Below are 57,671 nucleotides of genomic sequence, written 5' to 3'. Positions count from 1 at the left end.
GCATACGCATTGAAGAAATGATGGTGCAGACAGAAAAAATGATGTCTGTCGGCGGACTGGCGGCCGGTATGGCGCACGAAATCAACAACCCGCTGGGCGGCATCCTGCAAGGTTCACAAAACATCATCCGCCGGGTTTCGCCAAATATAAAGGCAAACCATGCAGCAGCGGAAGAAGTAGGCTGCTCGCTGGACAACATCCGCGAGTACATGGACAAACGCGGAATTATGCGGTTCATCGACGGTATTCAGGAATCCGGCAACCGTGCGGCAAAAATTGTCTCCAACATGCTGGAATTCAGCCGCCGTAGCGAATCACGCCGCCAGATGGCGGATATGCACGCACTGATTGATAAAACCGTAGAGCTGGCTGCCAATGATTACGACCTGAAAAAGAAGTACGACTTCAGGCACATCGAACTGGTACGCGACTACGCCCCCGAGCTGCCGCCCATCTCATGCACGCCTACGGAAATTGAGCAGGTGCTGCTTAACCTGCTGAAAAACTCCGCGCAGGCTATGCCCAACAGGCCCAAAAACAGCACAGAACCGCCGCGCATAACTCTGCGCACCCGCCTGCAAGGCGATAAAGTACGCATAGAAATATCCGATAACGGCCCCGGCATGGACGAAGAAACCCGCAAGCGCGTGTTTGAACCCTTCTTCACCACCAAAAGCGTGGGCGAAGGCACCGGCCTTGGTCTTTCGGTTTCGTACTTCATCATCACCAGCAACCACGGCGGTACCTTTACCGTACACTCCGAACCGGGTAAGGGCGCGAGTTTTGTCATTCTGCTGCCGCGGTAAAGCAGCCCATCGAATAACTTACGTATCAAATAACGTAGCGGCAGTTTGCTTGGCATGAGCTTTACTGCCGTTACGTTCTGTTGTGTTCGAGTACTCCGACAGCGAACAATGGCGGAGTAAAAAATACGAAGACTACCGGCCTCGCTCCTCATCAGGAACATTAATGCCGTATTTCATTACTTTTGCCTTTCTTAGCCCCTGCCCCTTCTGCCTTTCGTTGGTACCAAGCCGGAGAACAGCTCGCTCATTCTACAAAAGATAATCAAATGCAGCTTCCTTTCAGGGAGTAAGGTGCAACAACTTCCTTTTTTTAGAGTAAGCCGCTTTATTTCTTGGCCCCGAACTTTAGTGACGGCTTTTTTACGGAAAGATACATGAAAAGCAGAACGAAAGAAGCATGCACTGCGACTAAAGTTCTATGCACCAGCGCAAGCGATGCAGACTCTTCACCTATCGGCTGCGCAGGGGGAAGGGTTGAAACAAAGGAAATTGATGAAGCCAGCCAAGGCAAAAACCAGAAAAGGCCAAACAAACCATACATGGAAAGCAGAAGCCATTTTGCGACAATCCATCTATGCTTAGTAAAGCCCCATGTCGTTTTCCATGAGTAGAAAAGGCCCGTAAACATGCATCCGGCAGCGCCTATACCTATGACAATCATATCAATATAATAAAGACACATGAAAAATGCGTATAGTTCAGCAGCGGTTCTGGGATGAAAGAAACACACAACCACGGCGACAGATGTTGATCCTCCCCCCCATAATGCCGCAGCAGTGACGTGTATCAGCTTTACCCATTTCTTTGCTGTCGCACTTAACTTGGATGGCAGGGTTGTGTTCATTATACTTTCCGTATTGTTTTGGTGAGTTGCAGCTGCAGTTGACAGTTACTTGCGCGGCGAAAGGCTTCCAGCGTTGTCAAACAACAGTTGGACGGTCAAGTACATCAACCTGTAGCCGACCTGTCGTATGCACATATTGCTTCATACCAGTCCCCGCAAAAATTACCCGCAGTCTTATATGTTTTAGCTATCGTTCTGCAAAATTTGCAAGTGCTAAAAACAAAGCCTCTGACCGGTTCAACTCATACACCAAAGACACAAAAACGCCCCGCCACAAAGCCGTGACGGGGCGTTACGTATTCATGCATCAGTCGCTCAGCATCGGTCGTTCAAACCGTTAGCGGACGTCAGGAAACAGTTCTGCGCACATTTCGCGCAGCTTGTACTTCTGAATTTTACCGCTGGCAGTCATGGGATATTCTTCCACAAAGGCAATATAGCGGGGCACCTTATGCCATGCAATCTGCCCGCGGCAGAAGTCGCGCACATCTTCGGGGGCAAGGTCTGCGCCTTCCTTCGGAATGATGAAAGCACCCACTTCTTCGCCGTATCTGCGGCTGGGAACGCCGACCACCTGTACATCCTGCACACCTTCCATGCCGTACAGGAATTCTTCGATCTCACGCGGGTAGATGTTTTCACCACCGCGGATAATCATATCCTTGATGCGACCGGTGATACGTACATACCCGTGCTCATCCATTACGCCAAGGTCGCCGGAGTGCAACCAGCCGTCTTTATCCACTGCCTTTTCCGTGGCTTCGGGCATATTGTAGTAGCCCTTCATCACGTTGTAACCGCGGCAGACCACTTCGCCCTGCTGCCCGTGAGGTACTTCCTCACCGGTTTCAGGGTCTACCACCATAACTTCGATGCCGGGCATGGCCTTACCCACAGTCCGGGTACGGCGCTCGAAGCTGTCAGTGGGCAGGGTCTGCGTCATTACCGGAGAGCCTTCGGTAAGACCGTAGCAGATGGTGACTTCGGTCATGTTCAGATTCTCAATGGTACGGGTCATAAGCGGTTCGGGGCATACAGAACCTGCCATAATGCCGGTACGCAACGAGTTGAAGTCGAACTTGTCGAAAAGCTTATGCTCGAGCACGGCAAGGAACATGGTGGGTACGCCGTACAGCGCCGTGCATCTTTCCTGATCGACGGAAGCCATCACGTGCATGGGGTTGAAGTTTTCCAGAATGACCAGCGTGGCACCGTGGTTGATTGCAGCCAGCACGCCGAGAACACAACCGAAGCAGTGGAACAGAGGAACAGGCAGGCACAACCTGTCCTTGTACGTAAAGTTCTGGTTCTTCCCGATCCAGTATCCGTTAAGACCGATACCCACATGGGTCAGCATAACCCCTTTGGGGAACCCTGTAGTACCCGAAGTGTACTGCATGTTGACCACGTCATACGGGTCAAGCATACGCTGACGCTCTTCGTATTCCTGATCAGAAACCATCACGCCGAGACTGATGATCTCTGGTACGGAATACATGCCGCGGTGCTTTTCCACCCCGAGGAACATCACACGCTTAAGATGCGGGAAGTCCGTCAGGTTCAGATTACCGCGGGGCTGATTTTTCAGCTCGGGCATCAGGTCGTACACGGTCTGCAGGTAGTCATGGTCGCGGTACCCGTCCATGATGAACAGGTTCTCGCACTCGGACTGGGTTAGCAGGTATTGCAGCTCGCTTTTACGGTAGTTGGTGTTTACGGTTAGCAATACAGCGCCGATTTTGGCAGTGGCAAACTGTAGCGCAACCCAGTAGGGCACGTTCGTGGCCCATACGGCCACTTTTTCACCATGTTTCACTCCAAGAGCCATCAGGCCCTTGGCAAGGTCGTCAACCACCTTTCCGAATTCACGGTAGGTCTGGCGGTAGTCGCGGTCTACATAGACAACGGCTTCATTGTCGGGCCAGTTAGCCACGGCATGATCCAGAACCTGCCCGAGAGTCCACTCGCGAAGCTCAAAATTTTCCATGCGTCAATAACCTGCTTTCTAGCGCGGGTAGTAGATAACGGCGTAAATTTCCGCCTTTTCATCACCCGCCGCACCTACGTAATGAGGTACGATAGAGTTGTAGTAAATGCTGTCGCCCTGTTCGAGAATGTGTTCTTCCTTGCCGTATCGTACAAGCAGCTTGCCGGCTACGACAACGATGAACTCTTCACCCTGATGCGAGGAAAGCTGCTTGTCTTCGTCCGGCTCCGGCGAAATCTCGATGAAGAACGGCTCCATGTTGCGGTCGCTTTTACCTTTGCCAAGTGAATAGAAATTAAAGGCTGCACGCTTGGTGCGCGACTTCTGCATGGTCAGATCGCTTTCGTGGTTGCTTCTGCGCACTACGATAGGATCACGGGTCACTTCATCATCCATAAAGGTGCCGAGACGCACATTCAACGCGCGGGCAATCTTTTGCAGCGGCCCGATGGAAGGGTACAGGTCCTCTTCTTCCAGTGCCTGAATCATTTCTGCTCCGAGGCCGGATGCCTCTGCCAGCTCTTCACGCGACATGCCTCGTTCCTTCCGGAACTTACAGATACGCGCCCCCAGTTTTTTCTCGGCCATGTTTCTGCTCCTATTTGGTACCTTTTGCTATCCTTGGCGGATGCACCCTACAGAACTATACAAGAGTGGACGGTAGTTCAAGGAAATGATGCCCATACTCCCCGACAGGGCTTCTGCCGTTGCAAACGCGCACAAGATATCCGCATCACAAAAAGAGAGCAACACATTAAAAACACCGAATCATCGCAGCAAACTCTTTCCCCCGAGTAAGGAATACGTTATTGATTATGCATGTCTGTAGCAGCAGTACGCAGAAAATACGTCATCGCGGGGCAGGTTCAGGGAGTCGGATTCCGGCCGTTTGTCTTTCGCATTGCGCACGACAACAGCATCACCGGTACTGTCGCCAATACTTCCCGGGGTGTCTTCATCGAAGCGCAGGGTTCGCCCGCCGCAGTGGAAGCTTTCGGTATTGACCTTACAGACAAGCTGCCGCCTCTTGCCAGAGTGGTTTCCCGTACGGAAGAAGATATCCCGTCAGTAGATGGCGAGACAAAATTCATCATCATTTCCAGCGAAGGCGGCGACGGGCAAAATGTGCTTATCAGTGCGGATGTCTCCACCTGTGCTGACTGCCTGAACGACATGTTCAACTCAACGGACAGGCGCTACCTGTACCCCTTCACTAACTGCACCAACTGCGGCCCCCGCTACACCATCACCCGCTCCATCCCCTACGACAGAGATAAAACGTCCATGGCGTGTTTTCCCCTGTGCGAGCATTGCCGTGCAGAGTACGAAAACCCTATGGACAGGCGTTTTCATGCCCAGCCCAACGCCTGCCCCATATGCGGCCCCCATGTATGGCTGACAGCACCGGACGGCACCGAGCTGGCGCGCGATACCGAAGCTATCGGACAGACGGCACGGGCACTGGCAAAAGGCAACATAGCAGCCATCAAAGGGCTGGGGGGATTTCATCTGGCATGCGATGCCACCAACCATGACGCCGTAGCCAGACTGCGCAGTCGTAAAAAACGCCCCGGCAAACCACTGGCAGTCATGGTGGCAAACATTGAAACAGCCCGGCAGCTTGCAGATATCACCAACGCCGAAGCCGCCCTGCTGCAATCAATCGAACGCCCCATCGTACTGTGCAAGCTGCGCCCTGAAGCTGATCAGGGAACGGCCCTTTCGCCGCTTGTCAGCCCCGACACGGCCTATGTGGGCCTGATGCTGCCGTACACGCCGCTGCACCATGTTCTTTTTCATCTGTATCAGGACATCATCCCGCAGGACGGCATAACCGCGCTGGTTATGACCTCCGGCAACCTCAGCAGCGAACCTATCAGTCTGGGAAACCGCGAAGCGCTTATGCGGCTGCATACCATTGCGGACGTATTTTTGCTGCACAACCGCGACATCCTCATACGTACCGATGATTCTGTCACACGCGTCAACCCTGATTCCGGCGAGCCGCAATTCCTGCGCCGTGCCCGCGGCTATACTCCGCGACCGATTTTTCTGGCAGAAGAAGGCCCTTGCGTCATGGCCACAGGGCCGGAGCTTAAAAGCACGTTATGCTTCACACGCGGCGATCAGGCTTTTGTCAGCCAGCATATAGGTGATTTGCAAAACCTCGAAACCTACGGATTCTACCGTGAAATAGCCAGACACCTGCAATCGGTGCTGGAGGTGGAGCCTGAAGCCATTATCCGCGACCTGCACCCTGATTATCTTTCAACTACCTATGCCGACGGACGCAGCAAACGGGATGCTGTTCCGGTACTGAGTCTGCAACACCACTTTGCTCATATTTACAGCGTGTTGGCAGAAAACAGACACCAAGGAGCAGCACTGGGGCTTGCCCTGGACGGCACAGGGTACGGTGAAGACGGCACCATCTGGGGCGGCGAGCTGTTGTACGCAGATACAGAAGATCTGGAACAGGAACGGCTGGGGCATCTTGCGCCCCTCATGCTGCCCGGCGGCGAAGCGGCCATTCGCGAACCATGGCGTATAGCGCAGGGGCTGTTGTGGATGAGCGGTGTATTTGAGCCGCTGGAAAAAACGTGGCCGTGGCAGGAACAATTCAAAGATGCCTCGCGGGTACTGCCGCAGGTACTTGAACGCAACCTCAACTCTCCGCTGACCAGCAGCTGCGGCAGGCTGTTTGACGCCGTTTCCGCCATGTTGGGACTTTGCCTGAATGTAACCTACGAAGGGCAGGCCGCGATCATGCTGGAATACGTGCAGGATATGAGCATTACCGAACCCTACCCCTGCCCCATGCTGACCGATGCACAACCGCTGGTACTGGATACGCATACGCTGTTTCTTGCAGCATACGCAGACTGGCAGAACGGAGTACCCGCAGGCGTAATCAGCCGTAAATTCCACCTTGGCCTTATGTACGGCCTGACAGAAATGACCTACGGCGTTGCCGCCGTTATGGGAGTAAACACCGTAGGGCTTTCCGGCGGAGTCATGCAGAACCGCACTTTCTGCAAAGAACTGCCCGAACTACTTCGCCAATACGGGCTGGAAGTGCTGGTGCACCGCGAACTGCCTCCCAATGATGCCTGCATTTCACTGGGGCAGGCTTACTGGGGTCGCAAAATGCTGCGCCAAGGGTAGCACCATCCGGCCCAATACCCCGCTCAGACACACCAGAGCTGAAGTCAGCGACCGTACTTGCCTTGTCACACTCAGAAATCTTAAAATATGCCAGCAACCCGACGGCACACATCTGCACATCATGCCAAGAGTGCTGACAATCCCGCTTGCGGGCATCAGCTTACATTACCGCAGCATCTCTGTTCTGCTGCAGAAATACCGGCAGCCTGCTGCTTGTTGCGATGTTTTTTACACTGACTATTGACTTTATCTGCCCCCCTACAGTGCCCTGTTCAGATTCACCATAAAATCCTGCACGTTTGTCAGAATGGCATGAGCAGTCAATGAGCCTCTGTCTGCCAGCTTGCCCGCAGCAAACTCCGACATATCCACAATAAAAAAGTAAACAGGCCGAACTGTTCCGTCTTCCATAACCTGATATGACGGAGTCATGTTGCCTGTCGCAATGGTATGCAACTGCGTTGCCAGCGCCACAACTGTAGTTGCCCCGCCCGCAAGCATACGCATGGCGTCCTGCGCCTTGTACACATCAGCCTGCACCTCGCGCAGGGGTCCGTCATCGCGGATGGAGCCTGCCAGCACATAGGGGACATCATTACGAGTCAGCGCATGCATTACCCCGTCGCGCACCAGCCCATCCTGCACAGCCTGCTTGATCGATCCCTTTGCCCGCAACGTATTCAGCGCATCAAGATGATGGTAATGGCCCAGTCTGGCTTGCTTTTTGTCATATATACCCTGCCCGAGAGCAGTATTGAACAAGGCTCCTTCCAGATCGTGCGTAGCCAGAGCATTGCCCGCCAGCAATCCGTGCACGTAACCTTTGTCTATCAGTTCGCAAAACGCCTTTCGCGCATCGGAATCAAACACAACAGCAGGGCCCGCCACCCAGATGATGCGCCCATGCTCTTTATCGTGGCGCATGATGTCGTACAGGGTGTCGTAAGCAATGGAAAACGAAGTTTCGCGGCTTGTTCCGGTGCGAAAGGCAAAGGCCTCGCCATCGCATTCGCGGGCAGGCTCAAAGCCGGACGTATGTAAATAAATACCGTCTTCGCCCCGCTCTCCGCGGCCCACCGCTACGGGATCACCCTTTTGCAGCCTGCGAAATTCGGTAACTTCCAGCAAACCGCCATTTGTTTTTCTGATTACGCAGTCCATGCGCGAATTGCGCACCAGCTCCCAGTGTTCCTGCCGCACGTGCACATACTCAGGAAAAATAGACGTGGCATGGTAATCTGCCGGAGCAACTCCGTCTGCAGGGCAGGGTTCAAATCGCGCCAGCGGCGCACCGGCGAACAGAGGAAGCAAAAAATCCGGCAGTTGGTAATCGGGTAAAACAAATGTCATGGCAGCTCCTGCAATCAGGTCACGTCCGGCAGGGGGTACTATTATCGCAACCGGACAGATTAACGCACAACAGCAAAATATTCTTCCCCGCAAAAATATTCACTGTTTACCGTATCATCTCCACACGCCTGCAACAAGCTGCACGCCAGTGCAAAGCGTTATTACGTTTTATGTGCAAAATTTCATACTTGCAGCGCATTGCAGCAAAAGTCTGGCACTGCCAGAGCTGTTATTGTATCATCCCTGCATGCGCATACCTAAAACAGCTTATGCAGTCATCGCGGCTACCCTGCTCGCAGTGCTGCTTTTTATCGTTTTCAATACGGCTATTGTCGGCAGGCTTATCACCGGCATCGCTGTTGATTTTTTTGTAGATGCAACCCGCCAGTCTTTGCTGGATACCAGAGCGCGGATGACGGCGCTTCTGGCTGATAATACCAAACTTGACGGTGCGGCAGAATCTGAAGTGTTCCGCGAAGCTATGCGGACCAGCGGTGCCACGGGTGTTGCCGTTTTCAAGCCGGACGGAAAAGGCGTATATTTTGACTCATTGACAGGCCGCAGAGCAAACATCCCTGCACTGTCTGAAGCAGACGCGCAATCACACAACGCATCAAGCGAGTCTATCTCGCTCATCGGTACCCAAAAGGCATCTGGTTCCCCCCTGCCGTTGCCCGCATCGGGCACAACCTCCGGCAACTCCACAAGAACTGCCCCGAAAGCTCCTGCAAAAACTCTGTCGGAAAATCTTGATCCAGAACTTACACGCTGGCTGCGTTCCCATATTATAACATCCATGGAAGTGGCGCCTGCACTTACCTTGCTGGATGTAACGCCGGAAATGGCAAACGGCCGCCTTGTGTATATGATTGCCAATGCCGGCGGCAGCACAGCGTTTTTACTGTATACGCCTGAAAGTCTGGCTAAAAATCTGGTGCAGTTTTTTCCGCATGCAGAAGCCGTCATCTCTGTAAATGACAACGTCATTGCCATTAGTGGCGGCTTCATTGCAGATCTGGAAAAAGCCAATGCCGATGATGAAAGGCTTACGCTGGAGTCCATTACCAAACATCGTGACGGTGGCTACGGAGTTACTGCCGAAACGTTCATTTCTTCGCAATCTTCCGGCTTTGCCATTACGCTTTTGTCACGCGATGTGAATCTGCTTTCTCTGCTGTTACGGGATACCCGCTTTCTTGCAGGAACAGCGGTACTGCTTGCGACTCTTTTCATCATAATCACCGCATATGCTCTGCATGCCGGTAGAACCCGCAGAGCATACAAGCCCAATAAACCGCTTTCCAATTCGCAAATCGGCAAACTGCTGCGTCAGGGCGAAGGTGACCATGTGGAATTCAAATCCACTCTGCGCTTTAACCTGAAAAGCGAAAAAAATGACAAAAACATCGAGCTTGCTTCGCTCAAAGGAATCACGGCTTTTCTGAATACGGCAGGCGGAACGCTGCTTATCGGTGTGAATGATGACGGCGAGGTTCTGGGCATAGCGCAGGACAAATTCAACAACGATGATCATGCCCTGCGACATCTGAGCAATCTTGTGGCAGACCACATCGGCATTCGCCACATCAACGACATCAGCATGCACGCCGTGACCATAAACGGCAAAACAATACTGGCCGCCGTTTGCCGGCAGGCAGTGGAACCGGCGTTTCTTAAGCACAAAGAAGACGAATACTGCTTTGTCCGGCAGGGACCGGGTAACAGACAGCTGACAATCAGCGAGTTCTGGCAATTCAGTAAAAAGTTTTTGTAGTGTGATAATTACCGGATACCACGCCCGAGGCATGGGTGAGCAAAAGGAATCTTCGCCTCCTTTGTCATATCATCAACCACAAACCAACGGCCTGTAACGGGCTCATGATTTATGATTGTTGTTTCTGTCCAAAGGAGCTCCCATGCAACGTTCATCGAAGTACGCAATCCCCTCAAGCGGACCGGAAGACTGGCGTCAGGTGCTTGCTGCGCCTGATAAGCACTGGAAAACAGGCTATTCTGCAAAGGAACTGGCGTACAGCTGGCAGAATTCCGATGGGTTTCCCGTTGAAATTCAGTCTGTGCTGAACACCTGTGAGGAGCTTGCTTCTGCCACACTTCTTCTGGCCATTCCTGAATACAAAGTAGCTCTGCCCGGAAGCAATATCGCCCCCTCACAGAATGACTTGTTTGTTCTTGCCAGAACAGATTCAGAACTTGTTGTTATTATGGTGGAAGGTAAGGCCGAAGAGCCTTTCGGCCCGACACTGCGGGAGTGGCAGATTAATTCATCTGCTGGCAAACAGAACCGACTGGCTTACCTGCAATCGGTTCTGCACCTGAAACAGCCGGTTCCGGACACCATCAGGTATCAACTGCTACACAGGATGGCTTCTCCGCTTATCGTTGCACAACAGTTTCATGCAACAAAAGCCGTAATGCTTGTGCATTCGTTTTCTGCTGCCACAAAGTGGTTCGAAGACTATGCGACCCTGCTGCACCTGTACAACGTTGAAGCGCAATGCGATGTACTCCACCCGATCTTGAGCACAGGCGAGACCAATCTTTATGCCGGCTGGGTTACGGGGGCTTCAAAGTCTACTGATGTTGCATAGTGCCCGTAACCACGGCCTTGCTGCCGTCTGCTATCGCTCCGCGTTTCACCAAAAAAACGCCCGCAGAGATGACTCGGCGGGCGTTATCGTTTCCAAATAAGCACGTCTTACTTTTTACGCGTCCACGGCAACAGGCGCTTAATCGCGGTAATGCCCATTTTACGTCGCAAAAAGCCCAGCTGGTCCTGTAACGGCAGCTGTTTGGGACATACATCTTCACAGGCAAGCAGGCCCATGCAGCCGAATATGCCTTCGTCACTGCCTATAATGTCGTAATACTCTTCGTCGGTACGTTCGTCACGGGGGTCAGCCACAAAGCGCGCAACGCGCACAAGACCTGCCGCAGCCATAAATTCCGGCCGCATACGCGCTGTGCCGCAGGCTGCAACACAGCAGCCGCATTCAATGCAGCGCTCAAGATCATAAATCTTGTTTGCCACCTCGTTTTCCATGCGTTCTTCAGGCCTTTCGGGGTCAAACTCGCGGGTGGTGTGCACCCAAGACTCCGTACGCTGATACATCTGGCGAAACCATGTACCTGTATCGACGGACAAGTCGCCCACCAGTTTGAACACGGGCAACGGAAGCAATGTGATTTCTTCCGGCAGGTCGCGGGTTTTTGTATGGCACGCAAGGCCCGGACGGCCGTTGATAACCATGGCACATGCGCCGCAGATACCGGCACGGCAGCAGAAGTCGAATATCAGTGACGCATCCTGCTCCTCCCGCAGCCTGTTCAGCGCGATAAACAGCGTCATGGACTCCGTTTCTTCAATACGGAAAGCATCCATATGCGGCTCAGAAGCAGGGTCGTGCGGATTGTAACGGAATATATTCAAAGTGAGGGTTCTGCTCATGCCTACGCGCCTCCTGTGGCGTCATTGTCCCCCGCTGCGGGGGCATCCATGGGAATAATACTGCCGCCGCCGTAGCCCCGGTCACCGGGCGGAATTTCCATACTCGGCGATGCGGACTCGTATTTCAGCGTGGGCAAATCTGCGCCGTCTTCCCATGTGGCAAGGGTGCGTACAAGCCAGTCACGGTCATTTCGTGCGGGGTAATCCTCACGGGTATGCGACCCGCGGCTTTCAGTACGCATCAACGCGCCGTAACAGACGCATAATGCAAGGCGCACCATGCCGGGCATCTTCAATGCCAGCGACAATTCGCTGCTGGCGCCCAGCCCGTTGGATTGCAACCCGATGCGTTTAGCCCGCTCATGCACTTCCAGCAACGTATCCACGCCCCATTGCAGGTCTGTGCCGTTGCGGTACACGTAGGCAGCCTTTTCCAGCACATCAAACATCGCATCGCGCACGGCGTAGACATTTTCATTGCCGTTCGTACGGTTGCGCAATGCAGCGATACGCTCTTCATCTTTTGCGGCGCAGCTGCGCATCAGGCCCGTATCAAAGCGCACATCGTTGCCCTGCAGAAATTCAACAATCTTTCCGCCGACGATACCGCCTGCAACTACGGTTTCTGCCAGCGAGTTGCCCCCCAGCCTGTTAAAGCCGTGCATATCCCAGCAGGCAGCCTCACCGGCGGAGAACAACCCTTTAAGCCCGTAAGCGGCACCGTCTTTGTTTGTCCGTACGCCGCCCATGGAATAGTGCTGCGTGGGACGCACAGGGATAAGCTGATGCAACGGATCAATGCCGAGGAACGAATGGCATATTTCATCCACTTCGCGCAGTTTTGTACGTATGTGCTTTTCACCCAGATGGCGGATATCCAGCCACAGGTGTTCGCCGTAGGCACTTGTTACGCCTTTTCCCTTACGGATGTGCTCCACCATACGGCGCGAAACAACATCACGCGAAGCAAGCTCCGCCTTTTCAGGCTCATAATCAGGCATAAAGCGGTATTCGTCCGCATCAAGCAAAGTGCCGCCGTCTCCGCGGCAGCCTTCGGTCACAAGAATATCTGTGGGAACAATACCGGTGGGATGAAACTGCACGGCTTCCATGTTGCCCAGCGGAACAATGCCGGTATCCAGCGCGCAGATAAGTCCGCCTCCGTCACAGATAACCGCATTGGTGGAGGCACGATAAATGCGCCCGAAGCCGCCGGTCGCAATCAACGTGGCGCGGGCGATGTATGCCCTCAGCTCGCCTGATTTCATGCACCGCGCAATAACGCCCATGCAGTTTTCGCCGTCATGAATAAGCGAGATGGCTTCTGTCCTGTCATGTACGTTAATGCCGAGCTTCGCTGCGTGGTTATCAAGCGTATACATGACTGCGTGTCCGGTTCCGTCCGCCGCATAACATGTGCGCCATTTCGCCGTTCCGCCAAATGCGCGGGAATGAATAAGCCCGTGCTTTTCTTTTTTCTCTTCTGCCTCAAAGGGCTTGCCGCCCTTGTAATACGTATGCGTACCAGCCACCACGCGGTTCCACGGCACTCCCCAGTGCGCCAGCCTGCGCATTTCAACAGGAGCCGTATCGGCAAACATCCGCGCCACTTCCTGATCACATCCCCAGTCGGAACCTTTGACTGTATCCTCAAAGTGGACATCAGATGAATCGCCTTCTCCCATGACAGCGTTGCCCAGCGCCGCCTGCATACCGCCCTGCGCCGCAGAGGAATGCGAGCGCCGTGCAGGCACTACTGAAAGACACACCACGTCGAATCCGGCCTGCGCCGCTTCAATGGCACACCGTTCACCGGCAAGGCCTGCGCCCACACACAGCAAATCGGTATAAATAGTCTGCATACGCAATTCTCCAAGCTTGTTTCCCTGCCATTCAGGCAAGGAGGAGTGACAGCAGAACATCCACCGTCATTACTTTTCCGTTACGGTCTGCCAGCCGGTGTTTTCCACAAGTCTGCACACCGTCTCCTGCGGCAGTTCAGCTTTTTTACACGCTCAACGTGGCAAGACGTATCAATGTCATGGAAGCAAGAATCAGTAAGCCAGCCAGCAGATACAACTCCATCTTGCGGGCTCTGAGCCGCAGTTCACGGGTGATGAAGCCGGTTTTTACCGCTACGCGCCATATGCCGATGGTAAGGTGCAAGAAAAGAATCGGCAGCAGCGTGCCGTAAAAAATCAACCACCCGCCGGACTGTACGCGGGCCGCACTGTTCTGCGCCACCACAGGAATATCCGTCAGGCCCGTCCACAAATGGATGGAAACAAGCGCCATAAGCACACATCCGGTAACGGCCTGCGCTATCCACCGCCACGTATCCGCATGGCGCACCATTCTGGCATGGCGGACCATCTCCACAACCTGCATAGCTTTAAACGGAATTTTGCGCGTTACCGTGGCCATATGCACCACAAAAACCACAGCAATAAACCAGCCGCCCAGCGCTTCGGCATGAATGGCTTCAAAAATGGCGCTCAGTCTGTTCATTGCCTCAGCGCCGAAAAGCACACTGGAAAGAAAAAGCATGTGCATACATGTAAAAACAGCAAGAACTGCCCCGGAAAATATCTGGGCGCAATCCATAAGTCCGTCTGCGCCCTGTAACCCTGCGGTATGCATGGTTGTTTGTGTCTGCACTGTAGCCTCCGCAAAAGTATGTCCACGATGAAACTGTATGCCGCAAACACCATGTTTTGGACTAATTTCAATCGTATGAGTATGATATTACGCAATAGTGCGTTTTATGACCTGTCACCAATATTGTGTCAAACCTGATTGAATGAATAACCACGACCATAGCGACCGTTCTTTTTAAATACGGCCCTACGCGGGGGTTTGCTTTTTTTTGAAAGCCGCATTATGGGGGAAAAAAGCGCTTGGGAAATTTCGCACAAAAGAGGTTGAACCCATGCAGGAACAAAGAGAAGAACTCATACGCCTGGCCAGAGAAAACGGGCTGCCCGTACCGCCCGATGCAACAGTAACAGACGTGGTGCGTCTGCTGAGCACCGAACCGCATATCGCTCCTGAACTGAGCGAAGCACTTAACTGTATTCTGTGCGCAGTGGCAAAGGCTACCAACAACAAGTAAGTATATAAAAGCAGGCATGGCTACCCTCTTTACGGGTGCCATGCCTGCTTACTTTTTTGTTGTTGCCGAAAACGACTGCTGCCGAAATACACCGGCGTGCTGTCGGGTGCTTTGTTGCACCGTTACGTCGGGCAGCACAGCGGAAAACGCTTTTACCGCCCCCAAGGCATAGTACACTCTGTCCTTGTAATGTGTACTATGGTGTTTTGTTGCGCCCTGTGACTTATCGTCACGTCCCGTTATGTTTACATTCCGTAGCCGCAACGCAAACGCATCTGCCGCCAGCAGCTAAATATCCAGCTCCAGCCCTACGGGGCAGTGGTCAGAGCCGAACACTTCCATCTCAATGGATGCATCTTTTACCGCACCGCGCAATTCTTCAGATACAAAGAAGTAATCAATACGCCAGCCCACATTCCGCTCGCGCGCCTTAAACCTGTAAGACCACCACGAATACATGCTGGCAGCATCAGGATATTTCAGACGGAATGTATCCACATAACCGTGAGCGACAAACTTATCCATCCAGGCTCGTTCGACAGGCAGAAAGCCTGATGTTCCTTCGTTTTCCTTCGGGCGGGCAAGGTCTATGGGATGGTGCGCGGTATTAAAGTCACCGCAGACAACTATCGGCTTATTCCTGCGCAGCTCTTCTGCATGCTGCAAAAACGCATCGTAAAACCCCAGCTTATACTGCAGGCGTTCTTCACCGCTTTGTCCGTTGGGAAAATAAATATTAAAGTAAAAAAATTTATCAAATTCCAGCATCACGGTGCGGCCTTCACCCTGATACCGTTCATCCGGCAGGTCATAGACAACTGAAAGCGGTTTGGTACGCGTAAAAGCAGCAACGCCGGAATAGCCCTTTTTGACGGTCGCCCCCAGCCAATAGCTTTCGTAACCATCCGGATTGCGCTCCGCATCCGCAATCTGCTCCGGCATGGCTTTTGTTTCCTGCAGTCCTATAACGTCTGCATCGCATTGCGAAAACCATTGCCACTCGGGCTTTTTACTTACCGCCCGAAAGCCATTCACGTTCCAAGAGAAAAATTTCATAGTATCCTGTCCTGTCAGCACACCTGACGGCGTGCAGTTATAAGCATATTTTTCACTGTAACAGCAGCGGACAAAGAACTGCCCCGAAGAGCAGATCCGCTGCCTCGTATCGGGCGTACCACAAAAATGCAGCACATAAAATCCAGAATAAATCAAATGGAAAGAGTGTGCAAAAGTAGCACGTATGCTACAACATACAACAAACAAGGAGACTATGATGACAGTAAACAGAGCTCTGCGTGCTGCAGCAGGTACTTTTATCCTGCTCAGTTTGTTACTGGCGTGGCTGCATTCACCTAATTGGCTGTTCTTTACAGCATTTGTGGGGTTTAATCTGCTGCAATCGGCGTTTACGGACTGGTGCCCGCTTATGACCCTATTACGAAAGGCAGGAATTAAAGACTAGGCAGGAAAAAAGAGAGGCTATTCCGGCTTGCGCAGCATTTCAAGAAGCTTGGGGACGATCTCTTCGTATGCAAGCGGCTTGGAAAAAAGAAATCCCTGCGCGTAGTCGCAACCGATTCCGGAAAGCATGATGCGCTGTTCCTGCTCTTCCACCCCTTCTGCAACAACATTCAGCCCGAGGCTGTGCGCAAGAGCGGTTACCGCTTTGACAATGTTAAACTTTCCGGGTTCACGCGTCATGCCCTGTACAAAAGACTTGTCAATTTTCAGCGTATCAACCGGAAAACTCTGCAAATACGCAAGAGAAGAATAACCGGTACCAAAATCATCAATGGCAATGTACACGCCGAGGTCTTTCAACCTGTCCATGGCCAGATTGGCGAGCTGAGGATTTTCCATCAGCATGGTTTCCGTCACTTCCAGCTTCAGGCTTTCGGGCTTTAAACCGGTCTGCTTTAAAATATCCGCAATCTGCTCAACCAGTGCAGGCTGCACGAGCTGACGCGCAGAAAGATTCACACTTATACCGAAATCAGCCAGCTCGGGGTGTTCGCGCTGCCAACGGGCAGCAGCCATGCATGCACTTTCCAGCACCCACTTGCCAAGCCTGAGAACCTGACCGGTTTCTTCCAGCACAGGAATGAACTCTGCCGGAGAAATCGGTCCGCGCTCCGGGTGCGTCCAGCGGCAGAGCACCTCAACCCGCACCGGCAGACCGTCTTCCATATCCATAAGCGGCTGATAGACAAGATTGAAGGCGTTTTCTTCCAGCGCGTGCAAAAGATCCATCTCAAGATGTGCATGCTGCAAAGCGCTTTCCAGCATCCAGTCGCTGAAAACAGCCACGCCGCCGCCACCTGCCCGTTTGGCATGTTGCAACGCGATGCCGCTGTTGCGCATCAGTTCTTCCGCAGAGGCAGCCTCACCTGCTGCCACCGCAACGCCGATGCTGACAGTAACGTGCAGTCGCCTTTTTCCGGTGTCAAAAGCACCATGCAACAGTTGCTGAAGCTGCTGCACACGGGCAAAAGCATCTTCGCGGGAATCAACTCCCGTCATTAAAAGGCAAAACTCGTCGCTGCCCATGCGGCACACGGCGTCATTTCCGCCAAGCAGGCCACGCTGCCTGTCTGCAACGCCACGCAAAATCACATCGCCTGCACTGTGCCCCAGCACATCATTGATCTGCTTGAAACGGTCAATATCAATCACTGCAACAGCAAATCCGGAACAGCTGGAACTATCACCCTGCTCAACATGCTTACACAGTCTTTCCATAAAAAGGCTGCGATTAGGCAAACCGGTAAGCAGGTCATGCCCAGCCTGATGGTGCAACTGCTTAGTCAGCAAATGGCGGCTGGTCACGTCACGCAGGCTGAGTCTGACTCCTTGCGGTACATCTTCATCGTCCACGACACGCCGGCAATCACATGACACCCAGCGTTCCTTCCCGGCCGCGGTACGGATGCGCACTTCAAAATCAAGCTGCGGCACACCGCCATTGAGGCTCTTCTCCATACGACGGAACACCGTACGGTCGCCATCGACCATGATGGCAGAAATATAATCAGGATTGCGGTACAGATTTTCCGGTGAATAACCGGTGATGTGCAAAAACGAGGGGGAAACAAAGCGGACGGTACGCGACATGTCTATCCAGACTTCGCAGTCGGAGCTATGCTCCAGCAAAATTCTAAATAGCTGTTCTTTCTCCCATAAGGCATTCACCAGTGCGCTTTCGGCGGCAGCCGGACGAACTGACGTATCTGAACAGGGAGCATCAGCCCCGTTCTTATTTTGCCCACGGTCGGCAGGAATCATAAACCCTCCCCAAAAAACAGAACCGCACCGAAACAAATCACCATCAGGTCAGCTCATCTGTACTTATAGTTGAAAATACAATAACATCATGAAAAATGCTGTACCCTTCGGACAGTGAAGGGGTACCTGTAATACATTCCTTGGCAGACCACAACAGTCATCAACGGGGATTCATCATGCCGAAAAGAAAATTACTAGCCGTTATAGGCGGAGTTACAGTTCTTATATTCCTTTTCCTGTGGTCTTCCGGCATGTTAAATACTCAAAAATTATCTCCTGAAGATACATACAACAGTCCATCCTCAGCCGCCACTACACAGCAACATCCTGCAACAACAGCAAAAATTGTGGCTGTAAAAGACACCATAGAGGCTGTAGGTACAGTCCGCCCCCGCACAGAAACACGAGTAGAGGCACAGGTAACAGCAAAAATTCTGCATATAGCTGTATCAACCGGTGACAAGGTACGCAAAGGCGATATCCTGATTGAGCTGGATAACCGCGAGCTTGTATCCCGCCGTGATCAGGCGGCGCAGGCAATCATCGGCAGCAACGCAGCCGTTGCACAGGCACGGCAGGCTGTAGCCGAGGCAAAGGCGGCTTTTGCCAAAGCGAAAAACCAATACCAGCGTATCAAAGCTCTTTTTTCCGAACGGGCAGTGGCACAACGGGAACTTGATCAGGCAGAGGCTGAGTACCTGCAATCCGAAGCGGCGCTGGCAAGTGCACAGGGCGGCCTCTCCGGCGCTCTTTCTGCCGGAGTACAGGCTTCCAAACGGCTTGAAGAAGCGGAAATAGCATTAGGCTATGCCACCATCACCGCCCTTGAAGACGGCGAAGTGGTCCGGCGCGAGGCTGAAGCAGGCGATCTTGCCTTTCCCGGAAAGCCCCTGCTTGTGATACAGGCAGGGGGTGCCCTGCGGCTTGAGGCTCAGGTGCGCGAAGGCCTGATTCAGCGGGTGCGGACCGGTTCGGGCCTGCAGGTACGCATTGCCGCAGCAGGAGAATCACCCCTTGCGGGCGTGGTGGAAGAAGTTGTTCCCTCCGCAGATCCGCGCACAAGAACGTTTCTGGTAAAAGTCGGCCTTCCTCCGGCTCCCGGGCTGTATCCGGGTATGTACGGCAAGCTTCTTATACCGCTGGATGCCCGTCAGACCGTGCTCATTCCCGCTGTGGCGGTTCAGCGCGTGGGCCAGCTTGAAACAGTCCGCATACACACCGCAGACAATACCGTGCAGACCGTTCACGTTAAAACCGGCAGGCACTTTGGCAACGATATAGAAATTCTTTCCGGCCTGACTGGCGGCGAGCAGGTTCTGCTGCCTGTACCGGCACCCCCTGCCCGAACAGACGAAGAGCCAGAACCAGCCCCCGTGCCCGATAGCACAACCGGCAACGAAGGAACCGGCAATGCCACATCATAACTCCGGCCCTTCGGGCTTCATCGCTTCAATTGTTGCCAGCTTTCTGACCGGCAAAAACGCTTTGCTCCTGCTCATTTTCGGCTTGGGCATGGGCATGGCGGCACTATACCTGACCCCCAAGGAAGAAGAACCGCAGATTATTGTGCCCATGGCAGATATTCTGGTGCAGGTGCCCGGAGCATCAGCGGCGGAAGTGGAAAAACTGGTTGCCACACCATTGGAGCGGCTTCTCTGGCAGATTGACGGCGTAGAGCATGTCTATTCCATTTCCCGTCGCGACAGCGCCATGGCCACTGTGCGTTTTTTTGTGGGCGAAGACCGTGAAGATTCTCTCATAAAGCTGCACAACGCCATCACCAAAAACCGCGACATGGTGCCTGATATCGTCACCGGATGGGCAATCAAGCCTGTTGAAATAGACGATGTGCCTATTGTCACTCTGACTCTATACCCCGAAGCAGGCACCTACGACAGTCATGCCCTGCGGCGCATGGCGGAAGAGCTGCTTAACCGCATTGCAGCTGTAAAAAATGTATCGCAGGTCAGCATCACAGGCGGTGAGCCGCGTCAGGTGCATGTATACCTTGATCCGGAACGGCTGACGGGATTTTCCGTAGCGGTGCAGGATGTGACCACGGCTCTGGCGGGGGCCGATGCCTCCGTCACTGCCGGCGCGCTGGACTACCGGGGGCGCAGCCTTACCATCACCGCGGATTCATTTTTGCGCAGCGCCCGCGAAGTGCGCGAACTGGTCGTTGGCGTGTCCGACGGCAGCCCCGTATATCTGGGCGATGTGGCAACAGTGACAGACGGCCCTGCTCACCCCGTCAGCTATTCCCGCATCGGTTTTTCAAATCGTCTTGCGCAGGAAGAACATATCCAGACAACAGATTCACTGCCCGCTGTCACTCTGGCCGTTGCCAAGAAAAAAGGGACCAACGCGGTCACTGTGGCAGAGGAAGTCATTGCAGAAGCGCAGTCGCTGCAACGCGAGATTCTGCCAGACGGCGTAGCCATACACGTTACCCGCAACTACGGCGATACAGCCGACCAGAAAGTGACCGATCTTATCACCTCGCTCGGCTTTGCCATTGCCACCGTGGTCGGCCTGCTGATGCTTACGCTGGGCCGCCGTGAAGCTCTTGTAGTGGCTGTTTCCGTGCCGCTCAGCTTTGCGCTGGCACTCTTCGTCAACTATACGCTGGGCTACACCATCAACCGCGTCACGTTGTTTGCGCTTATTTTGTCGCTCGGCCTTGTTGTGGATGACCCCATCACCAACGTAGACAACATTCAGCGGCATATTCTCGCCAAGCGCCGCGGCCCTCTGGAGGCCACGCTGGCAGCCGTGCAGGAAGTGCTGCCGCCGGTCATCATGTCCACGCTGGCCATCATTGTCTGCTTTACTCCCATGTTTTTCATCACCGGCATGATGGGCCCCTATATGGCGCCCATGGCGGCTAATGTGCCCCTGACGGTTATATTCTCCACGCTGGCAGCTCTTACTGTTGTGCCGTGGCTCAGTTACCTGCTGCTGCGCAGTAAAGGGCTTCAGCCGGACATGCTGACCACAGACGGAGAAAATACACAGGCCGATACACAGGAAGGCGCATCTCCCCGTGCTGCATCGCGGCCCCGTAATCTGCCGGAACGCATCTACAGAAGGACAGTAACGCCGCTGCTCGATTCTGCTAAAAAACGGCGCATCATGCTGGCGGCTATCATTATCCTGCTGATAGCCAGTTGCTCGTTGGCGTTGTTTCGCCTTGTGCCTCTGAAAATGCTGCCTTTTGACAACAAAAACGAATTCCAGATTGTCATCGATATGCCGGAAGGTACGAGTCTGGAAGAGACTGACCGTGTTGTGCGCAGCTATGAAGCCTTTCTGCGCACCGTGCCGGAAGTAAGCGATTTCACAACCTACACCGGCACGGCATCCCCCATGGATTTCAACGGGATGGTGCGCCATTACTACATGCGTTCTGCACCGCATCAGGCCGATATCCGCGTCAATCTGGCAGACAAATCCCGCAGGACGCAGCAAAGTCACACCATCGTGTTGCGGCTGCGCAACGACCTCCAGGCTATTGCTAATGCAGCAGGAGCACACATAAAACTGGTGGAAGTGCCCCCCGGCCCGCCTGTGTTCTCCACCATTACAGGAGAGGTATACGGAACCCCCGACAAATCTCTGGCGCAGCTGCATGACGCGGCAAATCACGTTCTTTCCGTCATGCAGCAGGAACAAGGTGTAACGGACATCGATTCTACCATGGAAGAAGAATCCACCCGCATAAACTTTGTCACAGACAGGGTAAAAGCGGCTCTGCACGGAGTTGAAACAGAAGACATCGCGCGCACACTACGCGTAGCCGTAGGCGGGGAGATTCCGGCCAATGTGCACGAACCGCATGAACGTCAGCCGCTCCCCGTAGTCGTCAGGCTGCCACGGGAGAGCCGTTCATCCGAAGCAAAACTGGAATCCATGCCTGTGCGTACAGCTCAGACACAGGAGGCTCCGCAAGGTTCCATCGTACCGCTGGGCGAGTTGGGTCACTTTGAGCGTGTGCCGGAAGACCAGCCCATCTACCACAAAAACCTGCACCGCGTTGTCTATGTATACGGCGAAATGGCAGGACGTGCTCCGGGAGAGGCAATCCTCGACATGAGCAGCGCACTGAAAAAAGCCCCCATGCCGCCAGACACCTATGTGGAGTGGGCAGGCGAAGGAGAATGGGAAATCACCATCCGAGTGTTCCGCGATCTGGGCCTTGCCTTCGGGGCTGCACTGGCAGGCATCTACATTCTGCTGGTCATCCAGACAGGCGTATTTGCCCTGCCGCTACTTATAATGTCTGCCATCCCGCTGACATTGCTCGGCATCATGCCCGGATTCTGGCTGCTTAACCTGCTCTTTGCAGGAGAAGCCGGCGGGTATGCTGACCCGATATTCTTCACCGCAACATCCATGATCGGCATGATTGCGCTGGGCGGCATAGTCATCCGAAATTCGCTGGTGCTTATAGAATTCATACAGGACGCCCTGAAACAGGGGCTGCCGCTACGCGAAGCAGTGCTGGAAAGCGGCACCACACGTCTGCGGCCCATTCTGCTGACAGCAGCCACCACGTTGCTGGGCGCATGGCCCATTACGCTTGACCCTATATTCTCCGGCCTTGCGTGGGCGCTTATTTTCGGACTTATCGCCTCCACCATATTCAGTCTGGTGGTTGTTCCCGTGGCTTTTTACAGCATAGAATCCCGAACAAACAAGGCAGACATGTAACCGCCTTTACAGCTGAAAAAACAGAAAAACGCTTCGGTTATCCGAAGCGCTTTTCTGTTGGCGGCATAAAAATCGGGCACTGCGCCGTGTGTCGCATTGCAACCGCCTCAACCACACAAGCAAAACCATCAGACCGGAGAGAGCGCAAAAACAGTCCCGCCATTGTTGCCATAAACGGCAGGTCTACTCCACAGTGCGTACCTGCATAGTACTGCCTGCGTCCCAGCTCACTGTTATCTGCCCGTGGTCTGCCGTTGTCAGCAGCCGGACGGCACGCTGTTCCAGCGCTTTTACAACATTTTTCTTCGGGAATCCCCAATAGTTCAAATACCCGCACGAGGCCACGGCAAGCTGCGGCGCGACAGCATCATAGAAGGACTCGGAAAGACTGTTTCCGCTGCCATGATGCGGCACCAGCACAACCTGCGCCAGTAACTGCCCCGCATCATCTCCATTGGCCCGTGCCGTCAGGGCATCCAGAGCCACAGTGCCCAGATCGGCCGGAAGCAAGGCCAACCCGCTGCCGTTGCGCACAAGTCGAAGCACAACAGAACCATCATTGGTATCTTCAGTTTTTGAATCCGGAAACGGGCCTAGAACCTGCAACGCAGCATCGCCCGACAAGGCGATGGTATCGCCAGCCTGCAAAGGTACCGGACTATGAGCGGTATCCTTTAATACCGTCTGCCAGCCCTTGGCATCGCGGCCTTCCGGCATCATTCCGTTTGTATACACCGCGCCCACATCAAAGCGTTGTATAATAAACGGCAAGCCCCCCATATGGTCACGGTCCGGATGCGTATACATGGCTGCAGTAAGCCGCGGCGGCTGATTATACGTAAGCACCGGCGCAACCAGTGCCTTGCCGGTATCAAACGAGCTTGACGCAAAGCCACCGGCATCTACAAGTACCCGCACCCCGTAAGGCGCCTGTACCAGCACAGCCTGCCCCTGCCCCACATCAAGTACAGCCACGGAAACATCATTCTTGAAGTAACCCGCAAACCGCAGACAAGGCCCCGCCATCAGCAACACCACGCCTGCGGGAACCATCCAATGCAGCATACGCACTGTGGCAGGCCGCAATGTCCGCCCGGCACCTTTATTACTATGGGCTGCGCAGGCTTCTGCTTTGCGCTCCATTCTCCGCTGCCGCATCAAAAAACAACAGGCTAGCAAAAGCAGCCAGAATCCCGCCCATGATACGGGCAATGGCCTGACTGAAAGCACAGGGTGGAGCAGACCAGCACCGTCCAATGTAGCCAACAGATTAAAAAGCCATCCGGCAGGTAACGCTGCTGCTGCGAGCAGCCATTGCGCCACACCGGACAAAAAGGGAATATGCAACGCGGCAAGCCCCGCAAAGGCCAGCGGCAACACCCACAAAGCAAGAACTGGCAACCAGAGCACGTTAAGCATAAACCACGGCGTCACAGTGCCAAACGCATCAAGCGTAAGCGGCATAAGTGTCAGCTGCGCGGCCACGCTGACCACAAGGATACCCGTGCCTCCCCGCAGACAGCGCAACGCTACCCGACGGTACCACGGTTCATTCACGGCAGTCTGCGGCACCCCGCCACCGGCAGTTTTTCTTACGCCCCGCAACGATGCAAAAAACGGCAACGCGCACGCTATGCCCGCTACGGCCAGAGCGGACAACTGTAACCGCATGTCAAACACGGCATCCGGCTGCAATACCACGATAACCATAACGGCCCACAGCAGCCCGTCGATCAACACTCCGCGTTTCCCAGCCAGCAGCAATCCGCCCCAGAAAGCAAACATCAACGCCGCCCGCAGAAGTGACGGTGTCCCTCCGCCAAGCCACACATACAACGCGACAACAGGAACTGCGCACAATACAGCCAGCTTCTGCCGCGGAATAAACAGATACAGGCGAGGAAAGCACCACCCCAGCCCCATTGCCACCAGCATTCCTACTCCGGCGGCAAATCCCAGATGCATACCGGACAGCGCAAAGCTATGCACCAGCCCCGCATCTGCCAGTCTGTCCATGGATGAGGACGACAGGTAGAAGCGCTCCCCCAGAAGCAACGCAGGCAGCACGGCATACAACTGCGGCATATCATACCAGCGCGGCATCACCTGCCCGTTATCCGGCATCGATATTACAGGGGCGGGAGTTGCAAGCGCTTCTTGCGTGCTCGCCTCATGCGCCTGTGCATCTGCTTCCTTTGAATTTGAATGTCCGTCATGCCGTCCTGCTGTGTGCGCCAGCACTAGGGCATCTTCCAGACGCTGCAACACGCCGGAACGCACTTGGTCTGCGTATCGGGCCAGACTATCCGAAATATGCTGCCAACCGGATATGGCAGGCAGGTTGACAGAAGAATCTGCCGCAGCCAGCACAACAGAATAATCAGGACGTTGCGGTTGTGCGTCGCCAAATTTTGCCCCACGGTCATCATTTTCAGCAGCAACGGAGGGGCGCTCTGAAGTACCGTTTTTCGTTCTGTCAGGTACAAGCGAAACTCCGGTCTCGCCGGTAACAGCAGGGCGCAATCCGGCTGACTCCTGTTTCCCGCTTTTTTGCCCGCTTATTGGTCCGGACATCAGCCCGATAGTTGGTCCTGCACTGCCTGCAATACGCACACTGCCCTTTTCCGCCCGCGTCCAGACACGAAACTCCACACCCTGCCGACGCCAGAACTGGCCGCTGCTCCAAGAGCCTTCGTTCAAAAATCCGCGCACCGGCTTTACCCGCCCCTCAAATTGCACTACGTCACCAATTTGAGGCCGGAACAGCGGATACTCCCACGTCCAGACCGTTTTTCCGGCAAGCGGCAACCAGCCGGATGCCTGCACAAACTGCGCGCTGCCGGATGGAGACACGGCCTGCGCGTTGTCAGGTGGAGATGCAGCCTGTGCGCTTCCGGATGACAATAGCCCGGTTGTCTGGCTGGAAAGGTTATCTATAACAGGCTGGAAGAGTGGCGGCTTGCCGGAAGCGAATTCGAAACCGTTCGCCAGTTCAGGCAGTTGCACTACGGGCAAAACAGCTTGTGAAGCCGCACGAAGCCGCACGGTTGCGGCTGACCTTTTACGTTCTTTAGCGTTCACAGGCAGGCACTGAACATCAGCAAGAGTTACCCGCAAGCGGCCCTGAGGACGGCTTTCCACCTCATGCACAGTACCCTGCACAACAACCTTTTGCCGTGCTGTCATCCAGTCCGGCACAGGGGCAGGAGCATCGTTTCCCGCTGCCACAACGACGGCTCCGCCAACCATGCACAATCCCAGAACAAAAGCGCGCTTACCTGCACGCGGGCGTAAGCGGCTGGCACTGGCAGGCGATACCGACCAAACCACCATTGCAGCCAGCAACAGCAGCGCGGCCAATAATACAGGGAGCAACTCATGCAGCAGGCCGGATAGTCGGGCCACATTTACACCGGACGCGGCCAGCCACTGCTGCCAATCATTACCGGAAGACCAGTCTGCGGCAGCAACGCCGCCAGCCGCGAACCAGTCAACGCAACCGGAAAGCAACATGCCGGACAACGTCGCCAGCAGGCACCATTGCCGCCAGAGTAAAGCAGGCAGGGTCGCATGTGTGCAATGCCTTGTCTCGGCATCTTCTGCAATTGTCACCGCAACATCTTTCGCAGCAGCACCTGATACGCCATAACAAAGAGGCGCAGCACCAGCACAGCAACAGCCTGTATCTACAGGCTGTTTATTTGCCGGTTTTGCATCGTCAGACTGCAAAGATGTTCGCCGCGCCATGAATATCATCCGTTTTTGAGCATGAAAAAACGCCTCCGGCACAACCGGAGGCGTTCAATGGAGTCTGCGTGAATATTATTCTGGCACGCGCTGAATATCTGCACCCACAGGGCAGAGCTTTTCTTCGATACGCTCGTACCCTCTGTCGAGGTGATAGATACGCTGCACATGAGTTTCGCCTTCTGCCGCCAGACCGGCCAAAACCAGAGAGGCCGACGCGCGCAAGTCAGACGCCATTACCGGCGCGCCCCTGAGCGCACGGCCGCCGCGTACACGGGCGGTACGGCCGACAAGGCGTACATCCGCGCCCATGCGCACCAGTTCAAGCACGTGCATGAAGCGGTTTTCAAAAATGGTCTCTTCTACCATGCCGAAGCCGTCGGCTACGCACATCAGTGCCATAAACTGCGCCTGCATGTCGGTGGGAAAGCCAGGGTACGGATGAGTGACAATATCAGTGGATTCCAGATGGCCCTGATATTTCACCCGTGTACCGCCTTCTTCGCTCACAACGGAAAGACCCATGTCGCGCAACTTCTGGCTGACAGCATCCAGTGCATCGTCGGGGCAATCTTCAATAAGCAGGTTACCCTTGGTGATGGCCGCTGCCACCATAAACGTACCGGCTTCGATACGGTCGGGCATAATGCGGTAATCGCAGCCATGCAGCCTTTCCACACCGCGGATGCGGATAACGTCCGTCCCCTGTCCGGTAATGTCGGCACCGCAGGCGCACAGGAAGTTAGCAAGGTCGATAACTTCCGGCTCGCGTGCGGCATTTTCCAGCACAGTTTCACCTTTAGCCAGCGTTGCGGCCATCAGCAGGTTTTCGGTGCCGCCTACGGTGGGGAAGTCAAACCGGATATGCGCGCCGGTAAGCTGCTTGCAACGGCCTACAATATAACCGGAGTCAAGCTCGAACTCCGCTCCCATCTTTTCAAGGGCGCTCAGGTGCAAATCCACAGGACGCGCACCGATAGCGCAGCCGCCAGGGTACGCTACGCGGGCTTCGCCAAGGCGGGCCAGCAAAGGACCAAGGCACAGCACAGATGCACGCATGGTTTTAACAAGGTCATACGGAGCTTCGGGATTCAGGTCGCAGGGCTTCACATATACTGAATCGCCTTCAAATTCTGCGGGGCAGCCCAGAATGCCCAGAAGCTTATTGGTAGTATAAATATCGCGTAGGCGCGGAACGTTGCGGAAAATTACAGGCTCTTCCAGCAGGATAGACGCCATGAGAATAGGCAAAGAGGCATTTTTTGAGCCGCTGACACGAATAGAACCTTCCAGCGGCGTGCCGCCTTTGATGACCAATTTATCCATTAACTCTCCTCACGGGAAAAAATTCCCTGACGATAATTTTATCACTGTTTATGCTTGACGTTGCTTTCTGTGGGGTATATATGCCTCAGTCTCGAACGGCGAATGTAGCTCAGTTGGTAGAGCACTCGGTTGTGGCCCGTGTGGCCGCGGGTTCAAGTCCCGTCATTCGCCCCACAAAATCAAGCCCTGCTTATGCGGGGCTTTTTTTGTGCCACCCGTTCGCTTTTCAACTCAGCAAAAGACCAGATGATGCGGTGTTACATGTCATACCGCGCGTAAAAAAGGTCCCGCTGTACGCCGAGGGGCACCATACTCTTTTAGCTGTCAAAACGAAAGCCCCGATACCATGTATCAGGGCTCCATACGCATATATCCTTGCAGGACTGCAATTCCGGTATGTTGTAAAAAGCTGGTACTTCATTCAGAAGGCGCAAGCCGGAAATCAGGCAACGCCGGCAACATTTATTGTCGCCGGTACACACCTCGAATGTCAGCGCTGGCAATCGATTCATCAGACAGCATACGCCAGCGACCGCCTTCATACTCCTCCGCCTGATTCCGTCCGCATTCACTTTGCCCGCCCGTGAACAGGGTCATCAGTCCGGCTATCAGCCTTCCGGCAGCATTCCTATAGACTCTATGACCTGCTCCAGCCAGTAGCGGAACTTTTCCAGCGCAACATCCATCATCTCGCCATCACGGGCGGCATACTCCAGTTCCAGAGCAGCCTCGCGCAGTTCTCTGGCAGAAATATTAGCTGCAGCACCTGCTATGGCGTGTACTTTTTCCGCTACAAACTCTCTGTCTTCACGCTCTACAGCCTCACTGATTTCATCCACAGCCACGCTATAGACTTCAGCGAACTTCTTCAAAATTTCAATGTAAATTGCCCACTTGCCGCCAAGGCGCTCTACGCCTTCGGACAAACGCAGCCCGAGCAGTTCATCAGGGTATGCTGCTTCATCGGCAGGAGCTGATACAGGTACCTGCACAGAGGCTTGTACAGAGGCCTGACTAGATCCCCGAGCAGAGGCCCGCTCAGAGGACAGAACAGAAGCCTGAGGTTGCGCCAAGGCAGGACGCATTCCGGATGGTGCAGATGGTGTAGACGCACTACCGGTCAACGTATCCTCCCACACGGCACTACGCATATGCATGATGTTATGCTCCTGAAGTAGCGAAACTGCGTATCTAGCCTTTTCAGTCCCGCCATCCGCACCGTCTCCGTTGCCCGAAGCGATATTCATCCCCGTACTCTTCTGCCCTGCGACATGCTGATGCAGGGCTGTGACGCTCTCCCCGTACGCAGGCGTAATTACATGCTGTTCCGCGGAGTCACCGATATAACGTTGCAACACCTGAAGCAGCATCATTCTGTCCACAGGCTTTGTCACATAGTCGCTCATACCGGCTTCCAATGCCTTGTCGCGGTCTTCGCTCATTACATGGGCAGTCATGGCAATAATGGGGATATGCTTCCACAGCGGATGCTGACGGATGACGCGGGTCGTTTCGATGCCGTCCATCACAGGCATCTGAATATCCATAAAAATAACGTCAAAACCAGGTCCTGAAGGTGGCTCGACATCATCCAGCACTGCAAGAGCCTCTTCGCCATGTTCTGCACAAACAACTGAAAGCCCCATATCCTGCAGCATATCAAGCGCCACATGCCTGTTGATAATATTATCTTCCACCAGCAAGGCACGCATTCCGTCAAACTGCCGCAACTGCGCAGCGGCATCTTCCTGTTCCAGAGGGGCCTTGCCCTGCAGGGCGTGTATCGCGTTGGTAAGTGAAGACAGCTTCACCGGCTTTGACAGGAAAGAAGCAACTCCCAAGCCCTCAGCCCGCTCCAGCTCTGTCTCGCGCCCGAATGCAGTCATCATGAACACAGGCGACAAGGGTTGCTTTTCGGCACGCAGCTTTTCCAGCAGTTCAAGCCCGTCAACGCCGGGCAAGCGCCAGTCGAGCAATATGAGATCGTACAAAGCGGCCTGCCTTTTGAGGCGCTCATAGGCAGCATAGCCGTCCGGCAAAGCATCGCATGCATACCCCAGCCGCAAAAGCATACGGGCCATAACCATGCGGTTACTCTCATTATCCTCTACCAGCAATGCCCGCCCTGCTGTCGGCTCCCCCTTGCGGGCAACCCGTTCATCTGCAGGATCGGCAGGCAGGCCGAATCTGCCGGTGAATGTGAAGTCACTGCCTTTACCGGGCTCGCTTTCAACTGAAATACTACCGCCCATCAGCCGGACAAGCTCTCGCGCAATGGACAGGCCAAGCCCGCTGCCGCCGAACAGGCGTGCAGTAGAATCTTCTGCCTGAGAAAATGTTTCAAACAGCCTGTTACGGGCATCCTCACCAATCCCGAGGCCGGTATCCCGCACGGAAAAAGCAAGCTGCACGACGTCCTGTGTGCGATCCGCCACTGTTACGCCGATACGGACTTCGCCCTGCTTGGTAAATTTAAAGGCATTCGTCACAAGATTTACAAGAACCTGCTTCAACCTCAGGGGGTCACCCACCAGAACCTGCGGCACGGAAGAGCTGATATCAAGAACCAGTTCCACCCCTTTCATACCAACACGCTCACGGAACAAGTCTGTCACTTCCTCCAGCATTTCCAGAGTATTGAAAGCAACCTGCTCCAGCTCCATCTTCTGGGCTTCAATTTTACTGATATCAAGAATATCGTTAACAACTCCCAGCAACGAACGGGCAGAGGAGCGGATGATGGTAAGATATTCACGCTGCTTGGTGCTGAGGTCCGTCTTCATGGCAATTTCAATCATGCCGATGATGGCGTTCATAGGTGTGCGCAGCTCATGGCTCATGCTGGCGACAAAGTCGCCTTTGGCCTTGCTGGCTTTTTCCGCAACCTGCCGCTCGTACTCAAGCTCCTGAGTACGTTCGGCAACAAGCTTTTCCAGATGCTTGCTATGGTCATTAAGCATTCTGTCACGCTTTTCGATTTCGCGCAGCATACCGTTCATGCTGTCAACAAGCTCCCCAAGCTCGTCATCATTCATCTTTGGAATGCGTGACCCGTAATCGTACATCGCCGTGCGGCGCACCCACATATTCAACGCAGCAAGAGGCCCCAGCAGTGAACGGCGCACCACAAGCAGAATGCCTATGACCAGCACCAGTTCAAGCGCCAGCATACGCACTAATGCGGTAATCATATTCGCATATAGCGAACGTTCAATAAATTCAGGAGTGACATAGAGTTGCAGGGTGCCAAATTTCAAATGCCCCTGCCGTAACGGACGTGACATAACAATAAAATCGTCACGGGCAAGACTTTGAGATGCGCTTTTGATCACACCGCCTGCACCGCGCTGGCGCCCGACGAAAATACTGCCGCCTTCGTCATAGATAATGGCACCATGCACGCGCTCGTCGTCCATCTCGGTATCAATGATAGACATGGAAGACTGCTTATCAAGATTCCATACCGGCACATGCAAAAGGCGCGAAAGCCTGTCAGCCTGAGACACAGAAAAGCGCTCAAGGCGTGCATATTCCGCATTCTTGGCTGTGATGTACTCGTATGTACCAAATGCAAGCGCAACCAGCGTAGAAACGACCAGTGTCAACAGGCATATTCTAACCTGAAGACCGCGCAGACCGTATCGTAGCATGTGCTTTATCATGAAGAAGCTCCCACTATAACCGCCAGCCCGTACCATTAAACAGGAACGGCCGAAATGCCATGATAAAACCGCAGTATACCAAGATCAAAACGGCTCATCATAACTAACGGCGCGCTTTACAAGCTCCTGTAAGCAGGTGTGCATCTTCCAGCCTTAACAACAAGGCCGCCCCACCATAAACAGCAGCGCCTGCGGGAACCAGCAAAGCCACCGCAAGCATCATGGAATCAATATATGTCGCAGCACCGGCAACACTGCCCCCCATGACTGCAGACATAACGGCATACAACAAGACCTGACGCGCAATACCGGTTATAGCGCAACCGGACCTGACAAGCCCGCACCACAGAAGCACCGCGTTCGCCCATGCTGAAACAGAACCGGCCAGTGCCAGCCCCACATGTCCGTAATGCGGCATCAGTAGTAGTGCCGTACCCAGATACACAACCAGCGAGGCTACACCGAACAATACGGGAGTACGTGTATTTTCCTGTGCATAAAATGCCGCCACCAATGGCCGGACAAGCGCTATGGCAGGAACGCCGGGAGCATACGCAAGCAGCGCATGCACAGTGTTCTGTGCTGCTGCGGCATCAAAAGCCCCCCTGCCGAAGATCAGCCACACAAGAGGCGTTGCCAATGCAGCAAGCCCCGCAGCAGCGGGCAGACTGATAAACAGACTAAGCCGCAAAGAAGCGCTTAATGTCTGCAAAAATTCATCCCGCCGTCCGGAGCCATGCAGAGAAGCAAGACACGGCAAAGCGGCTGTTCCCACCGCAACGCCGAACACCCCCAGCGGAAATTGTACAAGCCTGTCTGCAAAATAAAGGCTGGAGATACTGCCTGACGGCAGATACGACGCCAGCAAGGTGCCCAGCACAATGGTAAGCTGATACACAGCCGCCCCCGCCACGGTGGGCCCCAGCAGTTTGCCCACACGCGCAACGTGCGGGTCTGCCAACCGCCATGCGCCGCGCAGGGGAAAACCGGCCCGCGTGGTTCCCGCCAGCATAAACGCAAGCTGTGCAGCACCAGCCACAGGCACAGCCCACGCCAGAGTCAGCGCCATATCAACCCCGCTGACAAGCGCAAACAGCGCCGCGCCGATAAGCACAATATTCAAAATGCACGGAGCAAGTGCCGGTACCGCAAACTTATCCAGCCCGTTCAACACTCCCATGCATAGTGCCACCAGACAGATGAAAAACGCATACGGAAAACAGATGCGCACCATTTCTACCGCAGTTTGAAACAGCTCGGCATCACGCAAAAAACCGGGCGCGATAAGAGCAGTAAGCACAGGAGCAGCCAACACGCCAGCAATGCACAATACGCCCAGCACTCCGGAAACCCAGAAAAACATACTACGGGCCAGCTCGAACGCCCGCTCACGTCCCTGCTGCTCTTGTGTTGTGGCAAAAACACTCACAAACGCCATGCTCAGCGAGCCTTCACCAAACAACCTGCGTAACAGGTTGGGCAGGCGGAAGGCCACCAGAAACGCGTCAGCTAACGGCCCCGTCCCCAGCGCAAACGCAAGCACGGCATCTCTGATAAAGCCAAGCACGCGCGAAACCAATGTTGCAGACCCGATAACAGCGACGTTACGGGCCAGCCGGGTTTGGTGCTCTGCTGTATCGGCAGCACCTGAAAACGCAGGTTCCTGGCCGGCAGCAGTATCGTTTGCGGAGCCGCCTGCATGGTTGCAGCAGCCGTCAGCAGTTTCCAAGGGTCTCTCGGATGTTGAACGCTGCGACATGGATGCCTGAACAGTGGTCTGCGGATTAGCCTGAGCAGCAACCTGAACAAAATCCTGAGTGGCTGGCCGGACAATGGGTAAGGCGGAGGCCTGTACCGTGGGTTGAACAGTGGGTTGACCTGAACTCTGAGGCACACCCTGCGGAGTTGACTGATGAGAAAGCTGGCAAGTAGAATTGTCAGCGACCCCGGTCGCAGCCTGACAAGGCGCATGCCTGTGCGCCTCAAGATCCTCCGGAGACGCGGGCTCAGGCAAAGCCCGATTCGAAGTCAGATCAGAAACATTATACCCAGTCTGGTCATGCTCGTTTTTTCGGAATTCACGCGGCTTCCGGCATGGCGCCTCACATGGCGTTTCATCAGAATGCAGGCGGGAATCTTCACACGGTGCCCCTTGAGGCGCAGTGTTGTTACGGCCTTCTTTGCGCTTGGTATCTTTCTTTACGGTTTCAGACATACAGCCGGTTTATTTCTGGCAATTCACGCAATACACGGTGGTTCGCCCCGCTACTTTGGCAGTGGTCAACGCATCTTTGCACACAACGCATTGCTGCCCGCTGCGCCCGTACACCCTGAAGCTGTTCTGAAAAGCACCTGCATCGCCTTTAGCATCGCGGTAGTCTCTGATAGATGAACCGCACTCTCTGATGGATTCGTGCAGCACCTCACGCAGTTCATCATACAGCCTGCCCAATCTGCGTGCGGCAGCCTGTGCACTCCACTCGGCAGGACGCGTGTCCGGCCTGATCCCGGCGCGAAACAAAGATTCGTCAGCGTAAATATTTCCCACTCCTGCAATAACTGTCTGGTCAAGCAGCAGAGCTTTCATGGCCTTACGCCGTCCCCTGAACAGATCAATAAATTCTTTGCGTCCGATTTCCAGCGGTTCCGGCCCCAGCGTTGCCCAGAACTTCCATAACGGTCTGCTGTCAGGCGAAAGCGCCCTGCAAGAGCCGAACTTTCGAGCGTCGTCAAAAAACAATTTACGCCCGTTATCAAGCGTGAAGATAAGTCTGGTATGTACTCCTGCGGGCTGATCTGCATCGTACATAAAAAGTCGTCCGCTCATACGCAGATGAAACGCCAGCATATCAGGCAGATCGGATGTCTCTGCAAATTCGAGTGCAGCCTTGCATGTCGTGTCATCATCCTCGGGCGCGGCCAGATGAATCAGCAGCAGCTTTCCCCTGCGCCCTACGGTTGTAATGCGCCTGTTCAGCACGCAGCAATCAAAGGCATGCCTGTCGCCGTGCACCGAACCGGAGTTCCGCACATCAACAGCTACAAATTCCCGCCCTTCAAGCTCCGGCCGCAGGCCGCAGGCAATGGTTTCAACTTCTGGTAATTCCGGCATGTCACACCTTTCATTCAGACGGCACAACGCCGTTTCAATACATTCAAAATTTCCAGCCACGTGGCACACGTCATAACAGACCGCAGTACCGGACGTTATGGCAGGATACCTGTATTACCCTGCAATTTCCAGCAATTTTACAGAAACGCGGCTCCTGTTATTCAGGTTGTTTTCCTTCTATCCGGTGCGATACACAACAACTTTGTGCTGCACCCTCTGCGGTTCCGTTAATAGCCTTACCATACATAAAAAGACGTTGCCGCAACTGCTGCGGCAACGTCTTCCATTTCGTATAGTTCAGCCGGCGAAACGTTCTCAGGCTGCTGCACAAAGCAGAGACAGCTCCTAGGGCTTTGTTCCTGTCGCAGGCTTTCGGCCGTGTGATGGAGGTTCTACTTCAATCGTCATAGATGCACCATCACGCACCACGCCGAATGCCATGGGCCTTTTCTCGCGGCTGGCCCTCACACCGGCTTTGTGCAATGTCCATAGCGAGTTGACGGCATCACCGTCCACGCTTTCAATCACGTCACCGGCCTTAAACCCCGAGGCTCCGGCTGCGGAATCCGGCTCCACGTCTGTTACCAGCGCCTTATCGCCTTTCATCTCCAGCGTAAAACCCAGCCGGCTTTTATGACTGGCAGGACAGTAAAAGAAAAAGTCCCCTTCTGCAGGGTCAATAGAGGCAGTGGCCCGCCACGGCATGACAAGCAAAACCTTTGCGTCCGGGTCCAGTTTTCCCAACCTGTAGGCCAGCCCCCAGCCGTGCTCCACATGCCCGCTGCCCACGATAACCGCTACGCGGCCACCATGCTTTTTACGCGCGTCCACGGCATTCTGAGCCATGGCAGTATCCCAGATGGACTGCACCAAAAAAAACCTATCCATGCTGCCGCGCTTGGCATCAGCCGGACTTTCAGCTTCTTGCGCATCAATCTTCTTTGCCGCGCGTGTTGCGTTGGCGGTCGATTTACGCATGGCATCGTGCTGCTTGAACATCAGTTCCAACATGTCACGCTGTTCCTGCGAAGGAGGGATGATAGTTTCCGGCAGCCAGCGGCGCTCGGACTCGTCCAAAGAGTCCACACCCTGCCGCCCGACCTTGCGTACAACCTCAGACGGCACATTCAGTGCATACATAGGCAGTCCGGCACGGTAAGCGGTTTCAAAAACAGGCTTGTACAGGCTGTACGGATAGCCCCAGACATTTTTCCAGTCCACGGCTTCGGCAAAATTTTCAGGAGTAAGCAGCTCGTCCGCATCGCCGAAATGGAACAGGGCTTCATACTTATTAAAGCGGTCAAGCACTGGCTGGCGGTCTTTTGGAACCATTTCCAGCCCCACGGCAGGGCGCATTCCCATATTGACCATAACCTGCAGCAGACGAGCCTGCACAGCATGGTCACATGGAGAGGTATGCCCTTCGCCCAACAGAATATAGTCGTGCGAACGTGCCGCCTGACCAAAGGCGAGGTAGGACGCCTCGGAACCGTCAGGCATAAACAGAGTGCCTTCACGTTCCGGCGGCGTAACAGGAACTGGGGAAGGGGGCGGTTGCACAGTTGCGCAACCGCCCGCCATAAGTATCAGAATGCTTAATACGGCAAGTCTGAGGGCTAATCCCATACTCGCTTGTCCTCGATGGGACGAATCTGCGGCGGCAGGGAGCCGGGAGCAAGCACCTTAAGTTCCGGACGCAGTTTAATACGCTCACGGAAGGCGTGCAGCAGCTCGTCCTCGCGTTTGAAGTTGCTGGCTTCGATAAGCAGGGTCATTTCATCAATGCCACCGGGGTTGGTAACTTCAATCTGCCAACGCTTGATATCTTCAAAGCGCGAGATAACCTGCTCAACCTGATGCGGGTACACAAACATACCCTTGATACGGGCAGTTGTGTCAACGCGGCCTACAATGTTGCCAAGGCGCGGGCTTGTGCGACCGCACGGGCAGGGAGCTCTGTCGATGAACGACAGGTCACCGGTAGCCAGACGGATAAGCGGGTAAGTTTTGTTGAACGCGGTAACAACAATTTCGCCCACTTCACCGTCTTTCAGCGGAATGCCGGTATCGGGGTGGCAGATTTCAACATAGGCGCGGTTGGCAATGTGCAGACCGGTTTTATGGTAGCATTCGTAGCCTACGCAGCCCACGTCTGCAGTGCCGTAACCCTGACGCATGACCAGATCGAATTTCTTTTCCAGCTGGTTACGCATCTTTTCAGAGAACTTTTCACCGGTGACAAAAGCCACTTCAAGGAAAAGGTCCTTACGCAGGTTCAGGCCCTTTTCTTCAGCTTTCTGCGCAAGGTGCATCAGGTAGCTGGGAGTACCGACGTAACCGGAAACACGCAGTTTCTGCATAATCTCCAGTTGGGTTGCGGCATTGCCGGGACCTGCAGGAATGGTTGCGCAACCAAGGTTACGCAAGGGCTCTTCAAACATCAGGCCCGCAGGAGCAAGGTGGTAGTTAAAGGTGATCTGCGAAACGTCACCTGCACGGAAGCCGGCGGAATAAAACGCTTCGGTGTATCCCCAGTAATCATCCTGACGGTCTTCGGGGTCAAAAATCGGGCCGGGTGAAAGGAATACGCGCTTCAGTTCTCCAAGGTCCTTCGTAAGCAGACCGCCCAGACGCGGCCCCATGGACTGCAGAAAGATAAGTTCTTTCTTTTTAAGAATGGGGATGTGCTTCAAGTCTGCAAGAGTCTTGAATTTGTCCACATTGAACTGGGCACGGTCAAAACGCTTTTTCACGTCTTCGGAGTAGCGGTACGCATAGGACAGCAAGTCCTTGAGCTGAATGAGATAATATTGTTTGCGCTCGCTCTCGTCCAACACTTCACGGCGGCTGTATATGCCTTCTGTTCTGTCTTTACGGGTCATGCTTTCTGCTCCATCAATGAAATATGCTTACACAACGGTAGCGCAACATTATACATCAGGCTATTATACAAAGCAAGAAAAAATATTTTTTATCATACATTTCATGCTGTTGCAATGAATTTTGTATTTTTTATGCACTCTTTACGCCCCCCCCGAACAATGAAAAACGGCACCCCTTTCGGAGTGCCGTCCGTACTCACTTGTATTACAACCGATATTATTCTTCGCAGGCGGTATCCGGCTCTTCGGCGCAATCATCGCCGCGTACGCCGCCTTCTACTTCGGAAACATCTTCACGTAGCGGCTCAAGGCCAAGGCGTTCACGCCGAGCAGCTTCCTGCTTGCGCTCGCGGGTGCCCATATATTTGTAGGCATCCAGTGCGTCAACCTGCTCCTGATGGCGTGCAAAAATAAGGAATCCGGTATGCGCAACCATGCGGTCCATGGGACGCAGACGGTCGGGCACGGGCTTCCAGCCGCGCACCAGAATCTCGCACACTTCCACTTCGTCGTAGGGACCTTTTTCAAGCCCGTACAAAAGCTTGGAAACCTGATCCACGGTAGGCACGAGAAAGCCCAGCATTGCGCCGGATTTCACAGCGGCAGGGATGTGGTGCAGGTATTCCCACGGATCACGCACATCAAGAAAAAGCGCATCCGCATCGCCCGTCAGAAAACCGTTGGCAATATCCTGATGGTACAGCGTGACGTTTTTGCCAAGTCCTGCCCAGTCCAGATTCTTGCGGCACAGTTTCATAAACTCTTCGCGGGCTTCATGAGTATGAATTTCGCCCGTTTCACCGGCAAAAAAGCTCATGGCCAGAGTAAGTCCGCCGGAGCCGGAACCGGATTCAATAATTTTCCGGCCGGGACCAACCCCCAGACGCATGCATATATAGCCGATGTCTTTAGGATAAATGACCTGAGTCTGGCGCCTGATACCACGCAGCAGGTCAGGCAGTGCGGGGCGGTAAATCCGAAAAGGCGTACCGGAATGCGAGCGCACTATGGTGCCGAAGTCCGCCTCGATAATATCCTGCATGGCAACGATTCCGTCGCCGCAGTGCAAATCGGCGCCGGGTTCGACCCTGCGCAGGTATTTTTTGCCTTTGGGAGAAACCAAAAGCACAAGTTCGCCGATTTTGGGCATAGTGTCCTCCAGTATGATGGTAGCGCCCTACAGCGGCGCGCATTTCCTGTCAAGTCGATTCAGCGCGTTATGATTTTGTGTATTCCTGTTGCAATTTTTGCTGAAAAACGTTCTTATGAAGAGTCGCGGCTTGGCAACCGGCAAGCCGGTTCTGCCCAACCATCCGCCGCCGCGACGCGTAAGGACAGCCGCTACATGACCTTTGCCTATGTTTTCGGCCCCGTTGCTTCCAGCAGACTGGGCCACTCACTCGGTCTGGATCTTCTTGGCAAACGCATCTGCTCGATGGACTGCCTGTATTGCGAAGTGGGCCGGACAGACTCCCTCACCAGCGAACGCGCACCATACGTGCCTGCCAAGGACATCTTAAACGAGCTTGCGGCATGGCGGAATGAAAATCCGACGACACACGTTGACTATGTGACACTGGGCGGCTCAGGCGAGCCTACTCTGAACAGTGACATGGGCCTCATTATCTCGGGCTGTAAACAGATCATGCCCGATGAGCCTGTGGCCGTACTGACCAATGCCACACTCATGCATCATGATGATGTACGGGCCGAACTGGCTCTGGCCGATGTGGTGTTGCCTTCGCTTGATTCGCTGGTTGAATCGGAATTTCGTGCTATCAACAGACCCGCAAAAGGGATTACTGCACGGCAGATAGCAGACTCGTTGCTGTCCTTCCGCAAAGAATATGGCGGACAAATTTTTTTGGAAATACTGCTCTCACAAGGTGTAAACGATTCACAAGAGAATCTGACCCTGCTGAAGCAGTTTGTGCTCGATTTTGCACCGGACCGGGTGGATGTGACCACCCTGTCACGCCCGGGGGCCTTTGAACAGGCCAAACCTGTGCCCCGCGAAATCAGAGCAGCCTGGTGCGATGCCTTAAACGCTTGTCTGCCCGAAGCAGACCCGCAGAAGCGGACAGTGTTTTTGCGCACCGGACAGCGTGCCGACTTTACCGAGCGGGATGACCGAGCGGTAGAGACCATGCTGCATCAGACCCTGGCCCGCCGTCCTCAGACGGCAGGGCAACTGGCACTGGCTCTTTCGTTGCCGCTGGACCGTGTGGAACGGGCATTGGATGCCCTTATCCGGTCAGGCTCCGTTACGACCCTGCCAGCAGGCATCATGCAGCAAGGCGAAGGTAAAGAACCGTTCTTTGCCCTTGCCGAAAGATAACCGGCAGTTTTCCGGCGCACGGGGCTACCCGTACAATTTTTTTATCCTCATGAGGTTCTCATGGAAAAATGCCGCAAGGGTAAACGCAAGATGTTCATCAGCGTTCTGCCCGACGAACAAGTTGAAGTAGTTCTGGCAGAAGAAGGCGTCATCGTAGAATATTACGTTGAGATGGTGCATCAGGCCAAAACAAAAGGTAACATCTATAAAGGCGTTATCAACAACATCGACCCCAACCTGCAAGCCGCTTTTGTCAGCTATGGCGCAGAAAAAAACGGTTTTCTGCAGGTAGATGAAGTTCACCCCGAATACTACTCCGCCCCGCACGATCCCACCAAAGGTAAAAAATATCCCCTGCTGCAAAAAGTGCTTAAGGCAGGTCAGGAAGTGCTTGTGCAGGTGGTAAAAGAACCCACCGGTACCAAGGGCGCATTTCTTACTTCATATCTTTCTCTGCCCGGTCGCTTCCTTGTGCTTACCCCCGGCCGCGAACAGGTAGGCGTTTCGCGCAAGGTGGAATCAGAAGAAGAGCGCACACGTCTGCGCGCCCTGCTGGAAGGTGCAAGCCCCGGTCCCGGCCTTGGCCTTATTGTTCGAACCGTGTCGGTAGGCCAGAGCAAAACAAGCATCCAGCGCGACCTGCAATTCCTCAAGCGTCTGTGGAAGGATGTGCGCAAAAAGGGCACCGTGGAAAAAGCCCCAAGCCTTGTCTACAAAGAGCTTGATCTGGCCGCCCGCGCCGTACGCGACTACCTGACAGATGATGTTAACGAAGTGTGGGTGGACGATGAGCAGACGGCGAACACCGTACAGGAATTTGCCGCCATTGTATTTCCGCGACGCACCAATCTGGTAAAATTGCATAAAGATGCCGACCGCACCCTGTGGGAGCGCTTCAACATGCAAAAGCAGCTCGACCAGATTTATGCCCGTGAAGTGGCCCTGCCCAGCGGCGGCAGACTGGTTTTCGACCAGACCGAAGCCCTGATGGCCATTGATATCAACTCCGGCAAAATCGCAGGCAAGACCAATTTTGAATCCATGGCTCTGCGCACCAACATGGAAGCGGCAGAAGCCATTGCCCAGCAGCTGAAGCTGCGGGATATCGGCGGTCAAGTAGTAGTCGACTTCATCGAAATGCGCGACCGCAACCACTGGCGCGAAGTGGAAAAAACTCTGCGTACCGCCATGAAAAACGACCGCGCCCGTCATGACGTAGGCAAGATGAGCCGCTTCGGTCTGCTCCAGATTGTCCGTCAGCGGCTTGGTTCTTCCGCGCTTTCCATCAGCACCGAACCATGCCCTTGCTGCAAAGGTACCGGTCTGCGCCGCAACATGGAATGGCAGTCTTTGCAGGCACTCAAAGATATCCACAGACAGCTGAGAGCAAGCGAAACCTCTCCTTTCCAGTGGGAAGGGCCGGAAGAGCTGGCGCTGTATCTGCTTAACCACAAGCGCGAGCATCTGGTTGAGCTGGAAAACCGTTTTGCACGCAAAATAGATATTCTCGTACGGAGATAACGTGGCAAAAGTGCTCGTGCACGCCTGCTGCGGGCCGTGCTCCATAACCACATTCACCACCCTGCTTGACGAAGGGCATGAAGTAACGGGGCTTTTTTACAATCCCAATATTCATCCCCTGCGCGAATATTTAGCCCGCAGGCAAGGCATGGTGGATGTTGCGCACAAGCTGGGCATCAAGGTCATCTATTTTGACCGTGAATACTACCCGCAAAACTGGATGCGCGAGATAGCTTTCCGTGAAGCCAACCGATGTTTTCACTGTTACCGCATACGGCTCGAAAGGGCCGTATCGGTAGCCCGCAGAGGCGGGTTTGATATGGTCACCAGCACACTGCTGTATTCAAAAAAACAACAGCATGAACGTATTGCCGAACTAGGCAACGATTTGTGCGGTGACGGTAAAGTGCAATTTTTATATCGCGACTTTCGCGAAGGCTGGCAACAGGGCATTGAAACCTCGAAGGAATGGGGAATCTACCGCCAGCAGTACTGCGGTTGCCTGTACAGCGAAACAGAACGTTATGCCCGCGAACTGAAAAATGCCGATAGCCAGAGTCCTCGGGGGGTCGCAATGCAGACAGCGGAAGCCGCACACGATGGCGAAGGCTGCGAGCCGGGACAATGCGCGGACAACGGACAGGCTGCGCAATAACATTTGCGCTGACAATTCCGCAGCACCGATAAGCCCGCGGACCACGCAGGCCGCATAACTACCACAGCCAAGCGTCAATAACACCACAAGGCATCCGGAGCCGTTGTGCTGCTATACATCCACGTTCCATTCTGCCGCAGTAAATGCGGCTACTGCGCTTTTCACTCTCTGCCCGTTGCCGCGGCAGGTGCCGAAGGCATGCAGCGCTATCTTGATGCACTCCTGCGCGAAATTGCTCTGTGGGGCGACAGACTGGGCAACGTCCCCGTACAGACGATTTTTTTCGGCGGCGGCACTCCCAGCCTGCTGCCGGAGAAAGCTGTAGCTGTCATCATGGAGCGACTGCGCAAAGCATTTTCCATTGATGTCGGTGCAGAAATCAGCTTTGAAGCAAACCCCGAATCTGTAGCCAGTTACGGCTATCTTGATACGCTTTTCAAATGCGGCATAAACAGGTTGAGCATGGGCGTGCAGAGCATGAACAATGACAACCTGCATGTTCTGGATCGTCCGCACAAAGTCCGCGATGCTATACAAGCCTTCTACGCTGCGCGCCAGGCAGGTTTTGCCAACATCAATCTGGATCTCATCTGGGGGCTTCCCGGTCAGCGGCTTAAACTGTGGCTGGACGAACTGAAAGCCATTACCGATTTAAAGCCTGACCATCTTTCCTGCTATGGTCTGACGCTGGAAGAAGGAACTCCGCTTGAACAGGCCTGCCTTAAAGGCCGTTTTGAGCTGCCTGATGAACAGGAGCAGGCCCGCATGTTCATCTACGGGGCGGAGTATCTGGAATCACGCGGCTACATGCAGTACGAAATTTCCAACTTTGCCCGAATGGGCTTTCAATGCCGTCACAATCTGGGCTACTGGGAGGGTGCGGATTATCTTGGTTTCGGCCCGTCTGCCGTTTCCACTTTGTACGGCAGACGCTGGGAAAACCCGCATGATCTGAAAGAATACGCCAACCGCACCACACAGGGTACAATAGCGCACGATGCTGAATCGCTTTCGCCGCTGGAACGAGCCGAAGAGCTTATCATGCTGCGTCTTCGCACTTCACGCGGGCTACGCGTGAAGGCATATCGCGACCTTACCGGACGGGATTTTCTTAAAGAACATAAGATGCTTATTCATGCTTTGCATCGCAACAAGCTGGTGCGCATCCGCGACGGCTATCTGCGCTTGACCAGAAATGGTATGCTGGTGTCGAATACGATTCTGGAAAATATCTTCGACGCGTTGCCTGATGAGCTGCCTACCGTTCTACCTGACGAGTTGGCAGGACAGCCTGCAGCGCCGCTGTCTGCCACAGCCTCTGAAGGACAACCGCAGGAGCCTCTGGTTGCGTCCGTGCAAGCAGACTTTCAAAATCAGTCCGTGGATAATACAGATAGACAAGCAACGCATGCTGTAAAAGCATCCACTAAAGGACAAAGCGACACAAAGACGTAACCTGATGATGCAATCATTGGAAAGGAGCTGCACAAGTCCGGCAGCTATCTTTCCTGACTCCGCCGGAAAGTCGCTGACCGGCGTAACCGGAAGCAGACGGGACAGCCATGAAACCTTTCCATCTCGGCTCACATGCGCCTCGCGGCACCATTGCCGCTTTGCAGCTTATTGTCGTGATGTTGCTTATCGGCCTGCTGTTTTCCATTTTTTCACAAAAAGAAACCCACCTGTCTCTCGCCCGTGTGGCCCTGCAATCACAAGCCAGCATCCTTGGCGAACGACTTTCCGCCACGCTATCCGGTATTGATCTGGTTTTGCTTAACACACAGTCTTCAGCATCAGCACTGCTGCAGAATATAAAAATCTCGGCTGATCCGCCCCTTCCGACAGCACTGCCGTTACGCTTGCGGTTGCCGACACCTTCGTTGCTGCACTCCAGCGTGTCAGATATCCTGCTGTTTGATGCCAGCGGGCAAACCATTGCCAGCTACTCCGGCAAAAAACTTCTTCAGCAGACAGACCTTAAAGAATTATTCCGCCGTCACCGGGACAGCTGGCACGAATTTTCATTACTCCTTCAACCGACTTCTCCCGACAGCACCTATAACTCTCCGCAAATCTTCATCAGCCGGCGCGTTGTAGACGACTCCGGCATGTTCATAGGCATCCTGAGCGCCATAATAACTCCGGAAGCCCTGTACGACCCTTATCTGGACGGTGCGCTGCTGAATATTGATACGGTGCTGCTGGTAGACCATCAGTATCGCATCATTGCCAGCTGGCCCGCACAAAGCAGCCCCTATACGGGGTTGCATATTGAAGAGGTAGAAGGTCTGCGGGGCATCGAAAAATCTCTTATCGGCGGAGGGCTGGTAAACAGCGAGACCAGAGACTTCTTTGTTTCGTCCTATCAGATGTCGCAATTACCCCTGCACATTATCACCATGCGAAGCAAGACGGTAACTCAGCGCCCATGGCAGGCATCGTTGCATCGTTACCTGATGTTTGCCACCGCCCTGTTTATGATAACCGCCGCCCTTGCCATCACCGGGATACGGCAGCACCGCAAGAGACGGGACGCGGAACAAGCCCTGCAACGCAGCGAGCAACTGTATCGGTCCATCGCGGAAAGCTATCCCAACGGGGTATTGATCATCTTTGACGGGCAAGGCGTCATCCAGAAAGCAGACGGGCAGCTGCTCGGGCATATGGGATTGCAAAAATCCGATATTGAAGGAAAAACAGCGCAGGATGCGCTTCCTCCCGCTGCGGGACGTAATCTTGCCGCACATCATTCTGCAGCATTAAAAGGACACCCTGTACATTTTACCCTGATGCTGCGGGGTAAAATATACATGGGCCACAGCCTGCCTTTTTCATGCGAGACGCATGTCAGCGGAGGGATGACAGTACTTGAAGACATAACAGAGCTGCAGCAGACGCAGGCCCGCCTGCGCGAAAGCCAGAACCTGCTGCGCGAAGCCCAGCGGCTGGCAAAAATCGGTCACTTCGACAGACAGTTTGTTACCGGCAACATATACTGGTCTCCGGAACTGCTTACCATGGCCGGACTGCCTCATGATTTTGATGTGACCAGTGCTCCCGGACTGCTGGCACAGATTGCTCCGGCCATTCCGCCTATCTTCGAGGCTATGATCAACTCTTCCAACCATGAATCCATCAGCTACAAAGAAGCCGGCATCCCCTACCGGACTGTTGATGGAGAGCACGGGTACGGGCTTCTGCGGGCAAAGCTACTGCGGGACGCTTCCGGCAATCCGCTACGGCTGACCGGAACATTTCAGGATATTACCGAAGAACACAACACACGTATGGCGTTGCTGCAAAGCGAAAACCGCTACAGGGCGCTCTCCGGCAACCTTCCCAACGCCGCGGTCTGTCTTTTTGACAGCGAGCTGAGACTGCTCATCGCAGACGGCAAACAGGTTGAGGTACTCGGGCTGAGCCGTGAAACACCGGCAGGAAGTTATATTCCGCAACTTATGCCACAGGCCCTCGCCATCATCCTTGAGCCGCTGTGTAAACAGGCTATCGCGGGACAACGCACACAAATGGAAGTTGTCCATGGTAACAAAGTGCTGGAAGTGACTGTTGTCCCCGTACCGGCTCATATCGGGGGAAATGACGGCCTTGTTGTGGCGCTGGACATTACCAAGCGTAAAGCTACAGAAGCTGCTCTTAAAGATGCTCTGCACGCTGCGGAACGCGCGGCGCGGCTTAAATCGCAATTTGTCGCCAACATCAGCCATGAACTGCGCACGCCCATCAGCGGCATCATGGGCATTACAGATGTAATGCTTACACGCACTCAGGAAGAAAAAAATAAAGAACATCTGGAGATGATCCGAAATGTCGCGGAGTCACTGAGGCTGGTTGTAAACGACATTCTGGATTTTTCACGGCTGGAAGCAGGCAAAATGCCTCTTAACGCAACGTCCTTTAATTTGAAAAAAACAATCGAGCAGGCCATCGGCCCCTTGCGTATACAAGCCCAGCAAAAACGCCTGCAACTGACCGTATCACTGGAAGCGGAACTGCCTGATTTAGTACTGGGAGACTCCGGCAGGCTGGGGCAGATACTCACCAACCTTGTTGGAAACGCAGTCAAATTTACGGACTCAGGCTACGTAAAAATCAACGTTGCCCGCTCTGAAGGAGACTTCATAAACTTTGTTGTGCAGGATACAGGACCCGGTATTCCTTCCGAAAAACAACATCTGCTATTCCACAGCTTCGTCCAGATCGACGGCACCCTGTCTCGCCAGCATCAAGGAAGCGGTCTGGGGCTGGCCATTTCCCGCAGTCTTGCCCTGCTTATGGGGGGTAATCTTGTCTTTGAGCCTTCTGTAACTACAGGCAGCCGCTTTATCCTTACTGTTCCGCTGCCCGAAGAAGACCAGACCGACGATGCCCCATGTGCTCACACGCAGACTCATGTTGCCGGCAGTGATGCGGAACCGGTCGGGACTTTTAACCTTGAAGCTGTGTCGCCGTATACATCCAAACAGCCACCGGTTGTTTTCAGCCAACAGGTGGCTACAGCCGGTCATATATTACTGGTTGAAGATAACCCGCTTAATCAGGAATTTCTGACGTTGTTCCTGCTGGAGCGCAGGTACAGCGTGACAACCGCATCTTCCGGCTACGAAGCTTTGGATGTTCTGGAAAAGGAAACATTCGACGCAATCCTGATGGATGTACAGATGCCGGGCATGAACGGTCTGGAAACAACAATGAAAATTCGCACCTCCGGCGCTGTGTGGGCTGATATTCCCGTCATTGCCCTGACCGCGAATACCATGCCCGGGGACAAGGAACGTTACCTTTCGCAAGGGCTCGACGGTTATGTACAAAAGCCTGTCAACAAAAATCAGCTTTTTTCGGAGCTTACACGTTGCATAGTAAACAAGCAGCAACAAGACTAAGCGCAACTGAAAAAGGCCGCATACTCTGTATGCGGCCTTGTGTCTTCTGATTAAATACAAATCTTCCAGCTTACGCTTTCACGGCATCCACCTGACTTTCATGGTGCACCACAAAAGCCTCAAATTCATCTGCAGGTAGCGGCTTGCTGAAGTAGTATCCCTGCACCTCCGCACAACCGTTCTCGCGCAGGAACTGCAGCTGTTCGTCTGTTTCCACACCTTCTGCCACAACTTCAAGCGATAAATTGCGGCCCATGGTGATGATCGTGGAAACGATACTGGCATCGCCGTCGTCTGTCATGATGTCGCGCACAAATGAGCGGTCAATTTTCAGCGTATTAATGGGGAAACGCTTAAGATAATACAGCGAAGAATGCCCCGTGCCAAAGTCGTCAATGGCGATCTTCAGCCCCATGGCATTCAATTGTTCAAGCAACATGACAGTCTGCCCCATGTCCTGCATCATGGTGGTTTCCGTCACTTCCAGCTCAAGGGCATCGGGCGGGATACCGCTATCGCGCAACGCTGCTGCCACCCGTTCTGTCAGGTTTGCCTGAAACTGCCGTGCCGAAATGTTTACAGACACTCGCAGATGCTCCCATCCTCGCTCGTTCCAGATTCTCATCTGCTCACATGCTTTACGCAGCACATGCTCGCCAAGAGCAACGATAAGGCCGGTTTCTTCCGCAACAGGGATAAACTCTGCGGGGCTGACAACCTGACCGGACTCCGGCATCCAGCGCACGAGAGCTTCCATGCCCACCAGCCTTCCGCTGATAATATTAATTTTCGGCTGGTAAAAAACATGAAACTCGTCGCGCTCAAGCCCTTTACGGATGCTTTTTTCGATCGCCAGCCTTCGTGTCACCTGCTCTGTCATTTCCGCGTCAAAGTGCAGATAGCGGCTGCGGCCCTGCTCTTTGGCTTTGTACATTGCTATATCTGCATTTTTAACCAAGGCATCGGCATCAGCACCGTCTTCCGGCCAACATGTAAGGCCAAGGCTTACAGATATAAAAAGCTCGTGGTCGTCAATGACAAAAGGTCTTGTAAATGCCTCAAGGGTTTTATCCGCCAGTTCTACAGCGTGTTCCTTGCTGCCTTCAACCAGCAACGCAAACTCGTCACCGCCAGTTCTTGCCAGCAGAGCCACAGAGCCTACAACGTCCTTCAGACGCCTTGCAGCCTCAAGCAGCAACTTGTCGCCCATGGCGTGGCCCAGGCTGTCGTTAACATTCTTGAAGTTATCAAGGTCAAGCATAAGAACGACAAAATTCCCGCCTTTGCTCTGCATACGTTCCGAAATGGCTTCTTTCAGACGTGCTCGGTTCGCAAGGCCGGTAAGTTCATCATGGTATGCCTGATACAAAATCTGTGCTTCTTTACTCTTAAGCTCTGTAATATCATGAAAAATACCCACAACACCGGCATTAGCGCCAACCCTGTCCTTAAAAAAGGACTTGAACAGTACCAGCTGCATAGGCGCACCGGTGGAATCATTCAAAATAAGTGTACACGACTGAGGACGACCGTCCGGCAGCAATGTCTCACTGCTTTCCAGAGCACTGCAGGCTATTTCTTCGGGCAGCAAATCTTCTGCCCTACGTCCCACAATTTCATCTTTACCCAGATTCAGGACATGGCAAAAAGCAGCATTACACCCAAGATACCTGCCTTCCAGCGATTTAAAGAAGACGGGGTTAGGCATGCTTTCAATAAGCGCTTCCAAAAACTGATTCTTTTCCTGCAGTAAATTTTGAAACTCAATCAGACGTTCGTTGGAATCGCGAAGCTCCTTAGTGCGCTCTGCAACTTCAAGCTCCAGACGTTCCTGATACCTTTCACGCTCTTCCAGCAGCTTTGCCCGTTCAAGGGCCTTATTCACCGCATGTTCAAGCACGACCATGTCGCTGATCGGCTTTGTCACATAGTCCCATGCACCATGGCGTAACGCCTCTACAGCTTCTTCCAGAACGCCTACACCGGAAACAACGATAACAGGCAAGCGTTTGTTAACCTTGCGGATGGCGCTTAAAAACTGCATTCCGTCCATAACAGGCATACGCAGGTCGACCAGCACGATATCGGGATTGGTTTTTTCATAAACTTCCAATCCCATCTTACCGTTTTCTGCCTCAACGACGTCAAAACCGCTGTCCTCAAGGTAGGCAACAATGTTGTCACGTACGTTTCTATCATCGTCTATAGACAAAACTCTGGGCGGGTCATGCTGCATAGGAACACCTTATCTGCCAGAAGTGCGAATATGTAAGTACCGAACCATAATAAACTTACTATATCAGGGCACTGTTTTGCAAAAGGAAAAGCGCGGTACGGCTATTTTGAAATAACTTTAACAAACCCATTGTGACCTGCATTTTTCAATGCGGCAAGTCTGTTATTAGCATCTTGTTTAGCCTCAAATGGTCCGATTATAACAATCCATAAATCGGCCTCCGGTGCTTTACGATACCACCGGCTTTTCTCAAAGCCCTTTTCACGCAGCGTAAGGGTGTAGTTTTTTGCATTATTTCTTTTACTGAAAGCGCCCACCTGTATATAGTAACCATTATCAAGCATTGCCTTTACCGGATCCGCATCCACCTTAGTTGGCGGATTTTGATTCTGGGCCACCGGCTTTACTGCAGGCTGTCCGGCGAGCTTTGCTTTCTTTGCAGAAACATTATCCGCAGCTGGTTCCACCTGTATGGATTTATGCTCTCTTTCGGCAACAGGCTTCTGTGCTGAAGCTGTCGGGCGTGAATCTGCGACCGGTGCATTTTGTGCCGGACTATTAGCCGTAACATCTGTTACGGCGACAACCTTTGCTGTTTTTTTGGCGGCATCGGCTGTTTCACCTGTTGTGGCATTGGTTGTCGCAGGGGCTTCACTACCTGCATTTTTTTCTTCCTCAGCCTTATCGGTAGTGAGAGGAGGCTTGGCAACTGAGGCAACCAACCCTGCAGTCCTGTTCTCATGTGCTTTTTTTATCACCGCAGGAACAACAGCCTCAGGCTCTTTGCCCGCTATCACACTTTTATCCATCGGCTCTATGCGCACCAAGGCTGTGCCCGCTTCCAGCATTCCAAGGTCACGAGCAGCTCTATGTGATAAATCAATGACAAATTGTTTTTTAAAAGGACCCCGATCATTAATGCGCACAATAACGGTCTTACCGTTTTCCAGATTCACCACCCGCACAATACTGCCTAAAGGCAACGTCATGTGCGCAGCGGTTAACGCATTCATATCAAAAGGCTCTCCGCTTGCAGTCGGACGTCCCTGAAACAGCTCGCCGTACCATGAGGCACGCCCTTCCAGTAAGCTGGGCGGAGTCTTTTGATTTGCCGCACCGGCATTTCCCGCAAACAACAGGCACAAGGACAGAGCCACTCCTGCCAGCACTGCATTTTTCAACCACTTTTCAAAAAGTCCCGAAATAGCTATCGACTGCACCTTGTTATATCCTGTATATGCCGTACGGCATGTAACGTTAGTTTGTTCGTGATTTTTCCCCTGCGCTGATGCCGAAGCACCTGCCGCAGACAGCACCGGTGATATCAACGCCGATGCGGCATACTAGCATATTATCTTCAAAACTCTATGACATGACGCGCATGGTATACGTAAAACTTATTGTTTCGGCACTGATTTGGGGCGGCACATTTATTGCCGGTCGTATTGTCGCGCAGGAGCTCCCCCCGTTTTCAATCTCTTTTCTGCGATTCGCACTTGCAGGCTGCTGTCTGTACGTTCTGGTAAGGATGCATGAAGGCGGCCTGCCCCAGCTTACCCGCAAAAGCTTTCCAGGCATGTTGCTGCTAGGCCTTTCCGGCGTATTTGCATACAACGCCTTTTTCTTTCTCGGGCTTCAGACAGTTCCGGCAGGACGAGCAGCGGCTATTATTGCGCTTAACCCTGTGTGTATTGCTCTTTTTGCCGCATTACTGCTGGGTGAGCCCCTCTCCCGCACACGCCTTGCCGGAATAGGTTTATCAGTCTTCGGAGCCATCATTGTCATTTCCAGAGCAGACCCTCTCGCATTATTCACACACGCTCTTTCAGCAGGCGATCTTGCGATCTTCGGCTGTGTGGCAAGCTGGGTAACATATTCCCTTGCCGGACGAAAAGTAATGGTGCACGCAACCCCTCTGGCCAGTGTAGCATGGTCGTGCATTATCGGTGCGGGGTTACTGCTGCCTTTTGCCGTTTCAGAAGGGCTCATTAACAGCTTTACAACCATCTCCCTGACCGCATGGCTCTCCATTGCGTATCTGGGTGTTTTCGGAACCGTTGTTGCTTTTACATGGTTCTATCAGGGCGTAAAGCAGATAGGTGCTTCACGGGCCGGAGTGTTCATTAATTTTGTTCCTGTAAGTGCTATTATTCTTGCCGCCGTATTGTTAAACGAGCCGATTCCGTCTTCTCTTCTTGGCGGGGCACTGGTGGTTGCCACAGGCGTCATCATGACCAACAGAGCATGATCTTCGCTACAGCAGGCTTTCAGCGGCAGTTACGGGAAAGGAACAAAGAGTGTCGCCTGTACCTGACAAGGCCTGACTGAAACTACTATCAAAAAGCCTGAAAACTTTAGTTCCGAGCCATGCCAGCTACTTTAGCGGATTGCTGGTACGATGCGATTTGTACTCTCTTGCGGCGTTAACAAAGTTCAAAGCCCAATGAGGCTCACCCAAAGCAAAAAGGTGGGTGTAGCTTGCAAACGTATTGCGGACAACCAGTCCGTCTGCATCAGCGCCCATACCCTCCCCACGCTCCATCTTCAGCGAGTAGCAGACCTTATGCCCTGCCAAAGCCTCTGCACGGGAATAGTGAAACTCGTGTCCGCGCACCTGAGTGCCTTTTGCGTGAAAAGGATTCTCTTCCACTACGGACGCTTCCACATACCCGAGCCCTTGCGGACGTGAATGAATGGTCGTGCATACGGGGAACACGCCCGACATGGGATACTCCCGCCCTTCGTATCGCAACATAGCGCCAAGATACATAAAGCCGCCGCATTCCGCATACACAGGCATATTCATCTCTGAAAAACGGCGGACTCTGTTACGTGCGGCTTCATTTGCGGCAAGCTTTTCTGCCAGCGTTTCCGGAAAACCGCCGCCAAGATATAAACCATCCAGTTCAGGCCATTCGGCATCGTCCAGAAGGCTAAGTTCCACAAGCTCAGCACCTGCACGGCGCAACGCTTCGAGATTTTCCTCGTAATAAAACCAGAGGGCTGCATCACGGACATACCCTATCCGCACGGATGCTGAGTCCGGTTTTGCTCTAGAGGATACAGGTAGCAGATCCCATACGCTGTCGACCGATTTCTGTTCCGGTGCGGCTGCGGCAAGATCCCAGATACGATCTACATCAACATGTTTTCTAAGGTAGGCCGCGACAGCATTGAGCGGTCCGGCAACGTCATCCATCTCGGTGTCAGACCACAGGCCCATATGCCTTTCAGGAATGGGGTTCTCGCACATTCGTGGCAAGGCGCCCAGAACGGGGACATCCGTATACTGCTCGATGGACGAACGCAGAATCGCACGGTGTCTGTCTGTTGCCGTATTATTCAGCACCACACCGGCGATATTCAATCCTTGCTCAAAATTGACCATACCTGAAAGAATGGCGGCGGCGGTGCGCGTCATCTTGGTACAGTTCATCACCAGCACTACCGGTGTATTCAAAAGCCTTGCAACCTCTGCCGTGGAACAACTGCCGGTAACGTCTTTGCCGTCAAAAAGCCCTCTGTTGCCTTCAATCAAGGCACCATCGTAACCTTGGGCGGCAGTCCAGAAAAGAGCCTGCATCACATTTTGCGGCACCAGAAAAGGATCAAGATTTGTCGCCTGATTTTCTGTAGCCAACGCCAGCCAGCGCGCGTCGATATAGTCCGGCCCTTTTTTAAAGGGCTTGATATTACGACCGGCCAAAGCCCATGCCCGGCTGACGCCAAGGCTGACTATCGTCTTGCCGGAACCACCGTTAAGTCCCGCAATTATGACTCTTGGAATACGCACCAAATCCCTCCTGCACCTTCTGGTGACATAAAAAAAGCGTATGAACTTTGCAGTTCATACGCTGTTCCGTCAAGAAGGCGCACCTTCCGGGCAGAAATATTATTCGCCTTCAGCACTAGCCTGCTTGCCAGCGCCCTTCAGGCCGTACATGGTGGTGGAACCGGAAGACCAGAATTCCAGAACTTCTTCGTTCACCAGCTTGGTCAGAATCTTCTTAACTTCACGGGGCTTCATTTCAGGGAACAAAGGCAGGAAGTCGTTGAAGTAGAACTTGGACTTAGACTTAGACTTGGACTCGATGAATTCGACGATAATCTGCTTTTCATCCATTATAGTATCCTCTCTGGGATGAACCGGGCGGGGAAAACCCCCGCCCGGCATAATTGGCTCTGTGGCCTAGAACTTGAACTGGGTGCTCTGACGCCAGGTGTAGTAGGCCGGATCACGGAAGTCGTCGATCAGGTGGTGAGTAAACTCAAGGCCGGTCAGCTGGAAGAAACGTTCCCAACCGATACGCTCGGCCCAGTCACCCAGACGCTCGTATTTCATAGCGTTTTCGGAGTAGACTTCGATGATGTGCTTAATGGTGTTGGTCAGCGTGGGCCAGCGAGGAGTCTCGTTGGGGATGTACGCAACAACAACCTTGGAGAACTTAGGCATGCTGATACGGTTAGAAACCTTACCACCAACCATGATAACGCAGCCGTCACCTTCGCCATCAGAGATGGGCAGTGCGGGGCACATGGTGTAGCAGTTACCGCAGTACATGCAGCGCTCGTTCTTAATAGCGATGGAGTTCATCTTCTTGCCATCCAGTTCCACCTTGGTGGGACGAACAGCAGCGGTGGGGCAGGAAGCAACAGCCAGCGGAATTTCGCAAAGCTGGTCAGTCCACTCGTGGTCGATCATCGGAGGCTTACGGTGAATACCAACGATACCGATGTCGGAGCAGTGAACGGCGCCGCACATGTTGATGCAGCAAGCCAGCGAAATACGCACAGGTGCGGGAAGACGCATGCTCTGGAAGTCTTCGAAGACTTCGTCCATGACAGCCTTAACCGGACCGGAAGCGTCGGTTGCGGGGGTGTGGCAGTGTACCCAACCCTGAGTGTGAACGATGTTGGAGATACCGGCACCGGTACCGCCTATGGGGAACTTGTTGGAGCCACCGGCAAACTTGCGGGAAGCAAGATCTTCACGCAGAGCGTTGGCAGCTTCTTCGGTTTCAACCATGAACTCGACGTTGTTACGAGTGGTGAAACGCAGGTGTCCGCCGCAATGCTTGTCTGCGATTTCGCAGATTTCGCGGATATGAGTTACGGACATCAGACGAGCAGCACCAACACGAACGGTGTAAACCTTTTCACCGGACTCGGCGACGTGAACGAGCACGCCGGGAGCGATGATTTCGTGGTACAGCCACTTACCCTTGTTACGTGCAATAACAGGCGGGTAGAACTGAGCAAAATGCTGCGGGCCAATGTCGGTAATACGACCTTCCATCGGTTTTTCGGGATTGTATCCAGAAGAGATGAATGCCATTTTTTGGTACCCCTCTTAGGTTAGCGCTGGTGTCTCTTACGGTATTCCTGAATGTCACGATCCCAACCGCCGGGTACTTCTTCTTCCTTGAAGAAGATGTAGGGGTTGGAACGGGGCTCAACCACGTGCTGGGGCTGCGGAGTTACATTAGCAACTTCAAGCAGCTTCTGCAGGCTCAGACGCTTGATGGTCTCGCCGATACGCTCGCGGTTTTTGCCTTCTTCCATCCACCAATCCCAGATGTTCTCGATGACTTCCTTGATCTCGTCCCAGGGATCCTGAGCTTCGATGAAGGGAACAACGAGGGAGCCCATCTGAGCACCGTCGAGGATAGGTGCCTTAGCGCCAACAAGGATGGATGCGCCACGCTCGTCACCGATACGGACAGCGCGGGGCATGGTGTTGATGCAGTGCATGCAACGTACGCAATCCTTAGCGTTAACGGACAGCTTGGAGCCGTCCCAGCTCAGGGCCTTGGAGGGGCAGCGGTTTACAACTTCAGCTTCGATGTCGAACTTACCCCAGTCGCGGCCGCTGTGAGCGCCAGCGTTAGGAGCGATGTTACCGGCAACGTATTCAGCAACTGCGTCCTGATCGATCTTGATGGAGTCTTTCCAGGTACCGATCACAGAGAAGTCGGAACGTGCGATAGAAGCAACGCAGCCGTTGGGGCAGGCGTCGAACTTGAACTTGAACTTGTAGGGGAATGCGGGACGGTGAAGTTCGTCCTGGTATTCCTGAGTCAGGTCGTAGCACATCTGCTGGGAATCGTAGCATGCGTATTCGCAGCGGGATTCACCAAGGCAAGCTGCGGGAGTACGCAGGTTGGAGCCGGAACCACCAAGGTCGGTTTCCAGATTGTGGGTCAGTTCCCAGAAAATCTCTTCCAGCTGGGGAGTGGTGGTGCCCAGCAGAACGATGTCACCGGTAGAGCCGTGCATGTTGGTCAGACCGGAACCACGCAGATCCCAGATGTCACAGAGCTTACGCAGGTACTCAGAGGTGTAGTACTTACCTGCGGGCTGGTTTGCACGAACGGTGTGGAAGTGAGCCACGCCGGGGAACTGCTGGGGCTGGTCACAGTAACGGCCGATAACGCCGCCGCCGTAACCGAAAACGCCTACGATGCCGCCATGCTTCCAGTGAGTTTCACCGTCGTTGTAGGACAGCTCAAGAACACCGAGCAGGTCTTCGGGGCAATCCACAGGAATCTGGTAATCCAGACCCTTGGGATTCTTTGCCCGCATTTCGGCTTCCTGCTTAATGTCGGACACGAAGCTGGGCCACGGCCCGGACTCGAGCTGGTCCAACTTGGGGGTTGCATGTTTAGCCATTGCCTTACCTCCACATTGGTTAGTTTATGTTCACAACCATACATGAATTCGCCTCCCCCCCTGTAACATGGGGAAGAAGCGGTGTTTTCGGTTTTTCCAGTGCTTGGTCAGTGCACTGCGTCCGCCGAAAACTACGTGATTTTTTGGACAAAGTAATTCATTGCTAGAAGCAAAAGACCGCTTTGTCAAGCCCTGCAACGCATGTAAAGCCCTTACCCTCGCGCACTTACAGCAGCACCGCAAAACAGCAACGTGCAGCCACTTTGTCAGATAGTGACCTCAAGCTGACACTCCACGGACAATAGGCTTCCTCTTGTCGGTTTTACTTGACGAACATCCGACATTAAGGTCACACGCACGGGCAGGCAGTGCACCATGCCTGCCATGGCAATCTACAGTGAGGTACAGCATGAGAGACGATAAGGGACATTATTACTATCCCGACCCTTCCAATAAGCAGGTCCGTGTTTACGTACGCAACGGCCAGCAGTCCATTGAATTTCGCCTGTGGCATCAGGACAGACCCGAAGTGTGGGAACAGCATGAATGGATTCCCATCGAAGTTATCCGCAATGCCGCAGAAATGTATCGGGGCATGGGCCGCGACAGCAATCCCATGGCTCTGTACGACGAAGCTGTGGCGCAGGTGCTGCTGAAAAGCAATTAATCCTCCCGCGCTATGTGCATGGCCTCAGGATGCAGAAAACCGCCTGCATCCTGAAGCTGCGCACAAGGAATTCTTTTTTTCACAATCTCTTGTTTCTTCTGCCTTGCGTCTTACCTTATAAGCATACGATTTCCGAGCAACAGTTCCGCTTCCGCCGGAGAGAATAATGCACGAAGTAAGCCTTGGCCTCAGCATCCGCGACTATCTGACAGGCGAAAACGTAGAGCAGACCACCTACGAAGACCTGCGTCAGGCTCTTGCCCGTATGCTTGTAGAAGAGCTGGAGTATCCCTCCGAATCTCTTGTCCCTAAAGTCTCCGTCCGGTTTCCCGTAAACGGCGAGGAATACTGCCGCACTGTTGATCTTGCAGCACACGATGTCACCGGCGCACCTTTCTTTTTCCTGCTTTTTGTTCCCGGTCAGGTTAATACTTTTGTACGCGAAAGCCTTGCCGCGGCCAGACTGGCTGCCGGCGGACCTGTTCCGCTTATAGCCATCACAGACACGCGTGACGCACTGCTGCTTGAAACAGCCACAGGTACCTGTCTGGGAGAAGGTATGCAGGCTCTGCCGCGACACAAGCACGCCCTGCAACTTGCCGCACAGAATCCCGTCCCCGAGCTGTCAGCGGACAGAATCCTCAAAGAGCGTAAAATACTGCACACCTACAGCGAGTTTATGAAAACATGCTGTGATGAATCCCTATGCATGCTGTAGCACGTTGCTACACGCCGGCGGCGCGCTGCCCTCCCCCCTTGCAGCGCGCCGCCTCTCTTGACAAATATGTCAATCCATGGCCAGATACAGGCAGGTTTGGAATCTGCTGTCTTTACTTCCCGGACATTGCCTCATCGAATCAGATGACATACAAAGAGCCCACAAGCCACCGTCAGAAGTAGCCAGCCTAGGCGTATTGCCGTGTTTTTCCGGAGTGATCCGAAACGGCACTGACACGCCCTGAGCATACAAAAGAACCTCTGTTGTCATAAAAGACCGCTTCTGATGCCATGCATCGGCCGGATGCTGTACCAGTCTTTCATACAGCCCGTTTCCGGAACACGCCGCCCTTGCGTGCGGTTCTGCCGTTGCACAGCACAGGCACGGCACAAAAATGTAAGTTGCAACACCGCCATAGACTGCGGTTCACTGTATCGGAGGCTACATGTCCACCCGCTGGATCAAATCAAACATGCAGGAATTTGCACGGGACGTCATGCGTGAGTTCTGCCTGT

Annotated in this window: 39 protein-coding genes and 1 tRNA gene (1 of these 40 running past the window's edge); 17 read left to right on the top strand and 23 right to left on the bottom strand. The window is 53.8% G+C overall.

Features of this window, described 5'->3' with window-relative positions; all coding sequences use genetic code 11:
- On the top strand, nucleotides 1-806 hold the final stretch of the coding sequence (locus ACK5LI_RS11000; RefSeq protein ID WP_416949208.1) for an ATP-binding protein. It extends 1,486 nt beyond the left edge of the window; only the last 806 of its 2,292 coding nucleotides appear in the window; its start codon lies off the left edge, out of view; the stop codon is at nucleotides 804-806.
- Nucleotides 807-1,131: 325 nt separating this feature from the next.
- Here ACK5LI_RS11000 and ACK5LI_RS10995 read toward each other — a convergent pair whose 3' ends face one another.
- From ACK5LI_RS10995 to ACK5LI_RS10985, 3 genes are all read right to left on the bottom strand, one after another.
- Nucleotides 1,132-1,650: a hypothetical protein gene (locus ACK5LI_RS10995; protein WP_416949206.1), complete on the bottom strand. Its 519-nt coding sequence runs from the start codon at nucleotides 1,648-1,650 to the stop codon at nucleotides 1,132-1,134.
- Between the two features lie 337 nt (nucleotides 1,651-1,987).
- Complete coding sequence (locus ACK5LI_RS10990; protein WP_416949204.1) at nucleotides 1,988-3,637, bottom strand: AMP-binding protein; 1,650 nt, start codon at nucleotides 3,635-3,637, stop codon at nucleotides 1,988-1,990.
- Between the two features lie 18 nt (nucleotides 3,638-3,655).
- Entirely contained in the window at nucleotides 3,656-4,225 is a 570-nt protein-coding gene (locus ACK5LI_RS10985) for a helix-turn-helix domain-containing protein (RefSeq protein WP_416949202.1), read from the bottom strand.
- A gap of 231 nt (nucleotides 4,226-4,456) precedes the next feature.
- Between ACK5LI_RS10985 and hypF the strand changes: the two genes are divergently transcribed.
- Nucleotides 4,457-6,802, top strand: coding sequence for a carbamoyltransferase HypF (gene hypF, locus ACK5LI_RS10980; protein ID WP_416949200.1), 2,346 nt, complete (start codon nucleotides 4,457-4,459; stop codon nucleotides 6,800-6,802).
- A 258-nt stretch (nucleotides 6,803-7,060) separates the two neighbouring features.
- On the opposite strand, the gene ACK5LI_RS10975 is transcribed toward hypF, so the two are convergent.
- On the bottom strand, nucleotides 7,061-8,152 hold the full coding sequence (locus ACK5LI_RS10975; RefSeq protein WP_416949198.1) for a hypothetical protein: 1,092 nt from the start codon (nucleotides 8,150-8,152) through the stop codon (nucleotides 7,061-7,063).
- A 247-nt stretch (nucleotides 8,153-8,399) separates the two neighbouring features.
- On the opposite strand from ACK5LI_RS10975, the gene ACK5LI_RS10970 reads away from it, so the two are divergent.
- Nucleotides 8,400-9,926 carry a helix-turn-helix domain-containing protein gene (locus tag ACK5LI_RS10970; protein ID WP_416949196.1) on the top strand — a complete coding sequence of 509 codons (1,527 nt, stop codon included), beginning with the start codon at nucleotides 8,400-8,402 and terminating at the stop codon, nucleotides 9,924-9,926.
- Nucleotides 9,927-10,068: 142 nt separating this feature from the next.
- A complete protein-coding gene (locus ACK5LI_RS10965; RefSeq protein ID WP_416949194.1) occupies nucleotides 10,069-10,761 on the top strand; it encodes a DUF6946 family protein in 693 nt (230 codons plus the stop codon).
- 107 nt (nucleotides 10,762-10,868) lie between these two features.
- Here the strand turns inward: ACK5LI_RS10965 and ACK5LI_RS10960 are convergent, their stop codons facing one another.
- The 3 genes from ACK5LI_RS10960 to ACK5LI_RS10950 all read right to left on the bottom strand — a co-directional run bounded on the left by ACK5LI_RS10960 (nucleotide 10,869) and on the right by ACK5LI_RS10950 (nucleotide 14,276).
- Nucleotides 10,869-11,618 (bottom strand): fumarate reductase iron-sulfur subunit, encoded by a 750-nt coding sequence (locus ACK5LI_RS10960; protein ID WP_416949192.1) that lies wholly within the window; start codon nucleotides 11,616-11,618, stop codon nucleotides 10,869-10,871.
- Nucleotides 11,619-11,620: 2 nt separating this feature from the next.
- Nucleotides 11,621-13,480 (bottom strand): fumarate reductase flavoprotein subunit, encoded by a 1,860-nt coding sequence (locus ACK5LI_RS10955; protein ID WP_416949190.1) that lies wholly within the window; start codon nucleotides 13,478-13,480, stop codon nucleotides 11,621-11,623.
- Nucleotides 13,481-13,625: 145 nt separating this feature from the next.
- Entirely contained in the window at nucleotides 13,626-14,276 is a 651-nt protein-coding gene (locus tag ACK5LI_RS10950) for a succinate dehydrogenase/fumarate reductase cytochrome b subunit (protein WP_416949188.1), read from the bottom strand.
- Between the two features lie 271 nt (nucleotides 14,277-14,547).
- Here ACK5LI_RS10950 and ACK5LI_RS10945 point away from each other — a divergent pair, with 271 nt between their 5' ends.
- Nucleotides 14,548-14,730 carry a hypothetical protein gene (locus ACK5LI_RS10945; protein WP_416949186.1) on the top strand — a complete coding sequence of 61 codons (183 nt, stop codon included), beginning with the start codon at nucleotides 14,548-14,550 and terminating at the stop codon, nucleotides 14,728-14,730.
- 288 nt (nucleotides 14,731-15,018) lie between these two features.
- Here ACK5LI_RS10945 and ACK5LI_RS10940 read toward each other — a convergent pair whose 3' ends face one another.
- Nucleotides 15,019-15,786 (bottom strand): exodeoxyribonuclease III, encoded by a 768-nt coding sequence (locus ACK5LI_RS10940; RefSeq protein WP_416949184.1) that lies wholly within the window; start codon nucleotides 15,784-15,786, stop codon nucleotides 15,019-15,021.
- A gap of 217 nt (nucleotides 15,787-16,003) precedes the next feature.
- On the opposite strand from ACK5LI_RS10940, the gene ACK5LI_RS10935 reads away from it, so the two are divergent.
- Nucleotides 16,004-16,192: a DUF2892 domain-containing protein gene (locus ACK5LI_RS10935; RefSeq protein ID WP_416949182.1), complete on the top strand. Its 189-nt coding sequence runs from the start codon at nucleotides 16,004-16,006 to the stop codon at nucleotides 16,190-16,192.
- Between the two features lie 17 nt (nucleotides 16,193-16,209).
- On the opposite strand, the gene ACK5LI_RS10930 is transcribed toward ACK5LI_RS10935, so the two are convergent.
- On the bottom strand, nucleotides 16,210-18,012 hold the full coding sequence (locus ACK5LI_RS10930; RefSeq protein WP_416949180.1) for a putative bifunctional diguanylate cyclase/phosphodiesterase: 1,803 nt from the start codon (nucleotides 18,010-18,012) through the stop codon (nucleotides 16,210-16,212).
- A gap of 176 nt (nucleotides 18,013-18,188) precedes the next feature.
- On the opposite strand from ACK5LI_RS10930, the gene ACK5LI_RS10925 reads away from it, so the two are divergent.
- Nucleotides 18,189-19,436, top strand: coding sequence for an efflux RND transporter periplasmic adaptor subunit (locus tag ACK5LI_RS10925; protein WP_416949178.1), 1,248 nt, complete (start codon nucleotides 18,189-18,191; stop codon nucleotides 19,434-19,436).
- Nucleotides 19,423-22,722, top strand: a complete 3,300-nt coding sequence (locus tag ACK5LI_RS10920; RefSeq protein ID WP_416949176.1) for an efflux RND transporter permease subunit — start codon at nucleotides 19,423-19,425, stop codon at nucleotides 22,720-22,722. Before ACK5LI_RS10925 ends, ACK5LI_RS10920 begins: the two co-directional genes overlap by 14 nt.
- Before the next feature lie 183 nt (nucleotides 22,723-22,905).
- On the opposite strand, the gene ACK5LI_RS10915 is transcribed toward ACK5LI_RS10920, so the two are convergent.
- Nucleotides 22,906-26,469, bottom strand: a complete 3,564-nt coding sequence (locus ACK5LI_RS10915) for a ComEC/Rec2 family competence protein (protein WP_416949174.1) — start codon at nucleotides 26,467-26,469, stop codon at nucleotides 22,906-22,908.
- A 75-nt stretch (nucleotides 26,470-26,544) separates the two neighbouring features.
- On the bottom strand, nucleotides 26,545-27,795 hold the full coding sequence (gene murA, locus ACK5LI_RS10910) for a UDP-N-acetylglucosamine 1-carboxyvinyltransferase (RefSeq protein ID WP_416949172.1): 1,251 nt from the start codon (nucleotides 27,793-27,795) through the stop codon (nucleotides 26,545-26,547).
- A gap of 98 nt (nucleotides 27,796-27,893) precedes the next feature.
- Here murA and ACK5LI_RS10905 point away from each other — a divergent pair.
- Nucleotides 27,894-27,969: transfer RNA gene (locus ACK5LI_RS10905), tRNA-His, on the top strand.
- A gap of 434 nt (nucleotides 27,970-28,403) precedes the next feature.
- On the opposite strand, the gene ACK5LI_RS10900 is transcribed toward ACK5LI_RS10905, so the two are convergent.
- The 6 genes from ACK5LI_RS10900 to ACK5LI_RS10875 form a co-directional block, all read right to left on the bottom strand.
- Nucleotides 28,404-31,457 carry a response regulator gene (locus ACK5LI_RS10900; RefSeq protein ID WP_416949170.1) on the bottom strand — a complete coding sequence of 1,018 codons (3,054 nt, stop codon included), beginning with the start codon at nucleotides 31,455-31,457 and terminating at the stop codon, nucleotides 28,404-28,406.
- 103 nt (nucleotides 31,458-31,560) lie between these two features.
- Complete coding sequence (gene murJ, locus ACK5LI_RS10895) at nucleotides 31,561-33,672, bottom strand: murein biosynthesis integral membrane protein MurJ (RefSeq protein ID WP_416949167.1); 2,112 nt, start codon at nucleotides 33,670-33,672, stop codon at nucleotides 31,561-31,563.
- Nucleotides 33,673-33,681: 9 nt separating this feature from the next.
- Nucleotides 33,682-34,569, bottom strand: coding sequence for a bifunctional DNA-formamidopyrimidine glycosylase/DNA-(apurinic or apyrimidinic site) lyase (gene mutM / locus ACK5LI_RS10890; RefSeq protein ID WP_416949165.1), 888 nt, complete (start codon nucleotides 34,567-34,569; stop codon nucleotides 33,682-33,684).
- 345 nt (nucleotides 34,570-34,914) lie between these two features.
- The gene (locus ACK5LI_RS10885) at nucleotides 34,915-36,195 is read right to left on the bottom strand and encodes a ChaN family lipoprotein (RefSeq protein ID WP_416949163.1); all 1,281 of its coding nucleotides are present in this window, start codon (nucleotides 36,193-36,195) and stop codon (nucleotides 34,915-34,917) included.
- Nucleotides 36,186-37,451 (bottom strand): phenylacetate--CoA ligase family protein, encoded by a 1,266-nt coding sequence (locus ACK5LI_RS10880; RefSeq protein ID WP_416949161.1) that lies wholly within the window; start codon nucleotides 37,449-37,451, stop codon nucleotides 36,186-36,188. Before ACK5LI_RS10880 ends, ACK5LI_RS10885 begins: the two co-directional genes overlap by 10 nt.
- A gap of 217 nt (nucleotides 37,452-37,668) precedes the next feature.
- Complete coding sequence (locus ACK5LI_RS10875) at nucleotides 37,669-38,601, bottom strand: tRNA (adenine-N1)-methyltransferase (protein WP_416949160.1); 933 nt, start codon at nucleotides 38,599-38,601, stop codon at nucleotides 37,669-37,671.
- 195 nt (nucleotides 38,602-38,796) lie between these two features.
- Between ACK5LI_RS10875 and ACK5LI_RS10870 the strand changes: the two genes are divergently transcribed.
- The 5 genes from ACK5LI_RS10870 to ACK5LI_RS10850 all read left to right on the top strand — a co-directional run bounded on the left by ACK5LI_RS10870 (nucleotide 38,797) and on the right by ACK5LI_RS10850 (nucleotide 46,866).
- Entirely contained in the window at nucleotides 38,797-39,789 is a 993-nt protein-coding gene (locus tag ACK5LI_RS10870; protein ID WP_416949310.1) for a radical SAM protein, read from the top strand.
- Between the two features lie 60 nt (nucleotides 39,790-39,849).
- Nucleotides 39,850-41,310 (top strand): Rne/Rng family ribonuclease, encoded by a 1,461-nt coding sequence (locus tag ACK5LI_RS10865; protein WP_416949158.1) that lies wholly within the window; start codon nucleotides 39,850-39,852, stop codon nucleotides 41,308-41,310.
- A gap of 1 nt (nucleotide 41,311) precedes the next feature.
- On the top strand, nucleotides 41,312-41,965 hold the full coding sequence (locus tag ACK5LI_RS10860; protein ID WP_416949156.1) for an epoxyqueuosine reductase QueH: 654 nt from the start codon (nucleotides 41,312-41,314) through the stop codon (nucleotides 41,963-41,965).
- A gap of 105 nt (nucleotides 41,966-42,070) precedes the next feature.
- The gene (hemW, locus tag ACK5LI_RS10855) at nucleotides 42,071-43,420 is read left to right on the top strand and encodes a radical SAM family heme chaperone HemW (RefSeq protein ID WP_416949154.1); all 1,350 of its coding nucleotides are present in this window, start codon (nucleotides 42,071-42,073) and stop codon (nucleotides 43,418-43,420) included.
- Between the two features lie 107 nt (nucleotides 43,421-43,527).
- On the top strand, nucleotides 43,528-46,866 hold the full coding sequence (locus ACK5LI_RS10850) for a response regulator (protein ID WP_416949152.1): 3,339 nt from the start codon (nucleotides 43,528-43,530) through the stop codon (nucleotides 46,864-46,866).
- Between the two features lie 70 nt (nucleotides 46,867-46,936).
- Here the strand turns inward: ACK5LI_RS10850 and ACK5LI_RS10845 are convergent, their stop codons facing one another.
- Nucleotides 46,937-49,102 carry an EAL domain-containing protein gene (locus ACK5LI_RS10845; RefSeq protein WP_416949150.1) on the bottom strand — a complete coding sequence of 722 codons (2,166 nt, stop codon included), beginning with the start codon at nucleotides 49,100-49,102 and terminating at the stop codon, nucleotides 46,937-46,939.
- Nucleotides 49,103-49,203: 101 nt separating this feature from the next.
- Complete coding sequence (locus ACK5LI_RS10840; protein WP_416949308.1) at nucleotides 49,204-50,259, bottom strand: septal ring lytic transglycosylase RlpA family protein; 1,056 nt, start codon at nucleotides 50,257-50,259, stop codon at nucleotides 49,204-49,206.
- Between the two features lie 224 nt (nucleotides 50,260-50,483).
- Here ACK5LI_RS10840 and ACK5LI_RS10835 point away from each other — a divergent pair, with 224 nt between their 5' ends.
- A complete protein-coding gene (locus ACK5LI_RS10835) occupies nucleotides 50,484-51,350 on the top strand; it encodes a DMT family transporter (protein WP_416949148.1) in 867 nt (288 codons plus the stop codon).
- Between the two features lie 126 nt (nucleotides 51,351-51,476).
- Here the strand turns inward: ACK5LI_RS10835 and ACK5LI_RS10830 are convergent, their stop codons facing one another.
- The 4 genes from ACK5LI_RS10830 to dsrA form a co-directional block, all read right to left on the bottom strand.
- The gene (locus tag ACK5LI_RS10830) at nucleotides 51,477-52,895 is read right to left on the bottom strand and encodes a cobyrinate a,c-diamide synthase (protein ID WP_416949146.1); all 1,419 of its coding nucleotides are present in this window, start codon (nucleotides 52,893-52,895) and stop codon (nucleotides 51,477-51,479) included.
- A gap of 99 nt (nucleotides 52,896-52,994) precedes the next feature.
- Nucleotides 52,995-53,225, bottom strand: a complete 231-nt coding sequence (locus ACK5LI_RS10825) for a dissimilatory sulfite reductase D family protein (protein WP_416949144.1) — start codon at nucleotides 53,223-53,225, stop codon at nucleotides 52,995-52,997.
- A 66-nt stretch (nucleotides 53,226-53,291) separates the two neighbouring features.
- Complete coding sequence (gene dsrB, locus ACK5LI_RS10820; protein WP_416949142.1) at nucleotides 53,292-54,437, bottom strand: dissimilatory-type sulfite reductase subunit beta; 1,146 nt, start codon at nucleotides 54,435-54,437, stop codon at nucleotides 53,292-53,294.
- A gap of 20 nt (nucleotides 54,438-54,457) precedes the next feature.
- Nucleotides 54,458-55,771 (bottom strand): dissimilatory-type sulfite reductase subunit alpha, encoded by a 1,314-nt coding sequence (gene dsrA / locus ACK5LI_RS10815; RefSeq protein WP_416949140.1) that lies wholly within the window; start codon nucleotides 55,769-55,771, stop codon nucleotides 54,458-54,460.
- A gap of 409 nt (nucleotides 55,772-56,180) precedes the next feature.
- On the opposite strand from dsrA, the gene ACK5LI_RS10810 reads away from it, so the two are divergent.
- Together ACK5LI_RS10810 and ACK5LI_RS10805 are read left to right on the top strand one after the other, a co-directional pair.
- Entirely contained in the window at nucleotides 56,181-56,438 is a 258-nt protein-coding gene (locus ACK5LI_RS10810; RefSeq protein WP_416949138.1) for a hypothetical protein, read from the top strand.
- Between the two features lie 166 nt (nucleotides 56,439-56,604).
- The gene (locus ACK5LI_RS10805) at nucleotides 56,605-57,156 is read left to right on the top strand and encodes a type I restriction endonuclease subunit R (RefSeq protein ID WP_416949136.1); all 552 of its coding nucleotides are present in this window, start codon (nucleotides 56,605-56,607) and stop codon (nucleotides 57,154-57,156) included.
- The last annotated feature ends 515 nt before the right edge of the window (nucleotides 57,157-57,671 follow it).

This window comes from Oleidesulfovibrio sp. (genome assembly GCF_047973035.1).
Lineage (GTDB): Bacteria > Desulfobacterota > Desulfovibrionia > Desulfovibrionales > Desulfovibrionaceae > Oleidesulfovibrio.
This window is presented reverse-complemented; position numbering and strand designations above follow the sequence as displayed.

What these genes read in the sequence shown, in the direction of transcription:
- ACK5LI_RS10995 (WP_416949206.1), bottom strand. Translation starts at nt 1,650, where the DNA reads ATGAACACAACCCTGCCATCCAAGTTAAGTGCGACAGCAAAGAAATGG.
- ACK5LI_RS10990 (WP_416949204.1), bottom strand. Translation starts at nt 3,637, where the DNA reads ATGGAAAATTTTGAGCTTCGCGAGTGGACTCTCGGGCAGGTTCTGGAT.
- ACK5LI_RS10985 (WP_416949202.1), bottom strand. Translation starts at nt 4,225, where the DNA reads ATGGCCGAGAAAAAACTGGGGGCGCGTATCTGTAAGTTCCGGAAGGAA.
- hypF (WP_416949200.1), top strand. Translation starts at nt 4,457, where the DNA reads ATGTCTGTAGCAGCAGTACGCAGAAAATACGTCATCGCGGGGCAGGTT.
- ACK5LI_RS10975 (WP_416949198.1), bottom strand. Translation starts at nt 8,152, where the DNA reads ATGACATTTGTTTTACCCGATTACCAACTGCCGGATTTTTTGCTTCCT.
- ACK5LI_RS10970 (WP_416949196.1), top strand. Translation starts at nt 8,400, where the DNA reads ATGCGCATACCTAAAACAGCTTATGCAGTCATCGCGGCTACCCTGCTC.
- ACK5LI_RS10965 (WP_416949194.1), top strand. Translation starts at nt 10,069, where the DNA reads ATGCAACGTTCATCGAAGTACGCAATCCCCTCAAGCGGACCGGAAGAC.
- ACK5LI_RS10960 (WP_416949192.1), bottom strand. Translation starts at nt 11,618, where the DNA reads ATGAGCAGAACCCTCACTTTGAATATATTCCGTTACAATCCGCACGAC.
- ACK5LI_RS10955 (WP_416949190.1), bottom strand. Translation starts at nt 13,480, where the DNA reads ATGCAGACTATTTATACCGATTTGCTGTGTGTGGGCGCAGGCCTTGCC.
- ACK5LI_RS10945 (WP_416949186.1), top strand. Translation starts at nt 14,548, where the DNA reads ATGCAGGAACAAAGAGAAGAACTCATACGCCTGGCCAGAGAAAACGGG.
- ACK5LI_RS10940 (WP_416949184.1), bottom strand. Translation starts at nt 15,786, where the DNA reads ATGAAATTTTTCTCTTGGAACGTGAATGGCTTTCGGGCGGTAAGTAAA.
- ACK5LI_RS10935 (WP_416949182.1), top strand. Translation starts at nt 16,004, where the DNA reads ATGACAGTAAACAGAGCTCTGCGTGCTGCAGCAGGTACTTTTATCCTG.
- ACK5LI_RS10930 (WP_416949180.1), bottom strand. Translation starts at nt 18,012, where the DNA reads ATGATTCCTGCCGACCGTGGGCAAAATAAGAACGGGGCTGATGCTCCC.
- ACK5LI_RS10925 (WP_416949178.1), top strand. Translation starts at nt 18,189, where the DNA reads ATGCCGAAAAGAAAATTACTAGCCGTTATAGGCGGAGTTACAGTTCTT.
- ACK5LI_RS10920 (WP_416949176.1), top strand. Translation starts at nt 19,423, where the DNA reads ATGCCACATCATAACTCCGGCCCTTCGGGCTTCATCGCTTCAATTGTT.
- ACK5LI_RS10915 (WP_416949174.1), bottom strand. Translation starts at nt 26,469, where the DNA reads ATGGCGCGGCGAACATCTTTGCAGTCTGACGATGCAAAACCGGCAAAT.
- murA (WP_416949172.1), bottom strand. Translation starts at nt 27,795, where the DNA reads ATGGATAAATTGGTCATCAAAGGCGGCACGCCGCTGGAAGGTTCTATT.
- ACK5LI_RS10900 (WP_416949170.1), bottom strand. Translation starts at nt 31,457, where the DNA reads ATGATAAAGCACATGCTACGATACGGTCTGCGCGGTCTTCAGGTTAGA.
- murJ (WP_416949167.1), bottom strand. Translation starts at nt 33,672, where the DNA reads ATGTCTGAAACCGTAAAGAAAGATACCAAGCGCAAAGAAGGCCGTAAC.
- mutM (WP_416949165.1), bottom strand. Translation starts at nt 34,569, where the DNA reads ATGCCGGAATTACCAGAAGTTGAAACCATTGCCTGCGGCCTGCGGCCG.
- ACK5LI_RS10885 (WP_416949163.1), bottom strand. Translation starts at nt 36,195, where the DNA reads ATGGGATTAGCCCTCAGACTTGCCGTATTAAGCATTCTGATACTTATG.
- ACK5LI_RS10880 (WP_416949161.1), bottom strand. Translation starts at nt 37,451, where the DNA reads ATGACCCGTAAAGACAGAACAGAAGGCATATACAGCCGCCGTGAAGTG.
- ACK5LI_RS10875 (WP_416949160.1), bottom strand. Translation starts at nt 38,601, where the DNA reads ATGCCCAAAATCGGCGAACTTGTGCTTTTGGTTTCTCCCAAAGGCAAA.
- ACK5LI_RS10870 (WP_416949310.1), top strand. Translation starts at nt 38,797, where the DNA reads ATGACCTTTGCCTATGTTTTCGGCCCCGTTGCTTCCAGCAGACTGGGC.
- ACK5LI_RS10865 (WP_416949158.1), top strand. Translation starts at nt 39,850, where the DNA reads ATGGAAAAATGCCGCAAGGGTAAACGCAAGATGTTCATCAGCGTTCTG.
- ACK5LI_RS10850 (WP_416949152.1), top strand. Translation starts at nt 43,528, where the DNA reads ATGAAACCTTTCCATCTCGGCTCACATGCGCCTCGCGGCACCATTGCC.
- ACK5LI_RS10845 (WP_416949150.1), bottom strand. Translation starts at nt 49,102, where the DNA reads ATGCAGCATGACCCGCCCAGAGTTTTGTCTATAGACGATGATAGAAAC.
- ACK5LI_RS10835 (WP_416949148.1), top strand. Translation starts at nt 50,484, where the DNA reads ATGGTATACGTAAAACTTATTGTTTCGGCACTGATTTGGGGCGGCACA.
- ACK5LI_RS10825 (WP_416949144.1), bottom strand. Translation starts at nt 53,225, where the DNA reads ATGGATGAAAAGCAGATTATCGTCGAATTCATCGAGTCCAAGTCTAAG.
- dsrB (WP_416949142.1), bottom strand. Translation starts at nt 54,437, where the DNA reads ATGGCATTCATCTCTTCTGGATACAATCCCGAAAAACCGATGGAAGGT.
- dsrA (WP_416949140.1), bottom strand. Translation starts at nt 55,771, where the DNA reads ATGGCTAAACATGCAACCCCCAAGTTGGACCAGCTCGAGTCCGGGCCG.
- ACK5LI_RS10810 (WP_416949138.1), top strand. Translation starts at nt 56,181, where the DNA reads ATGAGAGACGATAAGGGACATTATTACTATCCCGACCCTTCCAATAAG.
- ACK5LI_RS10805 (WP_416949136.1), top strand. Translation starts at nt 56,605, where the DNA reads ATGCACGAAGTAAGCCTTGGCCTCAGCATCCGCGACTATCTGACAGGC.